Source organism: Sulfitobacter sp., assembly GCF_036960155.1.
In the GTDB taxonomy this organism is placed as follows: domain Bacteria; phylum Pseudomonadota; class Alphaproteobacteria; order Rhodobacterales; family Rhodobacteraceae; genus Sulfitobacter.
The window spans coordinates 169,858-227,528 of sequence record NZ_JBALWB010000007.1 but is presented as its reverse complement, the minus strand read 5'-3'; the positions used below and the strand labels follow the sequence as shown (position 1 = coordinate 227,528).

The following is a 57,671-nucleotide window of genomic DNA, read 5'->3' as shown; positions in this document are numbered from 1 at the left end:
GAACATGAGTCCCAGATTTTTCCCGTCAGCGAATTGCCGCATGAATTCGGATCGAGGCCAATCAACTAGGTCTTCGGTGAATGCGATCTGCCTCCTGTCGAAGGGGCGGTAATCAATCGTGGTAAATGTTTCTTCCGGATTGGTCGCCCTCAGCGCTGTTCGGGCTTCAGAGACAGACCACCCTCTTGTATCGCCACGCAGATACTTACTGTTCTTTCTTGCAGGGAACATGGAGTTTCGGACGCTGTCATCTGATTTGTCTGGGTCTAAGAACTTACTAATTTTGTCATCAAGGTCCGCTTTGTCGAAGCCAATAGCAAGATGATCTCGTGCCGATATGATGCCTTTTTGGTTCATCGGCATAAACTCAGTTATCGAGAAGCCGTTATCGTAAGCTTCCAGTGTTTGGGCGTCGATCTCGTAAAACATGTAGTAAGGTTTATGGAGAGTTATTGGCTTGGAGCCTAATAGCTCCTTAACGCCCCTTAACAATGCGTCATTTTTTTCCTTACGTGTCCCCCAAATATCTCCACGGTATACTTTCGCGTTAGTGTTTTCCTTGGCATCGTGGTTCTTCACAGCCACGATAATCGAAACACCTTGGCGGATGTCAAACACGTTCTTGTCCGGTTTCCCTTCCTGTGTCAGCTCTTTTTTGTTGGCATTGCCATGCAAATCTAAGACATAAATTTTGTCAAAAGTTTGAAGCAAATGCCAGCGCATGCCGCGAAATGTGGGATTGTCCAAATACCCATGATTAGTGATGAAGCCCAATACTCCATGCCCATTTTTTTCTATTAGGTGTTCTGACATCCGAATAAATTTGACATAATCGTCCTGTAGCCAATGCTTGCGTTCGCCAAAGTGCTCTTTGCCGACATATTTGTAGTCTTCAATAAGGTCGGTGATCCACTCGCCATTGTTCTGTGAGACTCCAGAATAGGGTGGATTCCCAATAACGCACATGATTGGAGTCTCGGTTTTGATCTCGTTTGATTTCCTGATTTCGTCCGATAGCCATCGCTGAAACGGCAGAGTTGCATTTAGTGGCTCGCCTTCCTCCAATGAGTTCGTCAGGTAGACTGATAGCCTGGGAGGATTCTCCGTTGGTTTATAATTCATCTCGGAGAGCATCATGTCCAATTTCATGTGGCACATGGCATAGGAAGCCATGAGCAACTCAAATCCATGTAGACGTGGGATCAAGTGCTCCTCAACATACGAATTCCACATACCGGGAGCGATGTTTTGTATCCGGGGAGCAATTTGCTTGATTGCCTCTGCAAGAAATGTGCCCGTGCCTGTTGCAGGGTCTAGGATTTGCACTCGGTGCATTTCTTTGGTGACAATACCAGTCTTGCCGTCCTTACGTAGCTTACCCGTAGCGGTGCGCAGGGTTTGCCCGGTCGTCATTTTGACTTTCACTTTTGATATGTCTGCCAACCCGTCTTTAAGTCCAAACTCAGTTTGGAGTATCTCGTCAACCGCTCGAACGATGAAGTTGACGACTGGTTCAGGGGTATACCAGACCCCACGGGCTTTGCGCTTTTTAGGATCATATTCTGCAAGGAATGTCTCATAGAAGTGTATGAACGGGTCTCTGCGTCCAGTGGTTGAGCCGAACTTTTCCATAATCTTGGCGACATCGCAGGACTTGAACACGATTGCCAATTCATCAAGGATTGGCTTTAGGCGATCGTCGAGACTAGGCCCGGCGATATAGCCGAAGAGATTGCGCAGGAACGGGTTTGATTTCGGTAGAAGATCGAGTGCCTCTTGTCGAGTAAACGTATCCGGTGAAGGGTCATTAAGACGGGCGGCGAACATTCCGTATGCGACTGTTTCGGCATACATCCCAGCAAAATCCGATATCGAAATGTCGTGAATCATCAACTCACGAAACGTGTTGTATTGATCCGACAACTCAGTGCGATCATTTTTATCTTTGATCAGAGCTTCACCAAGATACTGTTTGATCAGGATGGCCTTACCAGCCATCCTCTTGGCCAGTTCTTCGGGGGAGGTGATAGAGATGGGTGTCTGAGTGGCAAAGTCTTTTAGAGCCGACTCTAGGACCTCGAACTGACTTGGGTCGGATTGAAAACCCATCAAGTGTTCACCGATCCTGACTTCCTGCCGTTCGATACCGTTCCGATAGAAAATGAAGGTGAGGCCGTCGGTGTATATGAGATTGTCCAAGCCGCGTACATACCGTGCGTGTTGGTCCTTCTCATACCCTTTGAGCTTTCGAATATCGTGGCCAAGGTCCTTCGCCTCAGCCCAGCCGATTACGACCTCGCCACGGTGAAACGCGAAGTCAGGCGCGCCAACGTCTTTGCGTTGCTTTGGCTCGTTTTGAGCGATGGTATCTGTCGCGATCTGGTCGAAGAGTGCTTGGAGTGCTGGGCGATATGAGTGCTCCGTTGCATCATTCCTGCTGTGGACCTCAATTAGCGTGTCGAAATATCCTTGAATGTCCATGACGTTCCATCAAATGCGTATTGTTGAAACCACCATGAACGAAGGAAATCTCAATGACCAGAACTGAGTAGCTCGAGCTTGATCGAATTGACGCACCAGCCCTAACAACATGAACTTGGTTGGCCGAACTATTTGAGTCCGCTTGGGTCTGTAGACCTCTGTCGGTTTGCTGTCGCAGCGAATGTCAGCTTCCCGCCAAAGATGTCGTTCGCCCATGTCCGCTTCGGGCTGGGAGCGGCCATTAGACGCGATTTGCATCAATGGCCGCTTTGCGCAGAAAGCGAACTTTGCAAGGTTTCACCTATAACCCCGACAGGGGCCTTTCGTGTGGCGTGTGGCGTGCGGCGAAGGTTGGCAGTGAGCCCTCTTTACAGAAATTCTGCAATGCAGCGAATGTCTGCTATGGCCGTAGAGGCAAAAACGCTCAACAACCACTTGGGTTTTGAACGGGGTTTGCTGCTCATGAGCCTGTTGTGATTGAAGGGCCCAAGTGAACTGGATCAAGAACCTATTCGTTCCTAAGAAGCCATTCCACGAGGACTTTGCTGCGAACCTTTACGATGCGCTCGTGCTGGGAGGTGGCCCATCGTCTGAGGCGGGCCTAACTATTAGAAAAGTTAACCTTCACGGTAACCTCTCAGAGCCCTTTCAAGCGCCTCCTTAAGCTGCTCTAGCGGACACCCCCCCATACGATCCTTCATGTTATGGCGTAAGGAATATGCGACATGCTTTGGGTTGGCCGTCAATCCAATTGAATCATCCCTTGCACTCAACATTTCCAAATTTTTCAATGCACATATTTTGCGTACATGAGCGAATTTGCACGTCACGTCTTGGTTTATTTCTGTCAACAGTGCGCACTGCTGGCACAGTATAATATTCAGTTCTCATTACCTGATTGCACGTAATTGAATATCCATTACCTGTACAATTTGTCCGCCCTGTCGGAACTTGTCTAGATTGAGATAAATTGTACAGTTCTTGCTCGTAGCGAGGCTGAATTTTGGAATTCCATGTTGATGTGCAAAGACTTTGCTCTACTCTAAATTCAGGTGTGCCACAGCTCACAAGTAAAAAAAGCACACTTAAAAATCCAAACCGTCTCATACATATCTCCATTTTAATCCAAACCGACTATACCAATCTAACCAAGCAATACTTGCATCATTTGAACACCTTACTCTCCCGCTTTCAACTCAAAGCCTCTCAAACAATGCGCTTTTTTATAATAGGTTGACCTTTGATAAAACTAGTGTGTCCCTAACACGTAGCGCGTTACCCGCAAAATTGACAAGTTGGTAAAATGCCTACTCTTCAATCATGCTGTGTTTGGGACAAATTGACTTTGGCCAAGGAAGCCAGAATATGTATAGGGTGGTTCGAAAAGCAGCCATTCAATAGCCTCTTTCGAACGGCAACAAAGTCCGCACAGCAGACACTCGCCATCCTATTTGGCGTTGATCTCGTGTGCATTCGTGGCGAAAGTTGGCAATGAGCCCAGAGTGACCAATGCTGCAGCCCGTATAAATGGCGGCTTCCGGAAGCATAGCGGGCGTTCACTGATAGTCTACAATGTTAATCTTTAGTAATGGTTTGAACTTTACTTAGCCAAAAGAAATGCAAGTTGCGCGGCTGATGTGACGCCATCAATAAGCCGTATAGCTGCAGTTTCACCTAAGTGCGCAGGAATATGGACCATACCGGCGCAGCCAAGGACGACTGTATCGACCTTGTCTTCAGAGACAGCACGTTTGATTTCGCCAACCACGGCAGGTGCGGTTCCGGCAGGGTCTGTTTCCAGATCTAAAACTGGGACACCACAGGCACGGACGCGGGCAAGTTGGGATGTAAAGCCGTAGGCGTGGATGTTGTTTTCCAGTATGGGCACAGAAACGTCCAACGTAGTGACGACTGAAAATCTGCGCCCCGAAAGCACCGCCATATGATAGGCAGCTTGGCCAATACCGATAACAGGACAGTCTACAATATTGCGCGCAGCGTCCAGTCCCGTGTCATCAAAGCAACCGATAATAATAACCTTCGCACCAGCATTAGAGGCTTTTCGGACCAGCGCCAACAAGGGCGGGATACAGGCTTCACCGTCCTCGGGGCCTTGGATGGCTGCAGGCCCGTTAAGCGAGGTCCAACCCTTCAGTGTTACACCCGCATTTGATGCTGTTTCGACCATGGCTTGGGTCATGGCTTCGGTGCTGTTGGGGTTAATTAAGACGATCATCAAACAGCTTTCCCTGCATCGTTGCCCGCGCGTGCTTTGCGCCGCTTGCTCACCAGCGCGAGAGCGAGAAACACCCCGATGATCAACAGCGAGAACAGCGTCGTCAGGGTGCCAAGCGCATACAGCACAGGCGACGTAACATTGGTCGTCATCCCGTAAATCTCAAGCGGCAAGGTATTGTAGCTGCCCGCCGTCAACAAAGTGCGCGCGAATTCGTCATAGCTGAGCGTGAAGCCAAATAAGGCGACGCCAATCAGTGAGGGCGCAATTATCGGCAACACAACATGGCGAATTGTTTGCCATGGGGATGCCCCAAGATCGCGGGCGGCTTCCTCGAAGCTTTTGTCGAAACGATTGAAGACGGCGAACATGATCAACAGGCCGAATGGCAGCGTCCATGTCAGTTGCGCGCCAAAACCGGAGGTCGACCAATGCACGTTGAGCCCGCTTTGCGAAAACAGCAAGCCCACGCCCAGTGACACAAGGATTGACGGGATCACCAGCGCCGTGATGATCAGGTAAAACAGAATGCCCGAGCCTGCGAATTTCTTGCGAAAGGCCAAGCCGCCCATGACCGAGACGACTACTGTTGTGACCATGACCATCAAGCCCAACACAATTGAACGGCGAAAGCTGCCCCAGATGTCGCCGACTGCCTGTTGTTCGAACAGGTCATAGAACCAATACATCGATACGCCGCGCATTGGGAAAGTCAGACCGCCACCCTCTCCTTGAAATGACAGGACGCCAATGGTCAGCGTTGGGCCGTAAAGGAATAACACAAACAGCGCAAAGAAGGCTGACAGGACATAAAACGATCTTGGGCGCGGTTCCATTACAGTTCCCTCCGGATATCGACAAAACGCAGAAGGATGCCAATGGTGATCAGCACCGTTGCCAGCAACACGATGGCCGTGGCAGACGCGCTTGGGTATTGGAGCAACGCGATGTCGTTCGAGATCAGGCGACCGACGTTGGCAGATTGGCTGCCGCTCATGAAGCGAACAGTGATGAAATCGCCCATGACCAGTGTGACCACGAAAATGGTACCGATCATGATGCCCGGTTTGGTCAGCGGGATAATAACATTCCATAAAATTTGCGCACCGCTTGCCCCTGCATCCCGCGCAGCCTCGATCAAGGATTTGTCGATCCGCATCATCGTGTTGAAGATCGGGACGACCATGAACAGTGTGTAGAGGTGCACAAAGGCGAGGATGACGGCGAAATCTGAAAACAACAGCCACTCGACCGGTTCGTCGATCACGCCCCAAGACATCAAGGTTGTGTTGGCGATGCCGTTGCGCCCGAGAAATGGTATCCAACTGATCATGCGGATGATGTTGGACGTCCAGAACGGGATTGTGCACAGGAGGAAAAGTGCGATTTGCCATGTCAGGCTTCGAATGTGGAATGCCAGATAATAGGCTACGGTGAACCCGATGACCAAGGTAAAGGCCCATGTGATGAACGCATATTTGAACGTATTGAGAAAGACGGTGTAGGTGACAGGTGACCCAAACAGGAACGCGTAATTGTCCCATTCAAAGGCCGGAATGATGGAAAATTCGGTCGCACGCCAAAAGCTGACGATGACGATCAGGGCAATCGGCATCACCAGAAAAAGCAGCAGAACGGCGGCAAGGGGCGACACCATCAGCCAGCCAGTCACATTGCGATTTTCTAACAGTTTTTTCATGGATCTTCTTTGTATTGGATGGGGTGGGTGCGCCCTGTATGGCGCACCCGTTGATCGTTGTTAGGCCGCGATGAATTCGTTCCACTTGCGGACCATGTATTGGTTTTCGTCCATGACGGAGTTCCAGCACACAACTGATCCCATGCGATCAAGGAAGGCACCGCCATCGCGAACTTCGCCCGCACCGGCCAGTGTGTCGCCAGTCGGGGACAAGATGTCACCTTCCGCGGCTTTGCCTTCGTACCAGAAGCCCCATTCGTCTGCGGTCATGAACTCTTTCGACGTTTCGGGCACGGCAGAGTAATACCCCTGACGCATCAGATAGCCGCCGACCCAGCCGGAGAGGTACCAGTTGATGTATTCATAGGCCGCGTCCAGTTCCAGACCAGACAGCGCAGCAGAGATGCCCAAACCACCGCCCCACGAGCGATAGCCTTCTTCGAGTGGCTGGTAGACGCATGGGACGCCTTGGGATTTGACGGCTGTGATTGCAGGCGACCACATGGACTGGATCACAACTTCGCCGGACGCCATCAGGTTGACGCTTTCATCAAAGGACTTCCAGAACGCGCGGAACTGGCCGTTTTTCTTGGCTTCGGTGAAGATGCCAAGCGTCAGGTCGATCTCTTCTTTCGTCATGTTGCCTTTGTCGGGGTAAGTGTATTCGCCCATGGATTCCACGACCATCGCCATGTCCATGATCCCGATAGACGAGATATCGAGTATCGATGCTTTACCCTTAAATTCTGGGTTCAAAAGCTCGGACCAGTTGTTGATCGGACGGCCAATCAAATCGGGGCGGATGCCAAGCGTGTCGGCGTTGTAAATCGTCGGGATCAGGGTCATCCAACCGGATTCTTCTTGTACAAAGTCTGTACCGTTTGGGCCCGACGTAAAGCCGACGGTATGTGGTGCTGTGCCCTGTGCAATCGTGCTGGTTGGTGTCAAAAGACCGTTGCGGAACGTACCGGCAATCTTGTCGTAATTGGCGATCTTGGACGTGTCCATTGCCTGCATATTGCCAGCGGCCCAAACCTTTTTACAGATAAAGTATTCGATGTCTGCGATGTCAAAACTGTTGGGCTGTGTGGCTGCGCGTTGAGTCACGCTGTCCGTATCCAGTGCAGTCATTTCAAGCGTAAAGCCAAGATCTTCTTTCACTTTATTGGCAACATCATTGAGGTTGGATACCCCTGTGCCGAACTGGCGGATGGTGACGTCCTTGATGTTTTGCGCCCAAAGCATTGGCGCGCCAAGGGTTGTAGATCCGGCCACAATTGCAGTTGATGCGGCACCTTTTAGTAATGCGCGGCGGCTGAGGCCGGTACGTGATGTAAATTTGGTCATGCGTAGTCTCCTTGTCGGTGGTTAAGTGCCGCGATTTATGCGGTCAGTTGGTGAAGGTTTTTGGCATCCCAATGCAGACCAATCTGATCGCCTGGGTGATGCGGGTTGGTGAAGTATTCAGCTTCGGGCACCAGCGCTGTGATTTCTTGGTCGCCGGTAATGCGCGACAGCAAGGATACATGGGTGCCCTGGTATTCGACGGCCGTCACTTGGGCGTCCAACGTGCCCTTTTGTGGCGCGGTAATGGTGACAGCGTCTGTGCGGATAGCGAAATGCCCCTCGGGCAGGGCGATGACATTATGGCCGCCCATAAACTGCGCAACGAAACGTGTTTTTGGTGCGTTGAACACATCCCGGGCAGGACCCGCCTGTTCGATCACCGCGTCATTCATCACCACGATCTCATCGGCCAACGCCAGTGCTTCGTCTTGCCCGTGGGTAACGTGAATAAAGCTGATGCCCAGCTCCTTTTGCAGCTTCTTGAGCTCGCCACGCATCCGGATGCGCAAGAACGGGTCTAGCGCTGAAAGCGGTTCATCCAGCAACAAAACCTCTGGTCGTGTGATAAGGGCACGGGCCAGCGCGACGCGCTGTTGCTGTCCGCCAGACAATTGATCTGGCAGTCGATCTGCCAGCGCCGTTAGGTCGACCAGTTCGAGCATCTCACCTGCTTTTTTGTGGCGTTCTTTGATGTCTACGCCCTTCATTTTCAAGCTAAAGGCGACGTTGTCGCGTACGCTAAGGTGCGGAAACAAAGCGTAGTTCTGAAACATCATCGCGGTGCCGCGTTGCGCAGGCGGTAGAGCGGAAATGTCACGCCCTGACAGTAAAATCGCACCCTCTGTCACGCTTTCATGGCCTGCAATCATCCGCAGGGTCGATGATTTTCCGCAACCCGAAGGCCCAAGCAGGCAGGTATAGGAGGATGGCTGGAACCGATGCTGTATCGCATCCACAGCGACAGTTGGACCATAGCGTTTGGTAACGTTCACCAGTTCCAGATCATGTTTTGCAGTCATGGTTACTCCTGTGTTGAAACCAGTTGAGCGCTTGTGATGACGAAGTTCAAACAGTGCCTACGGTTTCGAAGAAGAAGTCAGGTCGATGGCATAAAATTAGGCGGGCCAATTCGGTGGCGCTCAAATATTGAACACAATAAGTATTCAATATTGTATACAATTAGGCTGCGTCTTGTTCACGCAGCATGCCTCTGGCATCAGTGATTCTGAAGGAGCCTTCCATGCAGGCACAGCCCATCCCCACCCGCAAACCTCAAGACGCGACGCAAAAGGTAGCTGACGCGCTGGCTTTGGCGATTCATGAACATCGTCTCGCACCGAGTACAAAGCTGGGAGAGGACGAAATTGGAGAAATCTACAATGTGTCTCGCACTGTTGTACGCGCGGCGCTTCAATCGCTCGCGCATGTTCAGCTTGTGGAAATTCAGCGCAACAAAGGTGCATTCGTGGCAAGTCCGACCCCGCGTGCGGCCCGCGAAGTGTTTGAAGCGCGTGCTTTGCTGGAACCGCGTACCGCCCGTTCCGCTGCCAGCCGTGCCACACCACGCGACATTGAGATTTTGAAAGATCACATTGCCCAAGAGCATTTGGCCTTGGATGCTGGCGATAATGGCCGTGCGATCAACCTGTCTGGACGCTTCCATATCGAGATCGCGCGGATCGCAGATCAGGACACAATCAGTCATTTTATTGAAACTCTGATCGCCCGTTCTTCACTGGTCATAGCGCTCTATTGGCGGCGCGAAAGCGCGTTATGCGAGAGCCATGCCCATCACGCCCTGGTGCAATCAATTGCCGATGGGGATGAGCAAAATGCCGAAGAGCTGATGCGCAGCCACCTCGTCGATCTAAACTCAGCTCTCGATTTACGCAACCGCCCAATTCAAGTGCAAAACTTGCGGGAATTACTGCAAACGACAGATGAATAGTAGATCGGTCTGAACGCGAATTTCGAATGGCTGCTTTTGACAGGTAAGCTGACGTCGGTTTATGCTTATTATACGGCGGCTTTGTCCGCATAGCGGTCATTGAACCGTACATCTTGAAGCGTGTTACCCTTGCAGTCGCAGCGAATGGCGGCAAAGAGCCCGAAGTGACTGATGCTGCGTGTTGCACGAAGGTCCGCTATCAAGAACATGCCAATAACTTTCCTCATCTACTTAGGTTTTGAATGAGGTTTTTGGCGGTGGCAATCTGACTGGTTTGCGTTCGTTCCCAAAAGGAGCATTTGCTGAACGGTCCCAAAGTGTGGTGTGCGTACGAAGCTGCTGGCTGTTGAGGCTGCGCTACAATACGTTCACGACGTTCTTGGATCAAATTTTATGTAGCTTGGTTCCACGATCCAACCACCACCACAGACCAGTATTCTAACATGCTGATAGGTGGTTCTTTTTCTAACAAAATTTGTGACATTCGTTAGGTAAACGGCGGGTGCGATAGTCGTATCTGCAAATTTTGAGACGGCTACACAATTTTGATCAAGAGCGGCGTGTAGGTCATCGTCCTCAACGCAGCGGAACAAATGCCCTATCAGAAATGCATTGTGAGCCCTTCTTATCCGAACACGAGCGGGGGAGACGGTTAGGTGGTCATCTCTGAGCTATCCTCCAGGGCTTTCTCATCCTCTGGCAAAGGACCGAATATCTCGCGCCAGTACTGCCAGACACCCTCCCAGTCATCCGGCATTTGACGCCGTCTAGAGAAGTAGGTAGCGAGACTCATTGCGTAGGGGCGGCAGTCACGACAATCAAGATTAGGAGCACAGCACTTTTCGCTATTGCGCGTCAAATCGGCGTTGAAATGAACATGACGCCGCGTTAGCCGGTTGCCGCAGTCGATTGCGACGCCGCGTTCGTCCAGAGTGTAAAGACTCTCCTGACGTGTTACCCAATTAATAAAAGCAGGTGATATTCGGATAGTTTTTGGAAAACGGGATGCGGCATCGAAAATTGCGTCTCGCGCGCGATGAAGCATATCTTCCCCGAACCGCATGTCGCTCTGGCCGGAACTAAAGCGGAAATAGTCACTATCTTCATGCCGCGTGCCAGACATGCGCTTATTGTAGTCGAGAGTCGGTGAAAATAAACTAAAAACCAGTGGTAACCCATGATCTTGGCACGCCCGCGCAACGTCTGGTATTTCGTCCAGATTCAGCGCGTTAAGTGTCATAACAAATACAGCTCGAGGGTCACCTTTATAGTTCAGCATCGCTTTGCGATTCACATTAGCTCCTCGATAAAGTTCAGAACTATCCTCATTTCCCCAAAGCGAAACGTGAATTCGATAGCGTATATCGGATTCAATTTTTTTCGTACCATTGGTAAATATAGTACCCATCGGAATTTGTTCGTGGCACGCGCGAATACGGTCCGGTGTCAAAGATGGCTCTGCACCTCCAAGATAAGCGAACGTAACTCCTCGCTGTGCTTCAGATAAGAAGAATTTTTCCCAAACCTCGATATCGTTTTCGGATTTGCCCACCTCGAGGCCAGCACCGGAGAAATAGAGACACCCCTCGCATCGAAGATTGCAGACATTACTGATGTCATAGTTGCTGGTCTGCAGGCGTCCAATCCGGGTTGCGAGTCCTCCACCGTCTGACGCTGCCTTATTTGTATGGTCGCCATTCATAGCTTAAGGAACTCCTGAAATTCGCCGCTTGTAATAATCGAAGGAAAGGAAACGTGTCGGTCGAGGCCTGGGATTGGAAACTGATTTACGCCCGCGCACCCTGACAAGTACGATGCGTGATTTGCGTCGATAGGATAGTCTTCTCCGAACCACAAATCAATTTTGCATCTCCCATTTGCCAAGGCCACTTCGGGCCCTAAATCTAGCTCGTCCGCAGTGAAGCTGCGTTGCAATCGCCGTGCCACCAAACGCCCGCGACTATCACCTATGCTAGCCAGAAAATCCGATGTGATATTGGTTGGAGAAGACGCCCCTATTACTTTTTCAGCCTTCAAAAGGATGCCGTATCGGATCGCAGCAAATCCACCTATTGATGCTCCGAGGCAAAGTAATCTTTGAGTCTCATATTGTTCCAACAGTGCCGAAAGTGCTGCAATAGATCCTTTAAAATCTCCAGAAAGCGCTGGAATTCCTGCAATGTAGGCGCTGCGACTCGCATCTCGGAGATAAATAGCAGAGTGGCCTTCTACTGCGCAGAACCTGTCAACTAACTCGATTTGCACCATCGCCATGTCGCCCAATCCCGTAAAAACCAACAGTGTCGTTCCGCTGTCGCCTTTCGGGCTGAGAACCACATCGCCGCCGTCATCGACTATAGATGGCCTCCGAAGCGTGTCTTCAGGTGGCAAGCACCCAAACATCTTGCTGAATTCAGAAACCCGTCCATTGTTCGCGCTCTGCCCACTCAAAAGTTCCTGCGCCTCCAGTATTTTCCCACCGAGAGCTAACGTCATGGCTTGTTCGATGTCGTTATGCTGCGGTTGGTCCGTAACAACAGAGACGCGCCTTACCTTTAATGTCCTCTCCATATCGGGCCATTTTTTAGATATCCTCTCGTATAGGTCCTTCCTATCTGCATCCGGCAGCTCTTTCAGAACGTTTGTCAAATCGGGCAAGGCAGGGCAAAGTCGGCTTTCCGAAAGGATCCGGTGCAAAACCAGCGAAACGCCGGCCAAGTCATCGCGCTCAATCGCGTGCCGATACTCAAGTGATAACCGAAACGCCTGCCACTCCTCAGTGTCGGGTAATGCCGCCGCGCAGGTGTATGCCTCGGCAATCTGGCTTAATGCGAAATAGTGTAATGAAAGTTGACTAAGCGCAAAAGTATTGCCTGGGAAATTTTCGATCAGCGTGTTGAGGGTTTCAACATATGCTGCATCGTCTCCAAGGTTTTTATACACGCGTGCTTGTAGTTGAAAAAAACCAGCGCCACGAGCCCCTGCCTGACGCGCCGCCTTGATTGAGATAAGAGCCTTGGCGTAGTCTCCATTCCGCGATTGCACTCTTGCTGCAAGCACCAATACCTGGCGACGATCACGCCACTCGGTAGGAATATCATTTAGCAGGAACGTCGCTCGTTCCAAGTCCCCCTCCTTGATCAACCGGATCAACTCTTGAACGTAGGTTAGAAATGGCGACGGAGATTCTTCTTCAATATGTTGCATCTGAAGTGTGCCCTGTTATTTTACTTATCTCTCATCGACTTAGTAAGTTTTCGGGAAATTTTACATAATGAATTTGGATTTCAGACGCTACTGTAGTGTTTTAAAGTTTGCAATAGATAGGCCTACACAACGTGCCAAAACCACCGTTTGTTGAACGGCTCGTCGAACCGGACATTGATACACGTGCCGTGAAGGTCTGCTTCGTCCGCATTGTGTTAGTTCGCTACCTGCGCAGCGAAGGTCGGCTGTCGCAAATTAGCATCGAAGACCGTGGGTCTGCTTTGGGCTAGGAGCCGTCATTTCTTCCGGTTATACGAACGGGGGCTTTTGTCCACACAGCGGACATTGGAGCATACGACAAAAGGGAGCGTCAGTCAGGAGTGCATTCGCAATTGCAGCGAATGGCGGCAAAGAGCTCATTTGGTCTACATGCCGTGGCGCAGCCAATGTCTTCTTAAGGGAATTCATTGATTGCCGCCTATGCTTAGGAAGATCAGTTGCGACTCCAAATTGGCGTAGTCAAAAGATGGGTATCCCATGAACGCAAAGCTTGGGAAGCTTGTACTGTAAAACACGTTTCGAGTGCACAACGGGCCAAATAAGACTATAGTAGTTCGACAGTCTTACGATCTACCATTTTAATCACTTTTGAGATCACTATGTTTGGATGAGTTGGCCATCCGGTTTGGAGAGGGCTCATGAGGTCGATTGTTTCCGCAGTTGCAGGCTGGTGTTTCGAGATGATTGGCTAGTCATCACGCCAATTTCCCTCTAATATTGACCAAATTAGGGCGACTAGTGTTGATGTAGGCACGAAAATTCTGTTTAGCTCCGCGCCAGTTTTATCTGATGCGCGCGAATAGTAGTGTGCTTTTCAGACTTGCTGTGAAACGCTGGTCGGCAGCACCAAAGATATAGAGAATGAGATTTACCATGGTCACCATTATCAATGATCCAATTCCACTCGATGGTGTCCGCTATCAGACCACCGATGGCATTCGCGCGGATACCTCATCGCGCGGGGTTGATCTGGCCGGGGCGATGATTGTCGCGACCTATGGCGATGGCACAACCGAAAGCCTGACATGGGCGGCCTTTGACCCCTATACTTTTGGTGGGGCGACCGGAACGGACATCGCTATGTCTTTCGGGTTTGCGGAGCATATCCTGACCACCACCAAACTGCTGACGTCGCTGGAGGTGGACCTTAGGCCTGCAGGTTCCGTATTTGACATCACCACGACGATGGAGGGTGCCCTTGACGGGATTAACACGCCGACATCCAAGAACGGGTTTCCGTTTGAAATTTTATCCGACGATGCGGCGGAAACTGGCAGCGTCACGGCGACTTATTCGAACATCGTGAGCCTGACAGGGCATCCGGCGGAGGGGGATCTGTTTACGACAATCCTTATTGATTTCTCTGACCTGTCAGCCGGTGGGGTCTTGGGCGAAATTAGATGGAACTCAGATATTGATACGTTGGAAACAGCTGGTGATCTGGTGCTTGCCCCCCCAGTGGTCACCACCAACACGGTTGTAGACACAGACGAGGATTTCTCATGGGCGACATATACCGATACATTTGAGGATGACGTGCGTGTCTTGCGTGAGTTGACCTATGACAACGGGCGCTTGCTTGAGGTGACGTATGAGGACGGGATCAAGACGCAAGCGTCTTTAACGGATGCGCAGGACACCCAAAACTGGGAAATCTACGTCGACACATTCGACTTTGACGGAGACCGCATCTTGCGTGAGATCACCTATGATGATGGCAGACAGGTTGATACGATCTACGAAGACGGCTCCAGAACCTCGCAGGTCACAACGGATCTGGCAGACGTCTTTAGCTGGGTGTCAGCTGCTGCTGATTATGATGCCATTGGGCAGCTCAATAATTTCACGAGAACCTATGACGACGGGCGCGTGCTAGGGGTGACGTATGAGAACGGGATCAAGACGCAAGCGTCGTTAACGGACACGCAGGACGCCTACAACTGGGAAAGCTACGTCGACACATTCGACTTTGACGGAGACCGCGTCTTGCGCGAGATCACCTATGATGACGGCAGCGAAGTCATTATTTAGTATCTGGATGATTGGTCCATCGCTTAGCGTTCAATTTTTTGACACTAAGTGATCGACAGATAGATCCCATAAAACGCTAGGACGTGGAACCTCTCTTGAATATTTCCGGGCTATGGTGGGGTTGCGAAAGAAGTTATCGAAAGAGATCAATCATGGGCAAATATAGATAAAGAATTTAGGCGTGATCCTATTTCTAAACCCGCTGATTCCGCTCCTCGTCAACTCGAAATATCAGCGCAACCAAGCATTCAGCCGACGTATCAATTTGATCGGAATGACTACAGTTGGGAAGCTACGTTGCAACGCCAAAAGCTTACCACGAGACCCACTGCACGCCTAAAAATAGTTGTAAAACAACGGTTTGTTGAATTGCTTGCCAAAGGTGACATTGGTTCATACATGGCGAACCCACTCTTTGTCGACACAGGGGACATTGGTGCATACAACAAAAGGGAGCCTGAGCGATGAGAAGCAACTGCCTAGTATGCGTTGGCGGTAAGTCTTAGATGTATCTGCCGCAGCCACTCAAAATCTCTCATTTAACATGGGTGGCAAAAGGTGCTCAGCGTCTAGTTATTCTCCATCCCAATAGGGCAGATCTTATTTTGAAACTGCCATATGTTGGTGAATTGAACGGTAGACTTATGCGGAACGCTACCATTCCAGAAAAAGCTATTAATCGACATGCGTTGAGAGAGCGTAATCTGTATAGACGCTTAGGGCCCGCGTTCACGTACTCCATAAATCATGCACCTATCCCTCGCTATTACGGTCCTGTTGTAACTGACCTAGGAGTTGCGGACGCCTATGAGGGCATTTTCAACAAAGACCACAGGAAACTGGGCATGACGTTTGGACAAGTCATAAAGCGTAACCTATTGAGCGACGAGGTTCTTTCAGATATTAATGAATTTGTGGCCCGGCTCGATAGATCTGATATCCCTGCAACCGACATAAACGCCTCGAATATAGTTTACGGCTACCGAAAGGGTACGCTGGTTTTTGTTCTTGTAGACGGATTTGGTGATTATCGTTCGATCCCGTTGGAGTCGTGGTTCCGCAGAATACGGCGTAGACGTACTTCCACTGCTTATAGTCGAATTGCTAAGAGGTTTGATCTTGTTTGGAATGATCAAATCCGCCAGTTCCGTGATTGATTTTGGTTGCGTTGAATAACGATTTTTCACGCTGCCATCGACATTAAAAATGAAATTCGGACCTTTGCCCGCAAGGATGGCGTAATTGTGAGACAGCAGATCAAGGTGACCCTTCCTTGAACTTTCCAATTCCCGAGCCATAAGCCGTCATAATCAATCCGTCGATAACAAATCCGAGAGAGAGCGAGGATGTTGATACCCAACGTCGATCAGCCAATCTCGGGAACATTCAAAAAGGGATATGGATAGAAGCGGCTGAAGCTAACTCGAAAGAAAATATTGCCGCAGTAAATCAGGGGCCAGGCGACCCAAAGCATGATGTCGCCTGCTTTGATTTTGGGCTTTGGGGCCAGCAGCAGCCACCATATCCCAGCCAAAAGAGAGACAACCGTATGCGTCTCGTGATCAGCCCAAAGTTTAACACCGCTAAGAGATACTAGATGTGCCAGAAGTCGGTGGTAGATCAGCCCAAAGCAGACAATCGATATGATAACGGCCCGAACCAAACGCGGTGATACCGCACGGCGCATCGCAATCCACACCATCAGAATGAACGCCATCGTGTTGGTTAAAAGAGTAAAATATTGCGCCATGTAAGAAAGCGCGGCCAGCACCGTGTCAGACAGTTGCAGCCGAAGATAGAACTGCGTTGTCAGTGTGATTGCGGCAAAGTTCGCGATCAAGCCCGTTGTTTGGCGTGCCGTGGACGACATCGTTGAGCCTACCATTGTGTAAGCTTACCTAAAAATACTTTGCCGTGAAGAGCGCCAAATGTTCACCTTCCGCATCAAAGAATACAAGGGTTTCACCCCTGATTGCATATTTGGCCACTGCCGAAAGCGCCTGACTAAACTGCTGTTCCAATGTACCTATTGGGTCTGGACATGCCATCATGGTTGATGCTGCAGGTGCAAAGCTCAAAATGGTCCCGTCGATAGTTACCGCCCCACGCATTAGGTTGCACCCAAGTGTGGCTCGGTAGCTATCCAATGTGTCGGTTTCAAGAATGATATTAGGTTCCTTTCCAGAATTCAGACTTGGAAATGCAGCACCATTCAATTCGATCAGCCGCCAATAGGTGTTGCGAAGGCTCGCATCAGCTCTTTGGCGCTCACACGTAACTCCAGGGCGTGTTTGCACAAACCGGCTAACGGTTACTGTCTTGCGGGCGGGGCCCTCCATAGCTGCTTTTATTGAAATAGTGCCCTCTTCCATAACAAACAGTGGTGCGCCGGGTTCTTTACGATCCGTAAGATACGCGTGCTCCAAGGCGAGGTATTCGCTGTCTTGTGAAATCGGAAACTGTTCACCTGATTGGCATTCTTCTAAAATAGCGGCATCCGCCATATAGGTCATCATTCCCGCGATCAACGTCCCGCTCTCTGGCGCATCATCACTTGTCAGCACGCCAGTTTCAGGGTTCACGGAGTTCGCACTTGGACGGGCCATCACCAAATCAATTGCGGGGTGCAGGTTTTCGGGAAAGCCATCTAGCACTTTGCCCGCAACTAAATACGGACGATCAGGCCAGAGTATTTCGGTCTTAAGTGCGTAACGGCCACCTTCTGAAACCGCATCATCAGCATATGTAATTGTTAAAAGATAAGGTGGTCCGGAATTTCCGGTGGCTTCATACCGCCCAATCTCGGTCTGACCTCTATTTGAGACATCATAGAGTGTTGCGCGAAACTGTGCTTCGGGTGGAAGGGCAATGCGTTCGCGGTAAGAAGCGGTGCCTGTCAGCTCACCCGCAGTGGCGCAGATTGGTGACACAAATGCGAGCAGCAAGGCTGAAATTGTCTTTAACATGGTCATCGTTTTAAAAGTTTCATTTGGTTTTTACTTTCCTTTGACGGAACTCAATAGCCAATCTCTGGTGCTGTCAAAACTATGCTGCACAGTCCCAGTTTCATCGCATGACACTTTCATCTAGCAAAATGTAACTTCGCGGTCGAAGCGGGTGTTGATCATTGCGCGAAGCTCCGCCAGTGGCTTTTACAAAATGGTATGGCGTCCGGATGTTGGTAACCCGTTCCAAGTCATTGCCTTCTTTGGCTGGCCGCGTCGTACTCCGTTCCCATTGTCTGCGCTTCTTTGAATGCGATCTACGTTCGCTCTGGCGCTTTTATGGTGGTCGGATGTTTGGTTTTTTGAAATTGTGGCAGTGTGTCCCTGAAGTCCGGTTGAGGTCAGGTATAAATACGGTGCTGACCTAGTTCTGCTAGGTTTGTAATGGCCGTGACGTAAAGAGGTGTCCCTGTTGTGATTGAGGCGGAGGCGTGGGTAACATAACCCATTCAAACATTTTTATGCATCAGCGTTGGATTTCATATGGCGCAAGGACAAATATTATGACCGGTTTTATTCTCTACGGCTCACAGGCCAGCCTCTTTACGGGGAAGGCGCGGGGGTACATGAACTGGAAAGGTCTTTCCTTTGAGGAAAAGGCCGTCGACGAGGTCATAATGAAAACGGTTATACTTCCTCATGTGGGCTGGCCTGTTGTTCCTGTCCTTCAAACGCCGGATGGGCGTATCGTTCAGGATACCGCTGACATCATCTCCGAGATTGAAACCACACATCCCGAACCCTCAGTCATGCCGGCTGGCCCCGTGCAACGGTTTGCGTCATTATTGATGCAAGTGTATGGCGATCAATGGCTCCTTTTACCGGCGATGCATTACCGCTGGAATTATAATGAGGACTGGATTTTTACAGAATTCGGCCGCTCCTCTGCGCCTGACGCACCAGCAAGCGAGCATTATGCCATCGGCAAACAGCGCGGAGAAAAATTCAGGGCGATGGTGCCGATGCTTGGCATCAATGAAGCAACAATCCCCGGTATCGAAGCTTCCTATGAGCAGTTCTTGTCCGAATTTTCCGCTCACTTAGAAGAATTCAACTATGTGTTTGGCGACAGGCCCTCATTGGCGGATTTTGCATTACTTGGGCCGCTCTATGCACATCTGTACCGTGATCCAGCCAGCCGCGAAATTATGGAACGGGTTGCCCCAAACGTCGCAAGATGGGCTGAACGCACCATTTCGGGGCAGGACCATACGGGGGACTTGATCGGAAATGACGTAATCCCCAAAACACTGGAGCCAATGTTTAAACGACATTCAGCAGAACACATCCCCGTAATGGAGGCGACAAATGCGTTGTTTGCTGCGTGGTGTGAAACCGCAGCATCCGGGGATGAAGTGCCGCGCGGATTAGGGATGGTTCCGTTTGTTGCGTGCGGATGTGAAGGGCAAACACTGGCCCTGTCATTCTCCCTGTTTCGGTTGCAGGCCGCTCTTGACGCGCTGGATGAATTGTCAGGCAACGATCGCGCAAATGCTGAGGTCTTTTTGACCAGGATTAATGCAGAAGAATTGCTGTCATTTAAATTGCCCCGCCGTCTAGAACGCAAAAACTGTAAGCTGTGCCTCGTGTAGTGAATACTGGTTCAGTTAGGCGCGGACCCGTTCCATAGATTGGAGCGGGTTAAGGGTGTGTAATTTTAATAACAAATTCAATCTGTTGAGATGTGCTGGTGTGCGTCATTCAGGGTTGGGGACCTTCATATAATCTTCCTTTGCAATCTTTACGATCCCTTTGAGCCCCAGCAACGCCTTGTCTTCTGGGCTTAACGTTTCAATGGCACCTTTGACGGCGTTAAAAATGGCGTCAGCATCATTTCCCATCGCTGTGATCAGCGGCAACCCCGGTGTGGGCTGCGTCCATTCCAAGACCCGTAAATCGGCAGCGAATGCTTCATAGGTTTCCAAAAGACGCCATGTCACAGCATCCAATGACGCAATATCGGCAGTGCCCAGCGCAACTGCTTGCGCTGATTTCAGATGCTGTCCGGTTTCAAGCTGGTTTTCAAACCAAAACCCCAGTGGTTTCACATGTGAGTAGGGCGCGGCATATCCTGATTGCGAATGCGTCTGATTATAGGCAAAGACAGCGTTCTTGAACGCGGCAATATCTGTGCGGGGATCATCTGCACGCACAACCAGCGCACTCCGGTAATACCCTGCAGGGCTGTCGATGACGCCAAAGTCGGGAGTGCCGATCAGCTTTACGTTTTCGTGCAGTAGTGTCCGGTAGGGCATCCCACAGGTCTGGCTCATGACCAATTCAGGGTCATTCCAGACCGTGAACATGTCTGCATCTTGGGACAGGGTTTCAGGGCTGTCGATCCCTGCGTCGGTCAGGTTTTTACGGATCAATGCCCAGTAACGGTTATGCGCCTCTGTCAGTTCAGGGCGCTGGTACATCATCAGATTGGCGATCATCTAGGGTAACCTTTTTTTGGGCGGGCAACGATTGGTGGCGTGATCGTTGCCTCGTTAATAATCGGCCTTTGAAAATCGGTATGAGGTCACGTTGGTGTGGCCTCCCAGTAGGGTGCGCGCAACTCTTTCTTGAGGATTTTGCCTATTGTGCTGCGAGGCATGGATTCCCGTTTCTCAACCGCCGACAAACGTTGGCTTTTTCCCAATGTGGCATTCGCTTGTAACAGAATGTCGTTCACGGTGCGGGTTGCCCCTTGGCGCAAGGTCACAAGGCCAAGGGGCGTTTCCCCCCATGCCTCTGATGGGACACCGATCACGGCAGCATCCATCACATCCGCGTCTTGCAGCAACACAAGCTCCAGATCGTTGGCGTAAATATTCAGGCCGCCAGAAATGATCATGTCTTTCTTGCGATCTGACAAAACCAAAAAACCGTCTTGGTCAAAGGACCCCATATCGCCTGAGCGGAAATAGACGTGTCCTTGCGCATCGCGCCAGATGTATTCAGCGGTTAGATCGTTACGGCCAAAATATCCCGCCATCATCGTTGGACCACGCCCACAGATTTCACCCACTTCACCTTGCGGTACTTCATGACCTGAACCGTCAATCAGGCGGATGTCATTACCAGGTGCCAGTTGGCCAACCGTGTGCAGTTTTGTCGGATTGTCATCCGCGATCAAAACGGTCACGCCGCCGCCCTCAGTCAGGCCGTAATATTCAATCAGCTTGCCGGGGAAACGGGCCAAGACGTCGGCCTTAACATCTGCGCGCAGCGGCGCGGATGTGGAGAACTTCATCCGCATAGAGCTAAGGTCAAACGCTTCGAAATCAGGCACATCCATGATGCGTTTGTATTGTACGGGGACCAGCATCGTATGGGTGATGGCCTCGCGTTGAATGATTTTCAGATATTCCTGCGCGTCAAATTTTGGCATCATATACACGGTTGATCCACCAAAAAGGGTAGGCAGGAACGCAACAATGGTTGTGTTGGAATATAACGGCGTTGAGATGAGCGTGCGTGCGTTATCATCATATCCATTGGGTGAGACACGCTCCATCTGGGCGGCGCGCATCCAGTGATTGTGCAAAATCCCTTTTGGCGTGCCAGTGGTGCCAGAAGAATAGATCAGGTTAAACGCATCTGACATTTCGATCGGGATCATGGGGTCAGTGGCAGGTGCGTCTGCTAGGGCCGTTTCGTAATCGGCAAAGTCAGGGTGTTCAAAGTCAATGGCAACTCTTTGTAGCGACAGGCTTGAGACAAACCCCTCTACCAGATCGAAGTACTGCTTAGCCACAAAAATGGCTTTGGCATCGCTGTCGGCTAGCATTTTGTGCAGCGCATCGGGGGATGCCATTGAGGACAAAGGAGTCACGCAAGCCCCTGCGCGCAGAATGCCCAAGAACAACTCAGCGTAAGCAATTGAATTGGCCGATAGGATTGCGACGTTATCGCCCTTATGCACGCCCATCTCCAAAACCACATTAGCGACCCGGTTTGTACGGGCATCCAGCTCGGCCCATGTTAGGCGTTGCGCGCCACAAACAAGCGCAAGCTGCTGCGGCGTCTTCGTAGCATTCTGCCTAAGGCGCTCTACAATAGTTTGCTCAGGCGCGACTGCTGGTGCCGGGGGCTGGATGAGGATCTGGGATGTCACGATGTTCTAGCCTTTTTTTACTTGGGCGCCGTGCTGCCAAAATAGATCAAAGCCGTTTGTGGGTAATAGATCAATAGATGCCCCGCAGCGCGGCAATTTCCCGACGTAGGGTTATATTAGTTTGATATTTGGCGGGAATGAGCAGCGTAATAAGACAAAGCGATCGCCAGATGTCGACCATGCGAGCATTTCACAACGGCAACTTAAAAATCAGATAAGAAATCATCAACGAGTTGTTCAGATGGTGCACCGAGCCATGTTACATCGCAGGCTTTTAGTGCGCGTCTGATCATGAAGGGGACATCGCGTCTCGCAAAACCGCTATGCAGAGATCTTAGGCGTTCGTCGTAGGCCTCGAATGCCAATACTGGCTTTGCATCCATATCAAGCAATACCGTCCACGTTGTATGCCAACCCAATTTCCCAGCCAATAAAGTGAAACGTGAGGTGGAGTTAGGTAAGACGTGCATTTTGTCGCCTTTCAACCATCTCACGTCAAATCCAAGTATCCGAGTATTGGTTGCACTGACGCAGTCGGCAATAACAGTGGCAGTCGCTCGGCCCTCAGATGCAGCAGTATTCGCGACTACGCTCATTGCAACGGCACTTGCTATGAGTGTTGTTTTAAGGGCGCTGGAAAACTGGTTTCTCAAACTTAACATCCATTTGAATTATACAACGTCAATTTGTTTTTCAATTGTTGTTAGGAATAATTTTTTGAACTCACCGGGGATGATGAGGGCAGGGGGTGGCCAACTGTAGAGGGCAGCGCAATTGAAGTCCTTGGGCCGTTGGTGCGTGCCTTTATGTTGAACGTTTATGGTTTTGTAGCTGGCTAAGTGTTGTTGGAAATACGACAGCTGGGTGTCCATGCAAAGGCGCTTTCACGTGCACTGCATTCTCAGTCGATTTGCGGCAATGAACAAAACTCGTGAAACTTCGAATCGATCAAATGTGGCGGACCTAACGTCAACTCTTGGTTAATAAAACGGGTTTCTGGGTATTGGTTCCAACCTGAGAACAAGTAATCATTTTTGAATGATCCGCTAGAAGCAGATAAATGGCTGGGCCATTGTTTCTAAAGGAGAAACAGTCGATGCAAGTCAAAAGTGTGTCTCTTTGAGCGAGACTGACTGATTTATCATATTTTGAGGGGCGTTACGGAAATTCGTTGTTTCTTGCCTTGGAAACAATGTTCTCCAAATGCGGGAGATAGGCGGGGGTATCTCACCCTAAATGACGCATGAGGATAATTTCACTGACACTTTTCAGACATTTTTCCCTTTGTCTCTCCTACCCCAAAAGGTATCTATGAAAAAGCCCACTGGGGGGCGAGTACTATCTAGGTCCGGGGGCGGCCGCACATTAACTCCATCGTTTGATGTGGAAGAGGTGCAGTGCCGCAATGTTTGCGACTGCTGCTTATTTAGAATGGCGGGACACCTTTGATGTTCCGCTATTTGGCCACATTTTGGTCAGCCTCTCCCTTCAATACGGCGTTACTGTGTGCGTGTCGCAGTCGGATCAATTTCGTCGCCTCACGGTGTTTATGAGTTTGAATGGAGAAGACGATAAGATGTCCAGCCTTTCTAGGAAATATCCCGTACGGAGCTGTTCGGCTCTGCTGTCTGCTGTCCGGCTGTCCGTTGTCTGGATTACTCAAACTTATTCCCTTCACACATTTTCCAATCCGGCCGCATCGCGCGCCGCGCGCATTGCTGCATAGGAGCACTTCACATGATCAGAACTGTTGATTTCAATAATCTCGCAACCGGCGAAACTGTAACCACTCAATTCCAAGACATTGGCCTAAAGGTCTCGGCCACTGCTGGTGGGTCTGGTTTTGATAAAGCCATGATCTTTGACACGAACAATCCTACGGGCGAAGATGACGATCTGGGCACGGACAACCTTGATAATGTGTTGATCATTTCTGAAGATGGCGATGCGTCTGACCCCGATGACAACGCCAGTGGTGGTACGTTTACGTTCAAGTTTGACGAAGCGGTTTCAATTAAGTCGCTTACGTTCTTGGATGTTGAAGATCCAGCAACCATGCGTTTTTATGGCGAAGATGGCACGCTGATCAGTGAACAAACTGTTTTGCCAACAGGTGACAATGGTCAAAGTGTTATTCAGCTATTTGTACCTGGAACAGTTCGTTTCGAGATTGATCTGGTTGGCGAAGGTGCAATCGATAATCTGGTGTTTAATGATAACCAGCCAGAAGTTGTACTAGACGGCATCGTTTCAGGCGATGACGACGCAAATGTTATCGATCTTGCCTATACTGGTGATCCGGACGGCGATCGTATTGACGCTGGCGATGCGGTGATCGCGGGCGAAGCTGCGGATGATGACATCGTTGACGCCTTGGGCGGTAACGACACAATCACGTCCCTTGAAGGTGATGATGATGTATATGCGGGCGCGGGTGATGATGTAGTGTCGGGCGGCGAAGGCGATGACCTGATCTATGGCGACACCACACTTGCGGATAAAGACGCAGTCGCTTCTGTTGAAGAGACACGTGAAAGCTTTAACTGGAGCGGCGCGGGCGTTGATGACGGTGAAATGCTTAACGGATTCACCCAAGACACAGGCAATGTGAACGTCACATTCACAAATTTGGGCGGAACTGCAAAAACCGATACAACCTTCTCGACCGACACACAGCGTGTTGATGGCATTGAAGGTGAAGACGAAACTGTCAGCTCAACCAGCTCTTTGTCCAGCGTAACGCGCGCAGATGGCCAATCCGAGAATTACCAACTGAGCTTTGATACACCTGTTGCGAATGTTGACTTTAATATCAATGACATTGATGGCGATAGCTCTGTTCGGGTCTTGGCCTACGATGCAGATGGCAACCCGCTCGAAGTGACATTGGTTGCCGGTGGTGGCCTCACGTTGTCTGACTCAGATGGCGTTAATGGTGACGATACGGCACAGGCTGATGGCAACTATGCCGATGCGGACAACCCGTTCTACTCCCTTGAAGTTGATATCGCAGGCCCTGTTTCGCGCATTGAAATCCTGCACGAACAGACCGGTGTTGCGAACACTAGCGTGAACATTACAGACGTCTTCTTTACGTCCGGCGGCACTGTTGCTGAAGTTTACGGCGGTGATGATGATTTGTCGGGCGACGCAGGCGATGACACCATCTTTGGCGAAGGCGGCGATGACACGCTGACTGGCGGCGAAGGTGCGGATAGCCTTTCTGGCGGCAACGATGCTGATCTGTTTGTTGGCGGCGATGACGGTGACGTTGTTGATGGCGGCACAGGCGGCAACGACTATGACACGCTTGATCTGTCAGACAGCGGCCCATTACGGGTTGTGAATGAAACTGTAGATGCAGATGGCGACTCGACCTCTGGCACAGTAGAGTTCTTGAATGACGATGGTTCCGTTTCCGGCTCAATGACCTTTGCTGAAATCGAAGAATTGATCCTGCCTGTAGACGAGAATGCAGCGCCAACCGCAGTTGATGACGTCCTCACCATGGACGAGGATACAACGCGCGATATCAATGTGTTGGTCAACGACACTGATCCAGATCTTGATCCGCTGACAGTGACTGCAGCCTCCAGCGCGGACGGCGAAGTGACCTTTACCGCCGAAGGCGTCGTTACATTCACACCAAACGAAGATTTCAACGGCGACGCGGTGATCAACTACACCATCACGGACGGCAACGGCGGCTTTGACGATGCAATTGTTACTGTAACTGTTAACCCGATCAACGATGCGCCAGTGGCCGAAGATGATGCTTCTACGACAGATGAAGCAACACCGGTGATCGTATCCGTATTGGATAACGACAGTGATGTGGATGGCGATGCGCTGACAGTGACCGAGGCAACTTCGGAAGATGGCTCGGTTGCGATCAACGGCGACGGTACAATTACATTCACGCCGAATGATGGCTTCTTTGGTGAAGCAGTGGTCGATTACACGATCTCTGACGGTTCACTGACAGACGCAGCGGTTGTGCGTATCACAGTGAACGAAGACGCAGAGAACTTTGCGCCGGTTGCGGTCGATGACGCGGCTGAAACCGACGAGGAGACAGCTGTCACCATCGACGTGTTGGGCAATGACACCGATCCAGAAGACGACACGCTGACAGTGACCGAGGCCAACTCGGAAGATGGCACCGTAACCATCAATGGTGACGGCACGCTTGAATTCACACCAAACGCTGACTTCTTTGGTGAAGCAGTGGTTAACTACACCATCACGGACGGAAACGGCGGCATTGATGATGCGCGTGTGTTTGTGACAGTTGAGAACGTGAATGACGCGCCAGTTGCCGAGGATGACTGCGTTGCGACAGAATTGAACACACCAGTGACAATTCCTGTTCTTGCCAACGACAGCGATGTTGATGGTGATGATCTGTCCGTCACAACGGCAACTTCGCCTGACGGCTCTGTTGCGATCAACGCGGATGGCACAATCGAATTCACGCCAAACGATGGGTTCACCGGCGACGCAGAAATCAACTACACCATTTCGGATGGAAACGGCGGCGTTGCATCTGCGATTGCCAAAGTATCAGTTGGTGAAACGTCAGAGCCACCAGTGGCAGCAGATGACACAGCCACCACCGATGAAGACACACCTGTCACCATCGATGTGCTGACCAACGACAGCGACCCAGATGGTGATCCCCTTGAAGTGATTGAGGCAACATCACCTGATGGCTCTGTCACAATCAACGACGATGGTACGCTTGAGTTCACGCCAAACGCCGACTTTAACGGACCAGCGACAATCACCTACACTATCACAGATGGCAACGGGGGAACGGATACTGCAGTTGTTGACGTGACTGTTACTCCGGTCAACGATGGCCCGCTGGCTGAAGATGACAACGCTGAAACACTTTTGGATACGCCAATTACCGTGTCCGTTTTGGACAACGATAGCGATCCTGAAGGGGATGATCTGACAGTTGTTGACGCTTCTAGCCCGGATGGCGAAGTGGTGATCAATGCTGACGGTACGCTGACCTTTACGCCAAATGACGGTTTCACAGGCGAAGCACAGGTCAACTACACCATCTCAGATGGTGAGCTGGAAGATCCGGCGGTACTGTTTGTTGATGTGACTTTGACGCCAACCAACGGGGCGCCTGTTACTGAAGATGATGTTTCCACGACACCAATTGGAACACCTGTCGTAATTGACGTGCTGGTGAATGACAGTGACCCAGACGGCGATCCGCTTACCGTTATCGAAGCCACAAGCCCGAATGGATCTGTGGATATCAACGACGATGGTACGATCACCTTTACGCCAGAGGATGGCTTTGTTGGTCCAGCCGAGATCACCTATGTGGTTTCTGACGGCAACGGCGGCGAAACACCGGGCACCGTAGATGTGCTGGTTAACGATGGCATTGTGACCGGTACAGACGGCGACGATGTGATCGATACTGGTTACACAGGTGACCCAGAAGGTGATATGGTCGACAACGAAGATGCCATCCTGCCAGGCGAAGCGCCTCAGGATGACATCATTGAAGCAGGCGGTGGCAATGACACTATTGTTGCTGGCGAAGGCTCAGACGATGTTGATGGCGGTACTGGTGATGACGTCATTGATACTGGCAACAGCGATCCGCTTCCTGACCTTGGGTATCCGGGTGTGTTTGATGCGGATGACGATCCCGAAGATGACCGCGACAGCGTTGATGGCGGTGCTGGCAACGACACGATCAGCACTGGTGATGACCGTGACACAATCACGGGCGGCTCTGGCAATGATGTGATCAACGCAGGTATCGACGACGATGATATTTCTGGTGGTGACGGCGATGACCGTATTGTGGGCGCTGAAGGCAACGACAGCATCACAGGCGGCGCTGGCAACGACACGATCTATGCCAATAACGATCCTGATCTGGGCCTTGATTTTCTGGAAATCGAAGATGACGGCAGCAATCCACTTGGGCCTGACCTTGAGCCTGACAATGGCGACGATACCGTTGATGGCGGTGCCGGAGATGACGTTATCTTTGGTGGCGACGACAGCGATAGCCTGATCGGCGGTTCTGGTGATGACAGCCTTGATGGTGGGATCGATGATGACACCCTTGAGGGTGGCACAGGTAATGACACGCTGATCGGTGGTCAGGGCAATGACACGTTGCGCGGTAACAACGACAACGACACGTTGGACGGTGGTACTGGTAACGATTTGCTGGATGGCGGTCAGGATGACGATGTTCTGAACGGCGGCGAAGGTGACGATACCCTCGAAGGCGCGTTGGGTGATGATACACTCAACGGTGGCGACGGAGACGACAGCATTGTTGGCGGTTCCGGCAACGACATCTTTGATGGCGGTGATGGCAACGACACGATGACTGGTGGCGGGGATCGCGACAACTTCGTCAATGTTAACGCTGGTGATGTTGTTGATGGTTCTGAATCGGGCGATGACTTTGACTGTCTTGATCTCACGGGATCTGCGCCTACAGGTGGTCGTTTGGAAGTAGTTCTGAGCGATGACAACGTTGAAAACGGAGTTGTTAACTACTTCAACGCCGACGGTACGGATGCTGGCCAGCTGGTCTTTAGCAACATCGAAAAAGTCGTTCCTTGCTTTACGCCGGGTACACTGATCGCAACACCAAAAGGTGAGCGCAAAGTCGAAACGCTGGAAGTTGGCGACCGCATCATCACCCGTGACAACGGGATGCAGGTTATCCGCTGGATTGGCTCACGTGACATGCAAGGCGAAGAACTGACAGCGCAAGAACATCTGCGCCCGGTTCTGATCCGCGAAGGTGCGCTGGGTAACGGTCTGCCAGAACGTGATATGATGGTATCGCCTCAGCACCGCGTGCTGATCGCTAATGATAAAACGGCCCTCTACTTTGAGGAGCGTGAAGTCTTGGTTGCGGCGAAACACTTGACGGATATGGAAGGGATCGACGTGGTTGACGTGTCGCATACCACCTATATCCACATCATGTTCGACCAGCACGAAGTGATCCTTTCTGATGGGTGCTGGACCGAAAGCTTCCAGCCTGGTGACATGTCACTGGCCGGCGTTGGCGATGCGTCCCGCGACGAAATTCTGGAACTCTTCCCAGAACTTGCAACCAACGAAGGCATCCAAGCCTACGCAGCAGCCCGCAAGTCGCTGAAAAAGCACGAAGCGAAGCTGGTTACTAAGTAAACTGTAAGCCTCATAAAAAGAATTCCCTCAGGCGCTCCAAAATAGGACGCGCCTGAGGGTACACGTGTATGCAGCATCATTCGGGGCTAGTGATCCTGAGTGAGTGAAAGCGGAGCCCGAAGAGGCTCCGCATTTCATCTCCCTTCTATTGTTTCTATCTTGGGTTTAGTTACAATTTTAGAAAACTACTGTTTCCAAGTTATTGAAAAATATAGTTAATTTACGGCTTTTTCTTGTTTTCTCAAGTTGACCCATGGTAACTGTGACTCATCCGAATAGTTGCGACGATGGAACAACAAAACAAAGGTTCATACGATGGCCGATTTCAATGGCACTGACCAATCCGACAGCATTCAAGGCACTGACGAAAATGACTTGATCCTTTCACGCGAGGGGAGCGACACCATTTCAGGTGGTGCTGGTGATGATGACCTGTTGGCTGGCGAGGGTAACGATTTTGTTTTTGGTAATGATGGCAATGACACAATCCTAGGCGAGGACGGGAATGATGACCTGTTTGGTGGCGCTGGGGAGGATGTCATTGACGGCGGCACGGGTTCAGACCTGATCAACGGGGCCGAAGGCTCTGATACGTTGATCGGGGGAGACGACAACGACATATTTTATAACGTCACTGCAGGTGATCTGATTGATGGTGGTGAAGGGGGCAATTCCGATTTTGACCGCATCAACCTAGAAGGATCCGCAGAAGAAGGCGGGCGCTTTGTTGTTGAGTTTAACGACGATGATCCTGAGAGAGGCACCGTTCAGTATTACGATGCCGACGGGAACGACGCAGGGCAGATCTCCTTTAAGAACATCGAAAAAGTTGTTCCGTGTTTCACACCCGGAACGCGTATCGCGACACCGCGCGGCGAAGTTTGGGTTGAAAACCTGAAAGTAGGGGACCGCATTGTCACGCGTGACAATGGGCTTCAGGTGATCCGCTGGATCGGAACACGTGACATGTCGGCGGACGAACTTTCCACTGCCGAACATCTGTGTCCAATCCTGATCCGGCAGGGCGCGTTAGGCAATGATCTGCCAGAGCGTGATATGATGGTTTCGCCTAACCACAGAATGCTGGTGGCAAGTGATAAGACAGCGCTGTATTTTGAAGAAAGCGAAGTCCTTGTAGCGGCCAAACATCTCACCGGACTGCCGGGTGTTTCGATTGTGCATGATGTCGCGACGACCTACATCCACCTGATGTTTGACCAACACGAGGTCATCCTGTCAGACGGCACATGGAGCGAAAGCTTTCAGCCGGGTCTGCAATCACTGGCAGGCGTTGGAAATGCGCAGCGTACGGAACTGTTTGAGTTGTTCCCATCACTTGGCACACATGAAGGCGTCAAAGGCTACATGTCTGCGCGCCGCAGCCTAAAGGCGCATGAGGCAGCATTGCTGGTTAAGTAATGTCACGGCGTGCGCGCCAGTCTGCCCATGCTTCAGGCGTGTCCAGATCAGTGCGCGCATGATCCGCAGGAAGAGGGATGAACTGTGTTTTATCGCGGTTCTCCCTAACCACTGCGCTACCGCCCTGATCACCGCTAAGCGCGGATAGCTGTGGCAGTAAGTCTTTGTGGAAAATGATGGGGTGACCGGGGTCTCCGGCTTTGGTGACGGCTCGCCAAATTTTCACGTCCGACTTGAAATTCACCTCATTCAGGATGGTAATCATGTCGCCTTCGGTGATGTCGGGCATATCAGCCAACATCACCATGACGCCAGTTGCTGCATCTGGCACAGCTAAGATACCTGCACGCAAACTGGCATTCATTCCCTCGGCGGCGTCTGGCACAGGTACAACGGTCACGTTCAGGTCTTTGATGGTGTCATATCGGGGGTGTGGGCCAGCGGGCAATGTTACCAATACTTCGCAGCCGGTCCCAAGCGCTCGTAAAACCTGACGGCGCAGCAGAGCCACGCCATCAACGTCTTCCATCAATTTATCGCGCCCTTGCATCCGGCTGGACGCGCCCGCAGCAAGGACCACGATAACAATCATACTAGCCACGCATCCGCGCGCCATCTGCGTCAAACAGCGGCGTGGTGATCAGGCGGGCAGGGCGCATGTGGCCAAGGATTTCGATTTCAACTTCCAATCCATCTTGCGCTTGCGGTGTCGGGACAAATCCTTGCGCCACAGACTTTTGCGCATGGTGAGAATACCCACCCGATGTACAAAAGCCAATGACAGTGCCGTCCAGCCAGATCGGCTCATAACCCTGCACATCAGCATCCTGAGCATCGACCTCAAACGCTACCAGTTTGCGCGCAGCGCCAGTTTCACGTTCTGCTTCAGCAGCGGCGCGGCCAATGAAATCAGTATTTTTCTTAAAACTGATAAAGCGATCAAGGCCTGTTTCCGCTGCCGTGTAATCAGGTCCAAATTCCAGCAACCAACCGCCAAAGAATTTATCTAAACGCAGCGACATCATGGCGCGCATACCGAATGGCGTCATGCCCAGCGGTTCGCCTGCGCCCCACAGGGTTTGCCATAGCTGGCGTTGGGCCATGGAATCGCAGTAGATTTCGTAGCCTAAATCACCCGTGTAACTGACACGTTGCACCAAACAATTTGTCATGCCGATGGTCATTGAGCGCACATCAAGGAATTTCATCGCAGCTACATCATCCAGCGTACAAGCCTGCAATACGTCACGTGCCAAAGGACCCGCGATTTGAAACCCTGTACGACGATCCGAGATGTTCTCGATATGCACGCCGTCCTGAGCATTCATCGCAAACCAACGGCTGTGAAAATCCTGTGCACCGTATGACGCCGTGAGCTGGAACAGCTCGGGCGCGAGGCATGAGATTGTGAAATCCCCGATCAGTTTACCCTTGGGGGAGAGCATTGGCGTAAGGGATAGACGCCCCTGCGCTGGCACACGCCCTGCCATGATCCGGTCTAGCCATTCGCGGGCGTATGGACCTGAGACCAGATACTTCCCGAAGTTCTGCACCTCGTTGATGCCGACCGTTTCGCGCACCGCGCGGACCTCACGGCCTGTGGCCTCGAACGCATCAGAGCGCCGGAACGATGGTGTCTCGTAGGTTGGCTCATCGTCCTTGGCGAAATAGTTCGCGACCTCAAGACCAAATTGCTGGCCCCAAACCGCGCCCATATCGCTAAAGATGTCATACATCGATGTGGTCTTGTGCGGACGCGCAGCAGGAAGTTCTTCGTTGGGGTAGGAAACGGAAAAGCGTTTTTGGTAGTTCTCAATCACTTTCGGCAGCGTATAACCCGGTGAAATCCACTTGCCAAAGCGCGCTACGTCCATCGCAAACACATCGCGCTCTGGCTCGCCCTCAATCATCCATTGCGCAAGGGTTAGCCCCACGCCACCGCCTTGGCTAAAGCCCGCCATAACACCGCAGGCGGACCAGTAGTTGCGCAGACCGGGCACAGGGCCAACCAGCGGATTACCATCAGGGGCAAAGGTAAACGGCCCGTGGATCACATTCTTGACGCCAGCGCGTTCTAGGTCGGGGAAACGGCGGTAGGCAAAATTGACGCTCTCTTCGATCTTGTCAAAATCATCCGCCAGCAGGTCTTGGCCAAAGCTCCAAGGGGTGCCGCCAACGGCCCAAGGGCGGCAGGTTTGTTCATAAAACCCGATGCAAAGGCCCATACCTTCTTGGCGCAGATAGGATTCGCCCGCAGGATCCATCACATGGGGATGCTCACGCCCATCGGCCATCATCTCTTTGATAAGAGGCACCTCTTCGGTTACGAGGTATTGGTGCTCCATCGGATGCAGAGGCAGGTAAACCCCCGCCATGGCACCCACTTCGCGCGCCCACAGCCCACCTGCGTTCACGATATGCTCGGCGTGAACCGTGCCCTTGTCTGTCACCACATCCCATGATCCATCTGGGCGCTGGTTTGTCTCGGTGACCATGCAGTGGGTTTCAATGGTGGCCCCGCCCATACGTGCAGCCTTTGCATAGGCATGTGTCGTCCCTGAGGGATCAAGGTGGCCATCCAGTGGATCATAAAGGCCGCCGACAATCCCATCCAGATTTGTCACTGGCGCAATCTTGGCGATCTCTTCTGGCGTCACGATTTCGGTCTCAAGACCCATAAACCGGTGCTTGGCGCGTTCGGCCAACAGCATGTCAAAGCGGTCTTGGTTGTCGGCTAGGGTCACGCCGCCCACGTGGTGTAATCCACAAGACATGCCTGTGATCTCTTCCAGCTCTTTGTACAGTTTGATCGTATAGCCCTGCAGCGCGGCCATATTTGTATCGCCGTTCAGCGTGTGAAAGCCACCAGCCGCATGCCAGGTCGAACCTGATGTCAACTCGGAACGCTCAAGCAGCATCACATCAGACCAGCCCAATTTGGTGAGGTGGTACAGGACCGACGCGCCAACAACACCGCCCCCAATGACTACGACCCGAGATGTGGTTTTCATGTCTGCTCTCCGTGTTTGTGTTGTGCAGAGCTTAATCAGCCAAGGGATGCTGCCTAGACGGTTTACGACAAAATGTGTCGGTTATGTATTTTGAAGTGCAATGCTTGCGTCACTGTTTCTCAAAGTGTTCCGCCATCGGGCCAGTTTTTCCAATGATTGTTAGGAACTTCGGACACTTTAAAACGATCCAAATTCCCATCTTCTAGAATACGGGCGAAGCTGTTGAAGGTCCTTGTCTGGCTAGGCATCTGACTTGCCGCCAAATCAGGGTGATGCCAGTCATCAAGCATCAATATTTCCCGCATCTGAGGATCAACGCTCACGCGTCGCTCTATTTCTGTGCCCAAGACATCGGTGCGATGCTTTTCGGCTAAGAACCTACACACTTCGAAGATGGCGGTTCTGTCGCTTTCAAGTTCAATTCCTGCGGCCTCGATATCGGCTCTTTCAGGGGTGCCCATTTTGCGTTCTCTCAGATCCAAAATACCATTCGAAACAACGTGCTCAGGCTCGTCTTGGTCAATCCAACTGGTGTTGGATATTGGCCAAAATTTCCGCATATCAGTGTTTGGCTTGTTTGAAAGATAGGATTGATAGGCATCAAGTGAGACATAGTCTGAAACTGAATTTCGGTTGTGTAGCCTATTAGAAATAGTTGTGATTGTTAGGTCCGGCTCGCCGACCCTTGGTGAGAACCCAAATGTTTCAATCACAATGGCCCAACAATCGGTTGAGCCGTATAATGATAACCTTGATGCGGCCAAGTAAATGTAGCCGTTATCCAGCATTGGAAACTGAAAATCGGCTGCTGATTTGTCCAACGCACTTAAGATATCTCTTGAAGTGAACGGGCGGTTGGGGCGTTTTTTAGAAAGGCTAAACATACCAAAAACGGTGTCAGTTAAAGGTTGTGTACGCAAGGCGGGGAGAGTGGCAAAGGTGATCTCTTTGTTGAAGAGCGACAAATCATGTCGCGAAATGGATATCGGCGGTGGCAAATGGCCGTCACGGTAGGGGAGTAACATTCCACCGTCAGGACAGATTTCATGCGCACCCATGCCCAAGCCGTTATCATCGGAGGCGGCGTTATCGGCTGCTCCATTCTGTATCACCTCACCAAAATGGGATGGTCTGACGTTGTTTTGCTAGAGCGCGATGAGCTGACATCAGGCTCAACTTGGCATGCGGCGGCCAATATTCACGGGCTGCATGACAATAACAACATCACGCGCATCCAGAACTACACGATGGATCTGTATAATGCGCTTGAGGCTGAGACAGGTCAAAGCTGTGGTGTATTCCAGCCCGGATCGCTGTATCTGGCGCAAACGGAAGCGCGCGAACATCAGCTGCGCCTACAAGCGGCCAAGGCGAAATACTATGGCCTGAACTTTCATGAGGTGAGCCGCGATGAGGCCGAGCGTCTGCATCCGCTGGTCGATTATGACGGCATTCGCTGCATCATGTTTGAACCCTCAGGTGGTAATGTAGACCCGTCAGGTGTGACCAATGCCTATGCGGCAGGTGCCCGCCAAAACGGCGCTGAGATCATTCGCTTTTGCCCTGTGACGGGAACCGAGCAGCAGCCAGATGGCACATGGATTGTGCGCACTGAAAAGGGTGATATCCACACGCAGTGGATTGTGAATGCTGCTGGTCTGTGGGGCCGTGAGGTGGCTGCAATGGCAGGGATCACATTGCCGCTGCAACCAACAGAGCACCAGTATTTTGTGACCGAAAGCATCGCAGAGATCGAAGGGCTTGATACGCGCCTACCATCCGTTGCGGACCGTGACGGCGAATACTACCTGCGCCAAGAGGGCAAAGGCCTGCTGGTTGGTGCCTATGAAAAAAACATGGTGTTCTGGGCCGAAGACGGCACGCCCCAAGGGTTTGGTCATGAGCTGTTTGCCGATGATCTAGAGCGGATTGAGGACAACATGATGCGCGCGATTGAGCGTGTTCCTGTTGTGGGGACCGCAGGGATCAAACGGGTGATCAATGGCCCGATGATCTGGTCGCCCGATAGCAACGTTTTGTTTGGTCCTGTGCCTGAACTAAGCAATTACTTCTGTTGTAACGGCATTATTCCCGGGTTCAGCCAATCAGGTGGCATGGGTCTGCTGGCAGCGGATTGGATCGTCACTGGTGAAACGCGCTATGACATGTTCGCATGGGATGTCGCGCGGTTCGGTGATTGGGCTGACAAAGCCTTTACCAAGGCAAAGGTAGGTGACCAATACGCCAACCGTTTTAAAATCCACTTTCCAAATGAAGAACGCAGTGCGGGCCGTCCGGCGCGGGTGCGTCCGATCTATGACACCCAACGCGATATGGGGGCGGTGTTTGGCCTGAATTATGGCTGGGAGCATCCGCTGTATTTCGGTGACACGGTTGGTGCCGAGGACCAGACACATGGTTTCACCCGCCAGCCATGGTGGGATGTGGTGGGGCGCGAGTGCAAAATGCTGCGTGAAAATGCTGGCATCATCGATATCTCGAATTTTGCCAAATACATCTGCAAAGGCCCAGGCGCTGAGAGCTGGCTGAACGCGTTATTCGCCAACAACATGCCGCGCGAAGTAGGGCGTTCGTGCCTAACACCGCTGATCGGGAAACGCGGCGGGATCGCTGGCGATTTCACAGTCACGCGATTGGCCGAAGATGAATTTTGGATCATTGGGTCCGGCATGGCCGAACGCTATCACCAACGGTTCTTTAAGGAAGTGCCGCTACCCGCGGGTACAACATTTGAAAGTCGCACCAACGATATGTGCGGGTTCAACGTGGCGGGGCCTAAATCGCGTGAGATGCTCCAACGCCTGACCAACACTTCACTTGCGACGCCGGATTTCCCGTTTATGCGCTCCAAGTGGATCGAGCTGGGTGGCGTGCGTTGCCTAGCGCTACGGGTGTCGTTTACGGGCGATCTGGGGTGGGAGCTGCACTGCGCGCAGGGCGATCAGCCCGCGTTGTTTGCGGCCTTGATTGCTGCGGGCAAGGATGTCGGCGCTGGCCCTGTGGGCAGCCGCGCGTTGATGTCGTTGCGCGTTGAAAAAGGTTACGGTTCATGGGGGCGGGAATACAGCCCTGAGTATTGGCCGCAGGAGGTTGGCCTTGCGCGTCTGTGTAAGTTGGACAAATCGTTCCTCAACCGCGATGCGGTTGCGGGGACTATGGAGAACCCTGCACGTGAAGAGCTGGTGTTGCTGGAACTGGACGCAAGCCAGACGGATGCATCAAATGCGGATGCCACAGGCGGTGAGCCGATATTTAAAGACGGTGTTGGCATCGGGCGTGTAACGTCAGGGGCTTATGGCTATTCGGTTGGAATGTCACTGGCATTGGGGTTCGTCAAAGGCGTTGCCGCCGGAGATACAGTTGATGTGATGGTGCTGGGTGTCGCGCATAAAGCGACCGTTCTAGCAGAACCGCCCTTTGATCCCAAAGGCCAACGCTTGCGTGCATAGGCGAATGCTTGGCTCGAAAGGGGCCAAGCGTTAAAGCAGGCGTCAAACAGCGGTGAGATTAACAGGCTGATCGATACCGAGACGCTCGAGAAGATGGGCGGATCGTCTGCTGTGCAATGCACTGGGTTGCGGATCAAATACAGAATAGGACTTTGATGTTTTGATTTGATTTAGTGATAACGATATGAATTTAAATGGTTTTTTCAGAAATTACATCCGTAGGATGGGCCGATTATAAATGCTCCGTGTCTGTCAGGCGAACTTGTTTTGAAATCAAGAAACAGGGTTTGTTGATGCCCAAATTCCTGAAGACAGGGGGCGAAACGGAAATTCTAAAGCCTTCCTGGGTGATTATGTAGACGGCAGCACAGTCCGATTAGCGGACATTGGTTCATGCCACTAAAGGGAGCCGTTAAAGTGGGCGCATCTTCAGTTGGGTGATCCTGTTGCCTTCACGGTTCAGAACCTCAAATCGAAAGCCGTGGAACAAGAACACCTGACCACTGGTCGGGATCATCTGGGCCTCGTGGATGACCAAACCAGCAACTGTGTTGGCCTCTTCGTCAGGCAGGTTCCAATCGTTGGCGCGGTTGAGGTCGCGAATGGTCATGGCACCTTCAACCAGATATTGCCCTTCAGCGTCGGTCTTCACGGCATTTTCCGCCAGCGGATCAAATTCATCCGTGATTTCACCCACGATCTCTTCGAGGATGTCCTCAAGGGTGATCAAGCCCTGAAGCGAACCATATTCATCCACCACCAGTGCAAAATGCGTGCGACGGTGCAGGAACTGGCGCATCTGCTCGTCCAGCGTCGAGGTTTCGGGAACGAAATACGGCTCCATCGCCACATCCGAGATGTCGAATTTCTTGAGCGCGGCAGCGTCGCCTTCGGGACCACCAATAAGCTTGTACATGGCGCGCAGCAGGTCTTTTGCGTGGATCACACCAACGATGTTCTCTGGGTCATCGCGGTAGACGGGCAGGCGGGTGTGATTTGATTGCAGACACTGTTCCAGAATATCGGCCGCTTCATTCCCCGCATCAATCATCTCGATGCCGGAACGGTGCAGCATGATCTCTTCAACAGCGCGTTCGCGCAGGTCAAGCGCCCCAAGGATGCGGTCACGGTCTTCTTTTTCGACAACACCCTCAGAGTGGCCCAACTGCAGTGCGCCTGCGATCTCTTCGCGCACCGCAAGGATGTTGCTGTCAGGATCAACCGAAACACCCATGATACTAAGCATGCCGCGCACCAACAGGCGCACAACACTCACCACAGGTGCAAACACATGCACCACAAGGCTGATGGGGCCAGAAACAAGGGCGGCTGCACGCTCGGCGTTGGTGATGGCATATGTTTTGGGAAGCACTTCGGCAAAGACAAGCACCAACAAGGTCATAACCAGCGTGGCCAGTGCTACGCCGCTTTCGCCAAACAGCCGTGTGAACAGGGCCGTCGCAAGGGAAGCGGCCAAGATGTTCACCAGATTATTTCCCAGTAAAACAGAGCCAATAAGCCGCTCGTTATCCTCTGTAATCCGCAGCGCACGCTTTGCGCCTGTTGATCCCTTGTCTGCCTGCATGCGTAATTTGCCGCGCGACGCAGCCGTCAGCGCGGTTTCTGATCCAGAGAAAAAGCCGGATAGAATAAGCAGAAACAGAATGATAGCGATCGAAATCCAGAACGCTGTATCGGGCGTTGCCTGTGGCAAGTCCATGTGGGAAACCTCTCCGTGGTAATCCTATCTGTTATGGGGTTTGGCCCGAGCGCATTCAAGGAGGAGCAGGCATGAAACACTGCGAATTAGGTGAGTTGAACGGTGATGTGTTGCTGTTTGGTGGTCCCTATAGCAATTTGCAGGCCTGCAAGGCCGTATTTGCCTTTGCCAGTGCTGCAAAAATCGCACGTGATCACGTGATTTGTACGGGTGATGTTGTGGCCTATTGCGGCGCTCCAGCGGCCAGTGTCGCCGCGATCCGCGCCTCAGGCTGTGCGGTTGTTGCAGGTAATTGCGAAATACAGCTGGCGCAGAATGCAGATAACTGCGGCTGCGGTTTTGAAGAGGGTACCGCCTGCGACCGCCTTAGCGTGGCATGGTACACCTTTGCGCAATCTAAGCTGGATGCAGAGGCAATAGGCTGGATGAAGACGTTGCCGGATGTGGCGACCTTTACCCATCATGAGAAACGTTATGCCGTGATCCACGGCGGTGTGCGCGACGTGGCCCAATTCATTTGGGAAACAGACGAAGACGCGGTATTTTCCAGTGAATGGGATGCATTAGAGAGGGTCACAGGGCCTGTTGATGCCGTGGTTGCCGGACATTCGGGTTTGCCTTTTATCCGCCAGACCAGCAGAGGTGCGTGGCTCAATGCGGGGGTGATCGGGATGCCACCCCATGACGGCAGCACACAAACGCGGTTTGCTCGCCTTACGGGCGGCAAGATGCAGATTGAGATGCTGGAGTATGACGTTTCAGGTGCTGTCAGAGATATGGATGTTGCAGGATTGCCAGCTGATTACCGTGAGGCCCTGAAAAGTGGTTATTGGCCGTCTGAGGATGTTTTACCGGATGATTTGCGCGTCGCGGTTTCAGAGAGCGGGTGATGCTCTAGTACCAGCTCGGACAGGCGTTCTTCCAGAACATGGGTGTATATTTCTGTTGTGGCGATATCGGCGTGGCCCAGCATGGTTTGGATCGCGCGTAAATCGGCGCCACCTGCCAACAGATGCGTTGCAAAGGCGTGGCGTAACGTATGCGGGGTGACCTTGCTGGGATCTACACCAGCGACCACGGAAATTTCCTTGATCAACAGATAGAAACGATGCCGCGTCAGATGGCCTTCCTTGGCGCGTGATGGAAATAGAAACTTTGAGGTTGGCAGTTTATTTGCGACGCGTGTGGCTTCATTTTCGTCCCGCATGCGGATCCACAAAGCCATGGCATCACGGGCGTCAGGCGAAAGAGGGACCATCCGTTCTTTTCCGCCTTTCCCAAGGATCAACAGCAGGCGGGGATCACCGCGCGTGGCACTCACGGGAAGGCCAACCAGCTCGCTCACCCGCATGCCCGTGGCATAAAGGAGTTCCATCAAACATGTATTGCGTACGCGGTCCTTATCGTTACGCCCAAATGAACGGGCAGCAGACAGCAGGCGATCAACTTCCTCAACAGAAAGAACTTTTGGTAGCTTCTTGTCCAAACCGGGGCCTGTGATCTGGATGGCGGGGTTGTCGCTGCGCAGACCCTCTTCAAATGCAAATCTATACAGTTGCTTTACCGCAGACAGACGTCGTGCGCGGGTGGATTTGGCAAGGCCCTGCGCGTCGCAATACACCAGATATTCCTCAACATCAGTGCGGCCCACCAGATCAAAGGTGCAATTCTTGCGTGCCAGCCATCCGTCAAAATCTTTTAGATCGCGGCCATAGGCCAGCAATGTATTTGTAGCCGCGCCCAGCTCGGCGGCCTGCGCTTCGAGAAACATAGATATCCAGGAGGAGGGAGCACGTGTGTTCATGGTGTTCGTTCTAACAATAAGATTTGTAAGGCGGCGCGGCGGGCAGTGTCTTCCAGACCCAAAGCGCGCAGGGTGCTAAGGGCTTCGCGCAGCGCGCGGGTGTCCCCCCGTGCGCCATCACGTAAAGATCCAAGGGTTGCAATCAGCGCTTCACCTAGGCGTTCAGATTTTGCCAATTCTAATAGTTCAGTGTTTGGCGTCGGGGTTGTGAAAGCATCGTGGATCGCGCGCGGAACTGCAGCTGTAGGCGCATCACTAGCGCCTTCGCCGACTGCAACAGCCCGCAATAACGCGGTGTTTGGGCCCAAATCAAGATCATCCTTCAGCGCCAATGCAACGGTTTCATACGCCGGAGACAGTAATCCCATACGCTCTTTTATAACGGCTGATGTCCCCTTCAGCTCAAGCCCTTCAAGACGTTCTTGGAAAGATGTCGCAAAGCTAACTTCAATCTGGGCGGCTTTCATCTCGCGCCATGCAGCAGGCAGTGTTTTTGCTACTGCATCAGCACTCCCTGTTGAAAGCGCTGTATCAAAGCGCTGGACAGCACGCACTCGATCCCAAATCCCGCCAGAGGCGGCAGGCTTACGGTCAGTATAAAGGCCAAGAAGATGGTTGTCAGGCAGCGCACCAACACGGGTCAACCGCTCGGCTGCTTCAAGTTGTGATTTCCAGCCCGCGACATCGCGCAAATCCGCAACGGCATAGGCGCGCGGCAGCGGGCTGGTGGACAGCGGCTCTCCGATTGTTTCAAAGAGACGAAAGGTGAGGGGATCAATTTTGCGCGGCGTCGGCAGTGCACGCGCATCATCAAAAAGATCAGGGTTCAGAAAGCGGTCCAACACATTAAGCTTTTCACGGGGCATCAAGGATAATGCCTTGGCTGAGCCAAAGGTCAGCATCGCCGTATCCCAATCGCCGCCGCGGGCTGCACAAAAAATCTTAATGGCGGCGTCTTGGGTAAGGTAGGGCGCACGCGACAGCGCACCGCACGGGGTGTCTTCGGTGCCGACAAGCATGCTCAGCTGGGACCAAACATCAAATAGGGTACGTGAGGTTTGCGCACCCGCCTGTTCGATCAACGCCAACGCAGGGTCAACCGCACCCAGAGATTCCAATTTTTCCACACGAGCGAGGGTGAGGGTATCTTGTGCGTTGGCGGCTCCGGTAGGGGGCGACGCCTCGGTAAGTAACAAAGTGAAAAGCAGTGCATTGCCAGCAGGTAGATCCAACTCTGGCAAGGATTTGATCTGACGGGCGATGTGGGCTGCGTCACTGCCAGACCATAGATCGGGTTTTATTCCAGTCACTGCAGGGGGCACAAGGCCAACATTGTGCGCAATCCCTGTGGCCAAGGGGCTAGTGGTGATCTTGGGGGCCGTGCCGCTTTCTGTAACTGCGGGTTCATCAAGGGGCACCGTCGTAGGCTTTTTGGATTGTGGCGAGGGCGCACGCGGCAGCGCAATCTGCGGCGTTGGTTTATTCAGCCAGTCAATCACTGACAAAGGTGTGCGAGATTCTGCATGTGCAGAGCATGCAAAAGGGATAATTATTCCGATTACGCTGGCGCGTAAGCCCATCCATACATGGCCAGACATGCTGTTACTGCCCCTGCAGTGTGACAGGCATCCGAATCTCTTGCGCCGCAGGAGCAAAGTCTATCCCGAGTTCAGGACCAACATAGGCGAACCCGACTAGTCCAATAAATCCAATAATCGCAAGGATAAACAAAAGCTTAAATAGTTTGCCTAACATGAAATCCTGCCTGATTTGCCAATATTTTCTTAAACTATATATGGCCTTTCCAGTAAGATCACGTCATTCAGAGACAAATGAGTGAAATTGATCAATCCACGGCTAACATCCGCCGACCCAACCCGCGCTTTCGTCTGAAAAAGACGGTGGCCTTGGTGGGTATGATGGGGGCTGGAAAAACCGCTGTAGGGCGCGCTGTTGCGCTCAAGCTGGATGTACCTTTTCTGGACAGCGATGCCGAGATCGAAGCGGCAGCAAACCTGTCCGTCCCAGAGATTTTCCAGCGAGACGGCGAAGTGTTCTTCCGTAGACGCGAAACAGAAGTAATCCGCAGGTTGCTTGAGACTCAAAATGGTATCCTATCCACAGGTGGTGGCGCATATCTGGCCGAATTAAACCGCAAGAACATCACCCAAAGTGGTGTTGCGCTGTGGTTGGATGCACCCCTTGATCTGTTGTGGAGCCGTGTGAAAAACAAAGATACGCGGCCTTTGCTGCGCACTGATAATCCGCGTGCAACTTTGGCTGAGATTTTTGCCGCCCGCACACCGATCTACAAACTGTCCGAGCTGTGTGTCGCGTGCGCTGCCGAGTTGTCGATTGATGCAATGGCCGAACGGGTGATTGATACGCTGCTAACGCGGCCTGACGTGCTGGAATTGATTGATGAATGAACGTGTACATGTCGCCCTGCCGGGGGGCGCCTATGATGTAGAAATCGGACCGGGCCTGCTTGCAAAATCGGGCAGCTTTGTAGCGCCTTTGTTGCACCGCCCCCGAGTGGTTGTGATCAGCGATGAAAACGTGGCGGCTCTTCACCTTGAAACATTACGTGCTGGATTGGCGTCGGAGGGCATCAGCATGGAGGCGCTGTGCCTCCCTCCCGGTGAGGGGACCAAATGCTGGGCCGAACTGACCCGCTGTGTTGAGTGGCTCCTTGATCAACAGGTTGAGCGCGGCGACGTGGTTGTTGCCTTTGGGGGCGGTGTGATTGGCGATCTGGTTGGGTTTGCGGCGTCCGTTTTGCGGCGTGGCGTCCGTTTTGTACAAATCCCCACATCGCTGCTGGCGCAGGTAGATAGTTCAGTTGGCGGCAAGACAGGGATTAACACGCACCACGGCAAGAACCTTGTTGGTGCGTTTCACCAGCCCTCGTTGGTGTTGGCGGATACCGCCGTTTTGGGCACACTAGAACCGCGCGACTTTCTGGCAGGCTACGGCGAGGTCGTGAAATACGGTTTGCTGGGGGACGCCGCGTTCTTTGATTGGCTTGAACAGAAGGGGCCAGCATTGGCTGACGGAAATGGCGCCGTACGTGTTGAGGCTGTGCGCCGTTCGGTCCAAATGAAAGCCGACATTGTGGTGCGCGACGAAACCGAGCAGGGCGAGCGCGCGTTGCTGAACCTTGGCCACACCTTTGGTCACGCGCTTGAGGCGGCAACGGGCTATTCCAACCGCCTGTTGCACGGTGAAGGTGTTGCGATTGGCTGTGCCATGGCGTTTGAACTGTCATCGCGTATCGGCCTGTGCTCCCAAGAAGCGCCAAGCCGCGTGCGGGCGCATTTGCGTACCATGGGCATGAAGGTTGATCTGGCTGACATCGAAGGCGACCTGCCGGATGCCGACGCGCTGTTGGGGCTGATGGGGCAAGATAAAAAGGTGGTCGAGGGCCAGCTTCGCTTTATCCTTGCCCGTGATATTGGCGAGGCGTTTGTGACTGGTGACGTTTCAAAAACGGATGTGCTGGCTGTTCTGAAAGATGCGTTGGCCCAACGTTAGGCGTTTAATCACTCGGTGTGGTGCCGCCAGTGAAACACGACATTAGTCATGGGATTCACACACTCTATCACCCTCATTGGATTAGATGAGAGGCGCTCGCCGATAATGCCTTTGCCCGTTAAGGAAAATATCTTGGGATATTATGGGCCATCTTTATCTGCTTTCACAAAGTCACCAGACGCACTAGGCATCCCTATCGCAGCAATTTCAGGACAAATCATGGCGCAAAAAGCCACTATTTATAAAGTTGAACTTTCCGTTTCCGACATGGATCGTCACTATTATGAGACCCATAAACTGACCGTTGCTAAACATCCTTCCGAAACGGATGAGCGGTTAATGGTGCGTCTTCTCGCTTTTGCGTTAAATGCCCATGAGCAATTGGAACTGACCAAAGGCCTCTCCACAGATGACGAGCCAGACATTTGGCAAAAAAGCCTGAGTGACGAGCTGGAGTTGTGGGTGGCTTTGGGACTTCCTAGTGAGAAGGTTGTGCGTCAATCCTGTGGCAAAGCTAGCAAGGTGATCGTCTATTGTTACGGCGGCAGGACGGCTGATGTGTGGTGGGAGAAGATCAAAAACAGCACCACTCGGTTTGACAACCTCTCGGTTATAAACTTTTCAGAGGATGACACCCGCGAACTGGAAAAACTGGCAAGTCGCGGAATGAAGCTGCAAGTAAATATTCAGGACGGCGATGTGATGGTCAGTGCTGATGACGGCATCGTTTACGTCACCCCAATCAAGTTGAAAGATAGCGCGTAGTTGACCTAGGTTGGCTGTATTGTCAGCCCAGCGTGTGTTGTGTGATCTGCCCCTATCCAAAAAGTATGGCGGGGCAGATCTTAGTCAGAAGTTAGAACTTTTACGTTCTGTGGGTGTTGCGGATTAGAACGGGATTTCGTCATCCAGATCACGTGCACCGCCGCCGCCTTGGTTGCCGCCGCCCTGATTACCGCCACCTTGGTTGCCGCCACCTTGATTGCCACCGCCGCCATAACCGCCGCCTTGGTCATATCCACCACCGCCACCGCCTTGGTCGTAGCCACCACCACCGCCACCTTGGTCATATCCACCACCTCCGCCGTCACGACCGTCAAGCATGGTCAGCGTGCCGCCAAAACCTTGCAGGACAACTTCGGTTGAATAGCGGTCTGCGCCGGATTGATCCTGCCACTTGCGTGTTTGCAGCTGGCCTTCGATATAAACCTTGGAACCCTTTTTCAGGTACTGCTCGGCGATACGGACCAGACCGTCGTTAAATATGGCAACGGAATGCCATTCGGTCTTTTCACGGCGCTCGCCAGTGTTCTTGTCTTTCCAGTTCTCTGACGTTGCAATGCGCAGGTTGCACACTTTGCCGCCATTCTGAAAGCTGCGCACTTCAGGGTCGCGCCCCAGATTGCCGATAAGAATGACTTTGTTAACTGAGCCGGCCATGCTGCTCTCCTTGTTGGTGTCTTGGTTTATGTGTGTTTCAGTATCGGCCGAATCTCGCCGTACCAGTTTGGCGTCTTATAACGGGATCGCGGGGCAGGCACACTTGCTTTATCATGGGGAGCGAAGGCTTGCGTATCAAGGTCTGGTCACGGGCTGCATGTCTGATATAGTGCCAATCAAACACGATGTTGAGGGCTGATAGCAAGATGCGCATAGCAGTAGTGGCTTTGATTGCAGGAACGTTGAGCATTGGCTCGCCCGTTTCGGCAGATATTTTCTCGTCCAAAAACCGCAGCAAACTATTTGCGACGCAAAAGAAGCTGCTCGATACCCGTGCTTCCAAACAATACCACAGCTCTGCTCGTCTGCAGCCGCCGACGGTTGTAACGCCAACCAAATGGGACGATGGCAGCGGCGAGAAGGTTAGGAAATACCGCGGCCGCTATAAAGGGCCGTTTTTGGCCATGGCCCGGGCCGCAGCGGATAAGCATGGCATTCCACAGGATCTTTTCCTACGTCTGGTTCATCAAGAGAGCCGCTGGAACCACAAGGCGGTTTCGCATGCGGGGGCGATTGGCCTTGCGCAATTGATGCCGGGAACGGCCGCCTTGTTGCGGGTTGATCCTACAATTCCCAAGCAAAACCTTGAGGGTGGCGCACGCTACCTCAAGCAGCAGTATAATGAGTTCGGAACGTGGCGTTTGGCGCTAGCCGCCTATAACGCGGGACCGGGTGCGGTAAAGAAATACGGTGGAATTCCACCCTACCGCGAGACAAAGAACTACGTTCGCATCATCGCGGGCAGCTGATTCTAGGTCTATTGCCGCTATATCTGTGTATTCTTTGACATGAGATTGTGGCGAAGATTTTACTCAATACCCCCTTATTTTATGGGTGCACGAAGCGGCTGCGGGGCAATAGTGTTCACGTAAGCCATATTCGCATCCCTATTTTGCCTAAATCTGGCCCAAATGAAAAACGATACATTAACCATAGTTAATATGGACAAGAGCAAATCCTATGAGCCAAGACCTTTTCAACCAACGCATCGCACGGATCAACAACCATGCAGGGTATGGGAAATCTGAAATGGCGACGGGTGAAGGGGTTTCTAGCTCCATGTTTAGTTCTCCGTCAATGTCCGCCGATACACCCACAGTGCGCCGCAACATCAAACCGATGCTGATGGGTGCTGTCTTGGGGATGATTGTTGGTACAATTGCGGCAGGTCTGGAAAACCCTGAAATGCCTTGGGGTCCGGGATTTGAATATAACGAAATGATCGTCATGCCGACGTTGTTGGCCTTGTGTGCCGGCCCAGTGATGGCAATCGCAGGCAGCGCAATGCGCAACCGCTTCCCATCGTTCTTCTTCTTTGCCGCGGCCTATTTCCCCTGTGTGATTGCAATGGCCCTGATGGATTTGCCACTGTTCTGATCTGGGAGAGAGTCCGAGGTCATATTCCGGACAACAGCTTAGAGGTCAGCATAGTTTTTTTCGCGTTTGTATCGATGGATAGTCAGCTTAGAGCGCCTTTCGACGCTTCTAAACCCTCGTTGCAATGACTACGTGATGTGCATGATGAAGAAGTTTGTTTTGGCAGTGGCTGCGGCCCTAATAATTCCGTCGTCGCCCGTGTTCGCCGAAAAGGTCGATGTGGCGACTGAAATTGTATCTTGCATCAACGCGGCGAACGATCACGTCGAACTTTTGCGCAAAGAAACTTGGCATCTGTCTCAAGCGGTACTTGAACTTCCATATGAACACGAGCTAACGCGATTAGCTGACGGTTTCTATTTTTTCCACGGTAGGAGGCTTGGGTATCACGGGACTTGGGCAGCTTTTCTGGATATTTCTACGAGTGAATGGTTTGCTTATGAAACAAGGAACCAAGATGATGAACTCCTCATATTTGCAGCGAGTTTTGTGCCGCCCGAAGTTATTTCAGCATTGGGCGAGTGCAACGTAAGGTGGGGCGGTTTTTGGATCGACGAATATCCAATTGTCGTTCTCGACCCTCCCGTTCCCACCCCATTGTTAAAGGCACAAAGGCTACCAAAGAACCCCTCAATCAATGGAGAAAATTTGTTGCCGCCAATTGTTGAAGCCGACTAACCGAGCTGCGTTTTGAAGGTAACTTGGTCCAAAAAGCCAACATCCATAAGCTTCAGTCGGGGCTGGAATTATTCGAAGACGAAGTTGAACGAACCGCGCGTACTTCTGTCGGATGTTCAATTGAGATCAAGATTGTTTAGTGGGGCTTTTACGAAACTGAGCGGCCAAAAAGTTGACCGCTCAGTTTCGCATTCCTCAAACCTTACTCTGCCGCGACATCGCCCATTTCGATAACAGGTTCCATCCCGTCAAATTCTTCCTGACTGAGGTGACATTTGACCTGATGATCGCCGTCCAGCATTCGAACAGGTGGGATTTCGGTTTCGCATAGGTTACCAGGTACCCGTTCTTTCCAGCGACAGCGCGTTTGGAACGGACAGCCGGGGGGCGGGTTCATGGCGGAGGGGATATCGCCCTCCAGCACGATGTGCTTTTTCTTTACCTTTGTGTCGGCAATCGGCACCGCAGATAGCAGTGCTTCGGTATACGGGTGATAGGGCGGGTTAAAGACCTGATCGGTTGTCCCCAATTCCACCACATGGCCCAGATACATCACCATCACACGGTCGCTGAGATAGCGCACAATGCTGAGGTCATGCGAGATAAACAGCAGGGTGGTTTTATGTTTGCGTTGGATTTCCATCAGCAGATCGGTCACCGCCGCCTGTACGGATACATCCAAGGCTGATACCGGCTCATCCGCGACAACGATCCGCGCATCCCCAGCAAAGGCGCGCGCAATGCCGACACGCTGCTTTTGACCACCCGACAGTTGACGCGGCATACGGGTTGCAAATTCGCGCGGTAGTTTCACCAGATCGAGCAGCTCTAGCATGCGCTGCCAGCGTTCTTTTTCATTCTTCCCGATTTTAAAGATTTCCAAGGCGCGCACAATCTGACGGCCCACGGTCATCGACGGGTTGAGGGTATCAAACGGATTTTGGAATACCATCTGAATGTCGGCGACATTCTGGGTGCTACGCTCTTCGATCGGGACGTCACCAATGCTTTGATTGTCCAGCATGATGGTGCCGTCTGTGGCGGTTTCCAGCCCCATCAGGACCTTGGCAAAGGTGGATTTGCCGCAGCCGCTCTCACCTACGATGGCCAGTGTTTCACTTTCGCGCGCTTCAAAGGTGAGGGTTTCGTTGGCTTTGACCACTTTGGTATTGCCACCGCCAAACATCGCGTTGGCCGCCACTTGATAGTATTTCTTGAGGTTGTCCATTTTCAGAACAACTTCTCCGATCTCACCTTTGGTTTTCACCTCGGCCAGTTCTAGCGGCGCTTGCCAGTCTATCTCGTCGAATTTCAGACAACGCGTGGCGTGACGGTTATTGCCGGGCACGTCCTTCATGGTGATGTCACCCTGATCACAACGCCCTGCTTCAAAGTAGTCACAGCGTGGGCCAAAGTTACAGCCATTCGGGCGTTCATGGGGCAGGGGGAAGTTACCCGGGATCGCGACCAGTGGGCGGGCATTTTTGTCAGCCCCCGGCAGCGGGATTGAGCGGAACAAAGCCTGCGTATAGGGATGCTGCATTTCGTCAAACACATCCTCAATTGAGCCACGCTCAACTGCTTCGCCAGAATACATTACGCAGATGCGGTCACAGGTTTCTAGGACCAGACCAAGGTTGTGCGAGATGAACAGCATGGAGGTGCCGTATTTCTTGCCCAGATCCTTGACCAGTTGGACCACAGCGGCCTCAACTGTCACATCAAGCGCGGTTGTGGGTTCATCCAAAATCAGCAGGGAGGGTTCCGACATCAGCGCCATCGCAATCACGATACGCTGCTGTTGGCCCCCAGAAAGCTGGTGGGGATAGGATTCCAAGATGCGCGCAGGATCGGGGAGTTTTACGTCTGTGACCACCTGCAATGCACGTGCGTTTGCTTCTTTTTCGGACATGCCAGCGTGGATCATGGGGACTTCGGCCAGCTGTTTACCAATCTTCATTGCAGGGTTCAGCGAGGCCATGGGTTCTTGGTAGATCATCGCAATTTCACTGCCGCGAATGTCTCGTAGTTCGGCGTCGGACATCTTACTTAAATCTTGGCCTTTGAACTTGATCGAGCCGCCAACAATGCGGCCGTTCTTGCCCAAATCCTGCATCACGCCCAGCGCCACAGTGGATTTACCGCACCCGGATTCACCCACAAGGCCCACGGCCTCACCCGGTTTCACCGAGACAGAAAAGTCCATCACCGCAGGGATTTCGCGCAACCGTGTAAAGAACGAAATCGAAAGCTTGTCGATCTCAAGGATAGGACCATCATAATCGGTCTTTGGCATCTTGTGTCTCCTTATGGGGAGGGCCGCAAAACAGGTTTGTCTCGTCGGCCATAAATGTCGGGGAGGACCAATGATTGGCCCTCCGTTCTCTACTTAGTCGCGCAGGCTTTCTTCGCGCAGACCATCCGCCAGCAGGTTCAACCCCAACACCAATGTCAGCAAGGACATGGCTGGCGCGATAGCTACGTGTGGATAGATCGATAGCAAACGACGCCCGGCATTGATCGTAGTGCCCCAGTCCGGGCTTTCCGATGCAAGGCCCAACCCGAAGAACCCCAAGGTGCCCAACAGGATGGTTGTGTAGCCAATGCGCAGGCAGAAATCGACGATCAGTGGGCCACGTGCGTTGGGCAGGATTTCCCACAGCATGATGTACCACGGACCCTCACCGCGGGTTTGTGCAGCTGCCACATAGTCACGCGTTTTGATATCCAGCGCCAAGCCGCGCACAATACGAAACACTGTGGGGGCATTCACAAACACCACGGCGACAAAGACCACCAAAAGACCAGGGTCAATGTCGAACCCGTCCAGAAGCGCGGGCAAGCCCGGGATCGCGTAGGTCGGCGTTTCAACCAACGAGCCATTGGTGCTGACCATCGACAGATATAGCCACGCCCCAAACCCCAACACCACAGTCAGCAGCGGCGTGCGCAGGCTGGGTTGGGTGTAAAAGCGCGAATTCAGTAAGATCGCGATGAAAATCAACGGGAAGATAAACAACACCAGTGCCATGTAGCTCGGTAGCCCGGTCAACCTGATCTCAGGGGTGACAAGCAGATAAAACAGCAAGATCACAGGAAACGCGAGGATGAGGTTGGCGACAAAGCTCAGGATGGTGTCCAGACGTCCACCGTAATAACCCGCTGGCAGGCCCAGCGTGATGCCCACCATGAATGCAAAGATCGTCGCAAAGGGTGCAATTTTGACCACGGCCCAAGCGCCTTCAAACAAGCGGCTGAATACGTCACGGGCCAAATTGTCACCGCCTAGCAAGAACCATTGGTAATCGCCTTCCTCAGCGCCGCGCAGGGGCGTTCCGGGTAGTTTGTTCTTCATACCCGAATACTGGCTTAGTGTGTCATGGGTTGGGATCAGTTCCAACGCACCACCAAAGAAGCCCGCATAGACCCAGAACATGACAAGGCCAAAGCCGATCATGCCAATGGTGCTGTCAAACAACTTGCCATAAAGGCCCAGCTTGCGCTTGAAGGTGATTGACAGCGCATAGGTGATTATCAAGGCGATCCAGACGGGCAGCAACTGCTGGGCCATGCCCCCGATGATGCCAGCACTTGTTCCCATAAATATGCCAAACAGTACGTATAGGACGACAATTGTGAGTGTTGCCAGCATGGCATAATGCACGATCATTCCTACAAATCCAGCCAGCCCTTTGTCAGTGGCCATCGTACCGTCCGCATAAACCGCGCGGTTGCCACCAGAGGGCGCAAAGCTTGCGACGATCTGCACAACAAGTGCGATCACCAGCACAGTCACTGCAAGAAAGAGAAAAAGATTAAGCGGCGAAAGCGCTCCGGTCCAAGTGAGTTGTTCCATATCTGTGCCCTCCCTTATGAAATGCGAATGCGTGGATTGAGGAAGACATATCCGATGTCAGAGATGAGCTGCGTGAACAGCACCACCACAACGGATACAACCGAGACGGCCAACAAAAGCTCGATGTCGTTGTTGCCAGCGGCTTGCACCAGCACCCATCCAAAACCTTTGTAGTTGAACAGTATCTCGACAATGACGACCCCGTTTAACAGCCACGGGATCTGCAACATGATCACCGTAAACGGGGCAATCAGGGCATTGCGCAACGCGTGCTTGAGAACGATGTTGCGAAAGGACACACCCTTGAGGCGCGCGGTGCGAATGTACTGCGCGGTCATGACTTCGGTCATCGAAGCGCGTGTCATACGTGCAATATACCCCATTCCATACAGCGAAATGGTGAGGACAGGCAGGAAGAAGTTTTTGAAATTGGCACTTTCCATTGCAGAGGTGGCAGAGCCTTTGAACAGGGTCTTGCCCTCAATCCAGCCCCAATCCGCCAGCAGCGGTGACAGACCAAATTTCGATGAGGCGAGAACGGCAATAAAGATAACACCGGATACATATTCAGGTGTTGCTGTACTGACGATCGACACTGTTGATAGGGAACGGTCCAGTTTTGAACCCTCTCTCATCCCAGCCAAGACACCGATGAGCAGGGCCATCGGAATCATGAGAACTAAAACCCAGAACATCAGCTTGGCCGTTAAGCCAAGGCGCGTGGCGACAATGCCGCCCACGTCATCCTTAAAGACAGTTGATTGCCCCCAATCCCCTTGTAACACACCGCAAAAGCTACGGCGTTCGTCCTCTGGGGTATTCTCCTTAAAACAACGGCCAATCGTTGTGCCGTCTTCTTTTTCCGTAACCCAACCGGGCGCAACACCCACCCATTGTGCAAATTTGATAGGCAGTGGCTTTAAATAGCCGCGATCCCCAAGATAGGAGGTAACGGCCTCGTCGCTCATTCGGAAGTTGCCTTGCGTTTTGGCAAGTTTTTCGAGATTCGGATAAAGGTTCGTCAGCCAGAATACGATGAAAGTCAGGCAAAGTGCCGTCAGTAACATCACACCCAGACGTCTGAGAATGAATAGTCCCATGAATGTTAGCCCCTGTCGTTGGCTGCAAGCAGGTTGATCCTACTTCTTGGCTTTGGGCATTTGCCCTTGATATGCGGGAAGGCCGCAGCGAAAGCCGCGATATGATACGCAAATTGAATTGCGCGTCGATTTCTCCCCCAGTCCGTTTTCAGACTTTTAGAATGTTCAAATGACATTCCTTGGACACCATCAGGCACGACTAATGGGGCCGCGTCAATGTCGCTGAAGGACACTTTGTTGTCTTTAACCGACATCAACTTGCGTCACGGTAGAAATTTAGGGAAAGAAGTATCGCGCAAAGGGCGTTTTATTGTGCGGCCCTTAAGCTGTTTGTAGGTCGTGGTTTTTGCTGGGCTATGCTGGTTTTCTGCGCTGGTGTGCGCAACTGGCTGGGCGAGCTGCCCGCGTGGTGTTGCATGAAACGGGTGAAATACGCGGCGCTGCCAAAGCCCAGATGTTTTGCGATGTTGCGCGCGGGGTGGTCTGTGGTTTCTAACAATGTGCGCGCGGCGTGAACCACTCGTTCGGTTAATAGATCAGCGGCTGTCTTGCCTGTTGCGGCTTTGACGGTGCGGGTTAGGTGCGTAGGTGTGACACTCAATTTATCCGCATAAAATGACATTGATGCACCAGAGGTGTAATTCTCGGGGATCAATTGCGCAAAGCGCTGGGATAATCGCTCGCCAGCGCTTCGTTTGATCGGGACATGTTCCTCAAGCGCAATTTGACGGCGCAACCAGACTGACATCAAAGAGACATGCGCTTCTAGTGCGTCTTGTGACAAGGGCCGCGATTGGCTTTGCTCACGCTGCGCTACTTCGATCAATGCCGTGAGCTCGGATTGAATGTGAATGTCGCGCACCCGCAAGTGACGCGCCATATCAGGAAGGCGCAGCGGAGTGCCCTCAGGTATGATCACCACCTGACCCAAACTTTGGGGGCCGGGTTCAATTGCGAATAGGGCATGGGCTGGAACAAATACCGCGTTATGGGTGCCCAGACCACGCCTGCGGCCATCCAGCAAAATTCGCCCCTGTCCACGGGTGAACCAAAACAATGTATGGTATGGCCTGTCATGCGCCAACCCTAACCGCCAGGGCGAGGTCCCGACGATCTGCGCAAGAGATTGGATGTTTAGCTGTGTAAGGCTCATCGTATGGCTATCTCCGGCGCCGCTAAAACGCGACAACCACAACCATAGCGAGATTAATTTCAAAGGAAAACAACTAAACGTCCTCGCTGATGGGGGGTATTTCAGGTAGGGTAAGCTTCTGCCACGCAGCCATTTTACTGCGAATCCAAGTGCGTTGGCGCTTGGCGTATTGTCGTGTGGCAATGATTGCGGCATCTCGTGCTTGCGCAAGTGTGAGGGTCCCGCGCAGGTGCGCGATGAGTTCTGGCACACCAATGGCTTTGTGCGCAGGTAGTGTCGGATCATAGTGCGGCTCAACTGCGCGGACTTCGTCCAATGCGCCGCCTGCCATCATCAGATCAAAGCGCTTTTCGATGCGCGCGGCAAGCCAGTCCCGATCAACATCCAACGCAATCGGAGTACAATCATCAAGATGCAGCAAAGGCGGTGGCGTTTCGGCCTGCCACGCTGCCAATCCGCGGCCCGTACTTTGTAAAACCTCCCAAGCGCGTTGCACCCGTGCGCGGTTTGCCAGATCAATGCCTGCTGCCGTTTCTTGATCCAGTCCCGCACTGAGCGTTTCAAGTGGCACGGTATCGGCGTGTTTGCGCATGTCAGCTGGCGTTTGTGGGATCTGCGCGAGCCCTTCGGTTAACGCCTGAAAATACAAACCAGTGCCGCCCACGATGATGGGGCGCTCGCCTTGGGCGATGATCGCCTCAACCTCGCGCAGCCAATGGCCTGTGGAATAGGACGCATCATCGGGCAGGTGACCATAGAGGCGGTGCGGCGCCTGTGCTTCTTCGGCAGCTGAGGGACGGGCAGAGATCACGCGCCAACAGCCATACACCTGACTGGCATCCGCATTTACAATAACGCCACCACGTGTGGCAATTTCCAGCGCAAGCGCAGATTTACCCGATGCTGTCGGCCCAGCAATCAGGACTGGGCGATCAGCCGGAATCGTATCCAGCAGCATGGCGGTTGCAGTTTGTGACATTTCTTTGCTCCTCCTAGCTACGCTGCATTGAATGTTTTCGCTATTTGCGACATTTTAAGCCAAAGCGAAAGCCTCACGTCAAAATGCCCTCGAAAGGTCCCCCCAACCATGTCTGATACTTCTCAATCTTCCTACAATCGGGTGATGCTCAAAATTTCAGGTGAGGCTTTGATGGGAGATCAGGGGTTTGGCCTTCATCCGCCAACAGTTGAACGCATCGCAAAAGAAGTGAAATCGGTCCATGATATGGGCGTTGAGATCTGCATGGTGATTGGCGGTGGTAACATTTTCCGCGGGCTGCAAGGCTCGGCTCAGGGGATGGAACGGACCACAGCGGATTATATGGGGATGCTTGCAACTGTTATGAACGCGCTGGCGATGCAATCTTCGTTGGAAGCTGAGGGTATTCATACACGTGTGATTTCTGCAATCACTATGAACGAAGTGGCCGAGCCGTACATCCGCCGCCGCGCTGTGCGCCACCTTGAGAAAAAGCGGGTGTGCATCTTTGCCGCCGGTACGGGTAACCCGTATTTTACCACCGACACGGCCGCCACCTTGCGCGCAAACGAGATGTCCTGCGAGGCGATCTTTAAGGGCACCAAAGTGGACGGCGTTTATGACAAAGACCCAGCAAAGCACGATGACGCAGTACGCTATGATACAGTGAGTTATGACGATGTGTTGGCCAAACGTCTTGGTGTGATGGATGCATCTGCTATTGCACTGGCGCGCGACAATAACCTGCCAATCATTGTGTTCTCACTGGATGAGCCGGGTGGGTTCAAAGGGATTCTTGCGGGCGAGGGCACCTATACCCGCGTTCAGGGCTAAAGTGCGGGCACCCATCTAAAATTTACCGTGATAAGTTCAATATGATGACGCAAGACCTCTTTAGGACTTAGGCCTAAAGAGAGGATTTTTAATGGACTCTACATACCTGCCGAAAGTCTACCGCGTTGTGGGCCATGTAACGGGGACTGATATCGGTCTGCTTACGGATAAAACGAGATTTTCGGAAGTTGTTACAACCGAAGATGAATTTCATGAAATCTATGAGCAGTGCTGTGAAGAGCTGGGTGTGTCGCTCCCGTTGATCCTGAACTCGATGCCGATGTACAGACAAAAGCTGGGGGAATTTGCACTCTCTAGTTTGCGGAACCTAGCCTCGTTTAACAAACGGGCCGATGCGTTGCTGGCAAAGCATGACGTGCAAATCGAGGATGAAACCCTTGGGAGTTTGGCGCAGTCCATGCGTGAAAATGCCTATGTTTCAAGTGGTGAGTATTGGCCGCCGGAAAGTCCGCCTCGTAGCAAAACATATGTTATCTCTTGGGCACTTGGCTTGCTTGCTGCGGCAGTGATATTTCCATATCTGTTCACTCTGGCACCGTGCAGTATGGTGGGCTCAAAATGCATATTGCCGACATGGTGGCAAATGAGGAAAATGTTACCCTTTACGCTGTCTGGTGCCGGGCTGATTATTGCGTTTGCTTATGTGCCGGGACTTCTTTTGATGGCGGGCAAGGGCCTCCCAAAACCGACACTGGCAGAGCTGCGGAAAGAGTGAAGCCGTGATTTCAGAATGCGCTGTCGCAACTCCGCGCAAACCACGGCTTGTGAGAAACCACACTGGTCATTCGCTGTTGTCTTGAGATATACGTAATCAAATTGCCAAAATAGGCGGACAGGACGGGAAGATACCACATGTCAGAAGATTTTATGCTTGATACCGACGATCTGGAGCGCCGCATGGCGGGTGCATTTGCATCCCTACGGACCGAATTTGCGTCGTTGCGCACAGGTCGCGGCTCTGCTTCGATGCTTGAGCCAGTGATGGTAGACGCCTATGGCTCAATGACGCCAGTCAATCAAGTTGGTACCGTAAACGTACCAGAACCGCGTATGGTGACGATTAACGTTTGGGACAAAGCGCTGGTTGGCAAAGTAGAAAAAGCCATCCGCGAAAGTGGATTGGGTATCAATCCGCAGCTGAACGGCACCATCATCATGTTGCCAATCCCTGAGCTGAACGAAGAACGTCGCACACAGCTGACCAAAGTTGCGGGCGGCTATGCCGAAAACGCACGTGTCAGCATCCGCAATATTCGACGTGATGGCATGGACCAGATCAAAAAGGCCAAGGCCGATGGCATGTCCGAAGATGACCAGAAGATCTGGGAAAGCGAAGTTCAAGAACTGACCAACAAGAACATTAAAGCGATTGATGATCAGCTTGAAACGAAACAAGCGGAAATCATGCAAGTTTAATCGACGTTTACATCGATAGGGCTGGTTACGGTTCTATTGAGGTAAAACCATTCCTAACAATAGGCTCAGTACCATGCGTAAGACGTTATGATTAAACGCGCTAAACCCAGCCCTGAGCCTTTGCCCAAACCCGAACCGGGTGGGCCACGCCATGTTGCGATTATCATGGATGGCAATGGTCGATGGGCCACTCAGCGGGGGCGACCACGCCTGTTTGGTCACCATGCTGGTGCCAAACGTGTGCGCGAGATTGTTGAAGCCTGTCCAGATGTCGGGGTCGAATACCTCACGATATTTGCCTTCTCGACCGAAAATTGGAAACGGACTCAAGTAGAGGTGGCGGGGCTGATGAGCCTGTTTCGCCGCTACATTACCAAAGAAACACGCAGCCTCAGCGAGTTTGGTGTTCGGGTGCGGTTTATTGGCGACCGTGTGCGGCTGGATGACAAGCTAATCAAGCTGATGAACGATTTGGAAGAAGCGACA

At 52.2% G+C, this 57,671-nt stretch carries 45 protein-coding genes (2 of these 45 only partly in view); 19 read left to right on the top strand and 26 right to left on the bottom strand.

Annotation, left to right across the window (positions count from 1 at the left end; translation table 11 throughout):
• The 6 genes from V7775_RS16245 to V7775_RS16220 form a co-directional block, all read right to left on the bottom strand.
• Positions 1-2,481, bottom strand: partial view of a type ISP restriction/modification enzyme gene (locus tag V7775_RS16245; RefSeq protein WP_335752953.1) — the 5' portion only. Its footprint begins 696 nt before the window's first position; the window shows 2,481 of its 3,177 coding nt (coding positions 1-2,481); it begins with the start codon at positions 2,479-2,481; its stop codon lies off the left edge, out of view.
• A gap of 1,600 nt (positions 2,482-4,081) precedes the next feature.
• Positions 4,082-4,717, bottom strand: a complete 636-nt coding sequence (locus V7775_RS16240; RefSeq protein ID WP_335752952.1) for an aspartate/glutamate racemase family protein — start codon at positions 4,715-4,717, stop codon at positions 4,082-4,084.
• On the bottom strand, positions 4,717-5,553 hold the full coding sequence (locus tag V7775_RS16235) for an ABC transporter permease (RefSeq protein ID WP_335752951.1): 837 nt from the start codon (positions 5,551-5,553) through the stop codon (positions 4,717-4,719). The genes V7775_RS16240 and V7775_RS16235 overlap by 1 nt, the downstream gene beginning before the upstream one ends.
• Positions 5,553-6,416 (bottom strand): ABC transporter permease, encoded by an 864-nt coding sequence (locus V7775_RS16230; RefSeq protein ID WP_335752950.1) that lies wholly within the window; start codon positions 6,414-6,416, stop codon positions 5,553-5,555. The genes V7775_RS16235 and V7775_RS16230 overlap by 1 nt, the downstream gene beginning before the upstream one ends.
• Before the next feature lie 60 nt (positions 6,417-6,476).
• On the bottom strand, positions 6,477-7,763 hold the full coding sequence (locus V7775_RS16225; RefSeq protein WP_335752949.1) for an ABC transporter substrate-binding protein: 1,287 nt from the start codon (positions 7,761-7,763) through the stop codon (positions 6,477-6,479).
• Positions 7,764-7,798: 35 nt separating this feature from the next.
• Positions 7,799-8,782, bottom strand: coding sequence for an ABC transporter ATP-binding protein (locus tag V7775_RS16220; protein ID WP_335752948.1), 984 nt, complete (start codon positions 8,780-8,782; stop codon positions 7,799-7,801).
• A gap of 221 nt (positions 8,783-9,003) precedes the next feature.
• Here V7775_RS16220 and V7775_RS16215 point away from each other — a divergent pair, with 221 nt between their 5' ends.
• On the top strand, positions 9,004-9,711 hold the full coding sequence (locus V7775_RS16215) for a GntR family transcriptional regulator (RefSeq protein WP_335752947.1): 708 nt from the start codon (positions 9,004-9,006) through the stop codon (positions 9,709-9,711).
• Between the two features lie 652 nt (positions 9,712-10,363).
• On the opposite strand, the gene V7775_RS16210 is transcribed toward V7775_RS16215, so the two are convergent.
• Both V7775_RS16210 and V7775_RS16205 read right to left on the bottom strand, forming a co-directional pair.
• Entirely contained in the window at positions 10,364-11,413 is a 1,050-nt protein-coding gene (locus V7775_RS16210) for a hypothetical protein (RefSeq protein WP_335752946.1), read from the bottom strand.
• The gene (locus tag V7775_RS16205; RefSeq protein WP_335752945.1) at positions 11,410-12,918 is read right to left on the bottom strand and encodes a hypothetical protein; all 1,509 of its coding nucleotides are present in this window, start codon (positions 12,916-12,918) and stop codon (positions 11,410-11,412) included. The genes V7775_RS16210 and V7775_RS16205 overlap by 4 nt, the downstream gene beginning before the upstream one ends.
• A gap of 933 nt (positions 12,919-13,851) precedes the next feature.
• On the opposite strand from V7775_RS16205, the gene V7775_RS16200 reads away from it, so the two are divergent.
• Positions 13,852-15,009 (top strand): hypothetical protein, encoded by a 1,158-nt coding sequence (locus tag V7775_RS16200; RefSeq protein ID WP_335752944.1) that lies wholly within the window; start codon positions 13,852-13,854, stop codon positions 15,007-15,009.
• Positions 15,010-15,515: 506 nt separating this feature from the next.
• Positions 15,516-16,166 carry a YrbL family protein gene (locus V7775_RS24845; protein WP_443070139.1) on the top strand — a complete coding sequence of 217 codons (651 nt, stop codon included), beginning with the start codon at positions 15,516-15,518 and terminating at the stop codon, positions 16,164-16,166.
• A gap of 209 nt (positions 16,167-16,375) precedes the next feature.
• Here the strand turns inward: V7775_RS24845 and V7775_RS16195 are convergent, their stop codons facing one another.
• Entirely contained in the window at positions 16,376-16,879 is a 504-nt protein-coding gene (locus V7775_RS16195; protein ID WP_335752943.1) for a Pr6Pr family membrane protein, read from the bottom strand.
• Positions 16,880-16,907: 28 nt separating this feature from the next.
• Positions 16,908-17,975 (bottom strand): META domain-containing protein, encoded by a 1,068-nt coding sequence (locus tag V7775_RS16190; protein ID WP_335752942.1) that lies wholly within the window; start codon positions 17,973-17,975, stop codon positions 16,908-16,910.
• Between the two features lie 542 nt (positions 17,976-18,517).
• Here V7775_RS16190 and V7775_RS16185 point away from each other — a divergent pair.
• On the top strand, positions 18,518-19,606 hold the full coding sequence (locus V7775_RS16185) for a glutathione S-transferase family protein (protein WP_335752941.1): 1,089 nt from the start codon (positions 18,518-18,520) through the stop codon (positions 19,604-19,606).
• Positions 19,607-19,711: 105 nt separating this feature from the next.
• Here V7775_RS16185 and V7775_RS16180 read toward each other — a convergent pair whose 3' ends face one another.
• From V7775_RS16180 to V7775_RS16170, 3 genes are all read right to left on the bottom strand, one after another.
• Positions 19,712-20,452: a phosphate/phosphite/phosphonate ABC transporter substrate-binding protein gene (locus V7775_RS16180; RefSeq protein WP_335752940.1), complete on the bottom strand. Its 741-nt coding sequence runs from the start codon at positions 20,450-20,452 to the stop codon at positions 19,712-19,714.
• A gap of 86 nt (positions 20,453-20,538) precedes the next feature.
• Positions 20,539-22,116, bottom strand: a complete 1,578-nt coding sequence (locus tag V7775_RS16175) for a class I adenylate-forming enzyme family protein (RefSeq protein ID WP_335752939.1) — start codon at positions 22,114-22,116, stop codon at positions 20,539-20,541.
• A 203-nt stretch (positions 22,117-22,319) separates the two neighbouring features.
• On the bottom strand, positions 22,320-22,769 hold the full coding sequence (locus tag V7775_RS16170) for a hypothetical protein (protein ID WP_335752938.1): 450 nt from the start codon (positions 22,767-22,769) through the stop codon (positions 22,320-22,322).
• 752 nt (positions 22,770-23,521) lie between these two features.
• On the opposite strand from V7775_RS16170, the gene V7775_RS16165 reads away from it, so the two are divergent.
• From V7775_RS16165 to V7775_RS16155, 3 genes are all read left to right on the top strand, one after another.
• Entirely contained in the window at positions 23,522-23,842 is a 321-nt protein-coding gene (locus V7775_RS16165) for a hypothetical protein (RefSeq protein WP_335752937.1), read from the top strand.
• Positions 23,843-23,853: 11 nt separating this feature from the next.
• A complete protein-coding gene (locus tag V7775_RS16160) occupies positions 23,854-29,313 on the top strand; it encodes an Ig-like domain-containing protein (RefSeq protein ID WP_335752936.1) in 5,460 nt (1,819 codons plus the stop codon).
• Between the two features lie 315 nt (positions 29,314-29,628).
• Entirely contained in the window at positions 29,629-30,732 is a 1,104-nt protein-coding gene (locus V7775_RS16155) for a Hint domain-containing protein (protein WP_335752935.1), read from the top strand.
• Here the strand turns inward: V7775_RS16155 and V7775_RS16150 are convergent.
• The 3 genes from V7775_RS16150 to V7775_RS16140 all read right to left on the bottom strand — a co-directional run bounded on the left by V7775_RS16150 (position 30,725) and on the right by V7775_RS16140 (position 34,801).
• Positions 30,725-31,324, bottom strand: coding sequence for a nucleotidyltransferase family protein (locus tag V7775_RS16150; protein ID WP_335752963.1), 600 nt, complete (start codon positions 31,322-31,324; stop codon positions 30,725-30,727). The two genes, V7775_RS16155 and V7775_RS16150, sit on opposite strands and share 8 nt — an antisense overlap.
• 1 nt (position 31,325) lies before the next feature.
• Complete coding sequence (locus tag V7775_RS16145; RefSeq protein WP_335752934.1) at positions 31,326-33,743, bottom strand: GcvT family protein; 2,418 nt, start codon at positions 33,741-33,743, stop codon at positions 31,326-31,328.
• Positions 33,744-33,862: 119 nt separating this feature from the next.
• A complete protein-coding gene (locus V7775_RS16140; protein WP_335752933.1) occupies positions 33,863-34,801 on the bottom strand; it encodes a DUF7003 family protein in 939 nt (312 codons plus the stop codon).
• Here V7775_RS16140 and V7775_RS16135 point away from each other — a divergent pair.
• Entirely contained in the window at positions 34,790-37,213 is a 2,424-nt protein-coding gene (locus V7775_RS16135; RefSeq protein WP_335752932.1) for a GcvT family protein, read from the top strand. The genes V7775_RS16140 and V7775_RS16135 overlap by 12 nt on opposite strands.
• A 412-nt stretch (positions 37,214-37,625) precedes the next feature.
• Here the strand turns inward: V7775_RS16135 and V7775_RS16130 are convergent, their stop codons facing one another.
• A complete protein-coding gene (locus V7775_RS16130) occupies positions 37,626-38,933 on the bottom strand; it encodes an HlyC/CorC family transporter (RefSeq protein WP_335752931.1) in 1,308 nt (435 codons plus the stop codon).
• Positions 38,934-39,004: 71 nt separating this feature from the next.
• Here V7775_RS16130 and V7775_RS16125 point away from each other — a divergent pair, with 71 nt between their 5' ends.
• Positions 39,005-39,823 carry a metallophosphoesterase family protein gene (locus V7775_RS16125; protein WP_335752930.1) on the top strand — a complete coding sequence of 273 codons (819 nt, stop codon included), beginning with the start codon at positions 39,005-39,007 and terminating at the stop codon, positions 39,821-39,823.
• Here V7775_RS16125 and V7775_RS16120 read toward each other — a convergent pair.
• Genes V7775_RS16120 through V7775_RS16110 form a run of 3 tightly spaced genes read right to left on the bottom strand, consistent with a single transcriptional unit; the run spans position 39,760 to position 42,492 of the window.
• Positions 39,760-40,737 (bottom strand): site-specific tyrosine recombinase XerD, encoded by a 978-nt coding sequence (locus V7775_RS16120; protein ID WP_335752929.1) that lies wholly within the window; start codon positions 40,735-40,737, stop codon positions 39,760-39,762. The two genes, V7775_RS16125 and V7775_RS16120, sit on opposite strands and share 64 nt — an antisense overlap.
• Complete coding sequence (locus tag V7775_RS16115; RefSeq protein ID WP_335752928.1) at positions 40,734-42,335, bottom strand: hypothetical protein; 1,602 nt, start codon at positions 42,333-42,335, stop codon at positions 40,734-40,736. The genes V7775_RS16120 and V7775_RS16115 overlap by 4 nt, the downstream gene beginning before the upstream one ends.
• Positions 42,336-42,339: 4 nt before the next feature.
• The gene (locus V7775_RS16110; protein ID WP_335752927.1) at positions 42,340-42,492 is read right to left on the bottom strand and encodes a hypothetical protein; all 153 of its coding nucleotides are present in this window, start codon (positions 42,490-42,492) and stop codon (positions 42,340-42,342) included.
• A gap of 77 nt (positions 42,493-42,569) precedes the next feature.
• Between V7775_RS16110 and V7775_RS16105 the strand changes: the two genes are divergently transcribed.
• The 3 genes from V7775_RS16105 (at position 42,570) to V7775_RS16095 (ending at position 45,036) form a co-directional block, all read left to right on the top strand.
• Positions 42,570-43,166, top strand: a complete 597-nt coding sequence (locus V7775_RS16105) for a shikimate kinase (RefSeq protein ID WP_335752926.1) — start codon at positions 42,570-42,572, stop codon at positions 43,164-43,166.
• Complete coding sequence (aroB, locus tag V7775_RS16100; RefSeq protein WP_335752925.1) at positions 43,159-44,271, top strand: 3-dehydroquinate synthase; 1,113 nt, start codon at positions 43,159-43,161, stop codon at positions 44,269-44,271. Before V7775_RS16105 ends, aroB begins: the two co-directional genes overlap by 8 nt.
• Before the next feature lie 219 nt (positions 44,272-44,490).
• Complete coding sequence (locus V7775_RS16095; RefSeq protein WP_335752962.1) at positions 44,491-45,036, top strand: YaeQ family protein; 546 nt, start codon at positions 44,491-44,493, stop codon at positions 45,034-45,036.
• A gap of 123 nt (positions 45,037-45,159) precedes the next feature.
• Here the strand turns inward: V7775_RS16095 and ssb are convergent, their stop codons facing one another.
• Positions 45,160-45,711, bottom strand: a complete 552-nt coding sequence (gene ssb / locus V7775_RS16090) for a single-stranded DNA-binding protein (RefSeq protein ID WP_335752924.1) — start codon at positions 45,709-45,711, stop codon at positions 45,160-45,162.
• A 206-nt stretch (positions 45,712-45,917) separates the two neighbouring features.
• On the opposite strand from ssb, the gene V7775_RS16085 reads away from it, so the two are divergent.
• From V7775_RS16085 to V7775_RS16075, 3 genes are all read left to right on the top strand, one after another.
• Positions 45,918-46,520 carry a lytic transglycosylase domain-containing protein gene (locus tag V7775_RS16085; RefSeq protein WP_335752923.1) on the top strand — a complete coding sequence of 201 codons (603 nt, stop codon included), beginning with the start codon at positions 45,918-45,920 and terminating at the stop codon, positions 46,518-46,520.
• 211 nt (positions 46,521-46,731) lie between these two features.
• On the top strand, positions 46,732-47,148 hold the full coding sequence (locus tag V7775_RS16080) for a hypothetical protein (RefSeq protein ID WP_335752922.1): 417 nt from the start codon (positions 46,732-46,734) through the stop codon (positions 47,146-47,148).
• A gap of 144 nt (positions 47,149-47,292) precedes the next feature.
• Positions 47,293-47,826 carry a hypothetical protein gene (locus tag V7775_RS16075; RefSeq protein WP_335752921.1) on the top strand — a complete coding sequence of 178 codons (534 nt, stop codon included), beginning with the start codon at positions 47,293-47,295 and terminating at the stop codon, positions 47,824-47,826.
• A gap of 202 nt (positions 47,827-48,028) precedes the next feature.
• On the opposite strand, the gene V7775_RS16070 is transcribed toward V7775_RS16075, so the two are convergent.
• The 5 genes from V7775_RS16070 to miaA all read right to left on the bottom strand — a co-directional run bounded on the left by V7775_RS16070 (position 48,029) and on the right by miaA (position 54,914).
• Positions 48,029-50,122, bottom strand: coding sequence for an ABC transporter ATP-binding protein (locus tag V7775_RS16070; RefSeq protein ID WP_335752920.1), 2,094 nt, complete (start codon positions 50,120-50,122; stop codon positions 48,029-48,031).
• Between the two features lie 93 nt (positions 50,123-50,215).
• The gene (locus V7775_RS16065) at positions 50,216-51,682 is read right to left on the bottom strand and encodes an ABC transporter permease (RefSeq protein ID WP_335752919.1); all 1,467 of its coding nucleotides are present in this window, start codon (positions 51,680-51,682) and stop codon (positions 50,216-50,218) included.
• Positions 51,683-51,696: 14 nt separating this feature from the next.
• Positions 51,697-52,782, bottom strand: a complete 1,086-nt coding sequence (locus tag V7775_RS16060; RefSeq protein WP_335752918.1) for an ABC transporter permease — start codon at positions 52,780-52,782, stop codon at positions 51,697-51,699.
• 307 nt (positions 52,783-53,089) lie between these two features.
• Positions 53,090-53,935: an AraC family transcriptional regulator gene (locus tag V7775_RS16055; protein ID WP_335752917.1), complete on the bottom strand. Its 846-nt coding sequence runs from the start codon at positions 53,933-53,935 to the stop codon at positions 53,090-53,092.
• 73 nt (positions 53,936-54,008) lie between these two features.
• Positions 54,009-54,914, bottom strand: coding sequence for a tRNA (adenosine(37)-N6)-dimethylallyltransferase MiaA (gene miaA, locus V7775_RS16050; protein ID WP_443070138.1), 906 nt, complete (start codon positions 54,912-54,914; stop codon positions 54,009-54,011).
• A gap of 108 nt (positions 54,915-55,022) precedes the next feature.
• On the opposite strand from miaA, the gene pyrH reads away from it, so the two are divergent.
• The 4 genes from pyrH to uppS form a co-directional block, all read left to right on the top strand.
• Positions 55,023-55,748: a UMP kinase gene (gene pyrH / locus V7775_RS16045; RefSeq protein WP_335752916.1), complete on the top strand. Its 726-nt coding sequence runs from the start codon at positions 55,023-55,025 to the stop codon at positions 55,746-55,748.
• Between the two features lie 91 nt (positions 55,749-55,839).
• Positions 55,840-56,484 carry a hypothetical protein gene (locus V7775_RS16040; protein WP_335752915.1) on the top strand — a complete coding sequence of 215 codons (645 nt, stop codon included), beginning with the start codon at positions 55,840-55,842 and terminating at the stop codon, positions 56,482-56,484.
• A gap of 137 nt (positions 56,485-56,621) precedes the next feature.
• On the top strand, positions 56,622-57,185 hold the full coding sequence (gene frr / locus V7775_RS16035) for a ribosome recycling factor (RefSeq protein ID WP_335752914.1): 564 nt from the start codon (positions 56,622-56,624) through the stop codon (positions 57,183-57,185).
• Positions 57,186-57,272: 87 nt separating this feature from the next.
• Positions 57,273-57,671, top strand: the 5' portion of a protein-coding gene (gene uppS, locus V7775_RS16030; RefSeq protein ID WP_335752913.1) for a polyprenyl diphosphate synthase. Its footprint extends 354 nt past the window's final position; 399 of the gene's 753 nt are visible here — the first part of the coding sequence; it begins with the start codon at positions 57,273-57,275; its stop codon lies off the right edge, out of view.

Coding starts and splice junctions, on each gene's coding strand:
- V7775_RS16060 (WP_335752918.1), bottom strand. CDS start 52,782: ATGGGACTATTCATTCTCAGACGTCTGGGTGTGATGTTACTGACGGCA.
- ssb (WP_335752924.1), bottom strand. CDS start 45,711: ATGGCCGGCTCAGTTAACAAAGTCATTCTTATCGGCAATCTGGGGCGC.
- V7775_RS16040 (WP_335752915.1), top strand. CDS start 55,840: ATGGACTCTACATACCTGCCGAAAGTCTACCGCGTTGTGGGCCATGTA.
- V7775_RS16200 (WP_335752944.1), top strand. CDS start 13,852: ATGGTCACCATTATCAATGATCCAATTCCACTCGATGGTGTCCGCTAT.
- V7775_RS16180 (WP_335752940.1), bottom strand. CDS start 20,452: ATGATCGCCAATCTGATGATGTACCAGCGCCCTGAACTGACAGAGGCG.
- miaA (WP_443070138.1), bottom strand. CDS start 54,914: ATGTCACAAACTGCAACCGCCATGCTGCTGGATACGATTCCGGCTGAT.
- V7775_RS16205 (WP_335752945.1), bottom strand. CDS start 12,918: ATGCAACATATTGAAGAAGAATCTCCGTCGCCATTTCTAACCTACGTT.
- V7775_RS16235 (WP_335752951.1), bottom strand. CDS start 5,553: ATGGAACCGCGCCCAAGATCGTTTTATGTCCTGTCAGCCTTCTTTGCG.
- V7775_RS16080 (WP_335752922.1), top strand. CDS start 46,732: ATGAGCCAAGACCTTTTCAACCAACGCATCGCACGGATCAACAACCAT.
- V7775_RS16115 (WP_335752928.1), bottom strand. CDS start 42,335: ATGTCTGGCCATGTATGGATGGGCTTACGCGCCAGCGTAATCGGAATA.
- V7775_RS16130 (WP_335752931.1), bottom strand. CDS start 38,933: ATGGACTTGCCACAGGCAACGCCCGATACAGCGTTCTGGATTTCGATC.
- V7775_RS16075 (WP_335752921.1), top strand. CDS start 47,293: ATGAAGAAGTTTGTTTTGGCAGTGGCTGCGGCCCTAATAATTCCGTCG.
- V7775_RS16140 (WP_335752933.1), bottom strand. CDS start 34,801: ATGGGTGCGCATGAAATCTGTCCTGACGGTGGAATGTTACTCCCCTAC.
- V7775_RS16160 (WP_335752936.1), top strand. CDS start 23,854: ATGATCAGAACTGTTGATTTCAATAATCTCGCAACCGGCGAAACTGTA.
- V7775_RS16120 (WP_335752929.1), bottom strand. CDS start 40,737: ATGAACACACGTGCTCCCTCCTCCTGGATATCTATGTTTCTCGAAGCG.
- V7775_RS16150 (WP_335752963.1), bottom strand. CDS start 31,324: ATGATTGTTATCGTGGTCCTTGCTGCGGGCGCGTCCAGCCGGATGCAA.
- V7775_RS16070 (WP_335752920.1), bottom strand. CDS start 50,122: ATGCCAAAGACCGATTATGATGGTCCTATCCTTGAGATCGACAAGCTT.
- V7775_RS24845 (WP_443070139.1), top strand. CDS start 15,516: ATGTATCTGCCGCAGCCACTCAAAATCTCTCATTTAACATGGGTGGCA.
- V7775_RS16110 (WP_335752927.1), bottom strand. CDS start 42,492: ATGTTAGGCAAACTATTTAAGCTTTTGTTTATCCTTGCGATTATTGGA.
- V7775_RS16065 (WP_335752919.1), bottom strand. CDS start 51,682: ATGGAACAACTCACTTGGACCGGAGCGCTTTCGCCGCTTAATCTTTTT.
- V7775_RS16195 (WP_335752943.1), bottom strand. CDS start 16,879: ATGTCGTCCACGGCACGCCAAACAACGGGCTTGATCGCGAACTTTGCC.
- pyrH (WP_335752916.1), top strand. CDS start 55,023: ATGTCTGATACTTCTCAATCTTCCTACAATCGGGTGATGCTCAAAATT.
- V7775_RS16185 (WP_335752941.1), top strand. CDS start 18,518: ATGACCGGTTTTATTCTCTACGGCTCACAGGCCAGCCTCTTTACGGGG.
- aroB (WP_335752925.1), top strand. CDS start 43,159: ATGAATGAACGTGTACATGTCGCCCTGCCGGGGGGCGCCTATGATGTA.
- V7775_RS16240 (WP_335752952.1), bottom strand. CDS start 4,717: ATGATCGTCTTAATTAACCCCAACAGCACCGAAGCCATGACCCAAGCC.
- V7775_RS16225 (WP_335752949.1), bottom strand. CDS start 7,763: ATGACCAAATTTACATCACGTACCGGCCTCAGCCGCCGCGCATTACTA.
- V7775_RS16085 (WP_335752923.1), top strand. CDS start 45,918: ATGCGCATAGCAGTAGTGGCTTTGATTGCAGGAACGTTGAGCATTGGC.
- V7775_RS16055 (WP_335752917.1), bottom strand. CDS start 53,935: ATGAGCCTTACACAGCTAAACATCCAATCTCTTGCGCAGATCGTCGGG.
- V7775_RS16155 (WP_335752935.1), top strand. CDS start 29,629: ATGGCCGATTTCAATGGCACTGACCAATCCGACAGCATTCAAGGCACT.
- V7775_RS16230 (WP_335752950.1), bottom strand. CDS start 6,416: ATGAAAAAACTGTTAGAAAATCGCAATGTGACTGGCTGGCTGATGGTG.
- V7775_RS16220 (WP_335752948.1), bottom strand. CDS start 8,782: ATGACTGCAAAACATGATCTGGAACTGGTGAACGTTACCAAACGCTAT.
- V7775_RS16215 (WP_335752947.1), top strand. CDS start 9,004: ATGCAGGCACAGCCCATCCCCACCCGCAAACCTCAAGACGCGACGCAA.
- V7775_RS16125 (WP_335752930.1), top strand. CDS start 39,005: ATGAAACACTGCGAATTAGGTGAGTTGAACGGTGATGTGTTGCTGTTT.
- V7775_RS16095 (WP_335752962.1), top strand. CDS start 44,491: ATGGCGCAAAAAGCCACTATTTATAAAGTTGAACTTTCCGTTTCCGAC.
- V7775_RS16210 (WP_335752946.1), bottom strand. CDS start 11,413: ATGAATGGCGACCATACAAATAAGGCAGCGTCAGACGGTGGAGGACTC.
- V7775_RS16190 (WP_335752942.1), bottom strand. CDS start 17,975: ATGTTAAAGACAATTTCAGCCTTGCTGCTCGCATTTGTGTCACCAATC.
- V7775_RS16145 (WP_335752934.1), bottom strand. CDS start 33,743: ATGAAAACCACATCTCGGGTCGTAGTCATTGGGGGCGGTGTTGTTGGC.
- V7775_RS16105 (WP_335752926.1), top strand. CDS start 42,570: ATGAGTGAAATTGATCAATCCACGGCTAACATCCGCCGACCCAACCCG.
- V7775_RS16165 (WP_335752937.1), top strand. CDS start 23,522: ATGTTTGCGACTGCTGCTTATTTAGAATGGCGGGACACCTTTGATGTT.
- frr (WP_335752914.1), top strand. CDS start 56,622: ATGTCAGAAGATTTTATGCTTGATACCGACGATCTGGAGCGCCGCATG.
- V7775_RS16135 (WP_335752932.1), top strand. CDS start 34,790: ATGCGCACCCATGCCCAAGCCGTTATCATCGGAGGCGGCGTTATCGGC.